The organism is Kitasatospora sp. NPDC101183, assembly GCF_044767945.1.
In the GTDB taxonomy this organism is placed as follows: Bacteria; Actinomycetota; Actinomycetes; order Streptomycetales; family Streptomycetaceae; genus Kitasatospora.
Genome location: NZ_JBIWOW010000021.1, coordinates 57,112 through 113,601, shown reverse-complemented (window position 1 = coordinate 113,601; position 56,490 = coordinate 57,112). Strand labels below are relative to the sequence as shown.

General features: G+C 74.7%; 51 protein-coding genes and 1 tRNA gene (2 of these 52 cut by a window edge). 33 read left to right on the top strand and 19 right to left on the bottom strand.

Features of this window, described 5'->3' with window-relative positions:
- A protein-coding gene (locus tag ACIRRS_RS27535; protein ID WP_030240986.1) for a WhiB family transcriptional regulator crosses the window boundary here: on the top strand, positions 1-156 show its final stretch. 168 nt of this gene lie to the left of the window's left edge; only the last 156 of its 324 coding nucleotides appear in the window; its start codon lies off the left edge, out of view; it ends in the stop codon at positions 154-156.
- Between the two features lie 72 nt (positions 157-228).
- On the opposite strand, the gene ACIRRS_RS27530 is transcribed toward ACIRRS_RS27535, so the two are convergent.
- Together ACIRRS_RS27530 and ACIRRS_RS27525 are read right to left on the bottom strand one after the other, a co-directional pair.
- Complete coding sequence (locus ACIRRS_RS27530) at positions 229-1,413, bottom strand: ArsA family ATPase (protein ID WP_402975979.1); 1,185 nt, start codon at positions 1,411-1,413, stop codon at positions 229-231.
- Entirely contained in the window at positions 1,410-2,483 is a 1,074-nt protein-coding gene (locus ACIRRS_RS27525) for an ArsA-related P-loop ATPase (protein ID WP_402975977.1), read from the bottom strand. Before ACIRRS_RS27525 ends, ACIRRS_RS27530 begins: the two co-directional genes overlap by 4 nt.
- 240 nt (positions 2,484-2,723) lie before the next feature.
- Between ACIRRS_RS27525 and ACIRRS_RS27520 the strand changes: the two genes are divergently transcribed.
- The 5 genes from ACIRRS_RS27520 to ACIRRS_RS27500 all read left to right on the top strand — a co-directional run bounded on the left by ACIRRS_RS27520 (position 2,724) and on the right by ACIRRS_RS27500 (position 5,386).
- Positions 2,724-2,882 carry a DUF4177 domain-containing protein gene (locus ACIRRS_RS27520; protein ID WP_094743074.1) on the top strand — a complete coding sequence of 53 codons (159 nt, stop codon included), beginning with the start codon at positions 2,724-2,726 and terminating at the stop codon, positions 2,880-2,882.
- Entirely contained in the window at positions 2,879-3,346 is a 468-nt protein-coding gene (locus ACIRRS_RS27515) for a RidA family protein (RefSeq protein WP_402975975.1), read from the top strand. The genes ACIRRS_RS27520 and ACIRRS_RS27515 overlap by 4 nt, the downstream gene beginning before the upstream one ends.
- A 78-nt stretch (positions 3,347-3,424) precedes the next feature.
- Positions 3,425-4,291 carry an NUDIX hydrolase gene (locus ACIRRS_RS27510; protein ID WP_402975973.1) on the top strand — a complete coding sequence of 289 codons (867 nt, stop codon included), beginning with the start codon at positions 3,425-3,427 and terminating at the stop codon, positions 4,289-4,291.
- Between the two features lie 94 nt (positions 4,292-4,385).
- Positions 4,386-4,556: a hypothetical protein gene (locus ACIRRS_RS27505; protein ID WP_402975971.1), complete on the top strand. Its 171-nt coding sequence runs from the start codon at positions 4,386-4,388 to the stop codon at positions 4,554-4,556.
- The gene (locus tag ACIRRS_RS27500; protein WP_402975969.1) at positions 4,553-5,386 is read left to right on the top strand and encodes an MBL fold metallo-hydrolase; all 834 of its coding nucleotides are present in this window, start codon (positions 4,553-4,555) and stop codon (positions 5,384-5,386) included. Before ACIRRS_RS27505 ends, ACIRRS_RS27500 begins: the two co-directional genes overlap by 4 nt.
- A gap of 65 nt (positions 5,387-5,451) precedes the next feature.
- Here the strand turns inward: ACIRRS_RS27500 and ACIRRS_RS27495 are convergent, their stop codons facing one another.
- The 4 genes from ACIRRS_RS27495 to ACIRRS_RS27480 form a co-directional block, all read right to left on the bottom strand.
- Positions 5,452-6,126, bottom strand: coding sequence for a Crp/Fnr family transcriptional regulator (locus ACIRRS_RS27495; protein WP_030288117.1), 675 nt, complete (start codon positions 6,124-6,126; stop codon positions 5,452-5,454).
- 232 nt (positions 6,127-6,358) lie between these two features.
- Positions 6,359-6,988: an RraA family protein gene (locus tag ACIRRS_RS27490; RefSeq protein WP_402975967.1), complete on the bottom strand. Its 630-nt coding sequence runs from the start codon at positions 6,986-6,988 to the stop codon at positions 6,359-6,361.
- Positions 6,989-7,083: 95 nt separating this feature from the next.
- Positions 7,084-7,212 (bottom strand): hypothetical protein, encoded by a 129-nt coding sequence (locus ACIRRS_RS27485; RefSeq protein WP_402975965.1) that lies wholly within the window; start codon positions 7,210-7,212, stop codon positions 7,084-7,086.
- Between the two features lie 62 nt (positions 7,213-7,274).
- Positions 7,275-7,460, bottom strand: a complete 186-nt coding sequence (locus ACIRRS_RS27480) for a hypothetical protein (protein ID WP_402975963.1) — start codon at positions 7,458-7,460, stop codon at positions 7,275-7,277.
- Between the two features lie 181 nt (positions 7,461-7,641).
- On the opposite strand from ACIRRS_RS27480, the gene ACIRRS_RS27475 reads away from it, so the two are divergent.
- Together ACIRRS_RS27475 and ACIRRS_RS27470 are read left to right on the top strand one after the other, a co-directional pair.
- A complete protein-coding gene (locus ACIRRS_RS27475; protein ID WP_402975961.1) occupies positions 7,642-8,862 on the top strand; it encodes a helix-turn-helix domain-containing protein in 1,221 nt (406 codons plus the stop codon).
- A gap of 186 nt (positions 8,863-9,048) precedes the next feature.
- Positions 9,049-11,118, top strand: coding sequence for a tetratricopeptide repeat protein (locus ACIRRS_RS27470; RefSeq protein ID WP_402975960.1), 2,070 nt, complete (start codon positions 9,049-9,051; stop codon positions 11,116-11,118).
- Here the strand turns inward: ACIRRS_RS27470 and ACIRRS_RS27465 are convergent.
- Positions 11,069-12,346 carry a hypothetical protein gene (locus tag ACIRRS_RS27465; protein WP_402975959.1) on the bottom strand — a complete coding sequence of 426 codons (1,278 nt, stop codon included), beginning with the start codon at positions 12,344-12,346 and terminating at the stop codon, positions 11,069-11,071. The two genes, ACIRRS_RS27470 and ACIRRS_RS27465, sit on opposite strands and share 50 nt — an antisense overlap.
- A 40-nt stretch (positions 12,347-12,386) precedes the next feature.
- Positions 12,387-12,821 carry a hypothetical protein gene (locus ACIRRS_RS27460; protein WP_402975957.1) on the bottom strand — a complete coding sequence of 145 codons (435 nt, stop codon included), beginning with the start codon at positions 12,819-12,821 and terminating at the stop codon, positions 12,387-12,389.
- A 217-nt stretch (positions 12,822-13,038) separates the two neighbouring features.
- On the opposite strand from ACIRRS_RS27460, the gene nth reads away from it, so the two are divergent.
- The 4 genes from nth (at position 13,039) to ACIRRS_RS27440 (ending at position 16,696) form a co-directional block, all read left to right on the top strand.
- The gene (gene nth, locus ACIRRS_RS27455; RefSeq protein ID WP_402975956.1) at positions 13,039-13,890 is read left to right on the top strand and encodes an endonuclease III; all 852 of its coding nucleotides are present in this window, start codon (positions 13,039-13,041) and stop codon (positions 13,888-13,890) included.
- Positions 13,887-14,621: an NUDIX hydrolase gene (locus ACIRRS_RS27450; protein ID WP_402975955.1), complete on the top strand. Its 735-nt coding sequence runs from the start codon at positions 13,887-13,889 to the stop codon at positions 14,619-14,621. Before nth ends, ACIRRS_RS27450 begins: the two co-directional genes overlap by 4 nt.
- A gap of 58 nt (positions 14,622-14,679) precedes the next feature.
- Entirely contained in the window at positions 14,680-15,864 is a 1,185-nt protein-coding gene (locus ACIRRS_RS27445; RefSeq protein WP_402975953.1) for a MarP family serine protease, read from the top strand.
- A gap of 130 nt (positions 15,865-15,994) precedes the next feature.
- Positions 15,995-16,696: a metal-dependent hydrolase gene (locus ACIRRS_RS27440; RefSeq protein WP_402975951.1), complete on the top strand. Its 702-nt coding sequence runs from the start codon at positions 15,995-15,997 to the stop codon at positions 16,694-16,696.
- A 137-nt stretch (positions 16,697-16,833) separates the two neighbouring features.
- Here the strand turns inward: ACIRRS_RS27440 and ACIRRS_RS27435 are convergent, their stop codons facing one another.
- The 4 genes from ACIRRS_RS27435 to nhaA all read right to left on the bottom strand — a co-directional run bounded on the left by ACIRRS_RS27435 (position 16,834) and on the right by nhaA (position 20,385).
- The gene (locus ACIRRS_RS27435; RefSeq protein WP_402975949.1) at positions 16,834-17,043 is read right to left on the bottom strand and encodes a hypothetical protein; all 210 of its coding nucleotides are present in this window, start codon (positions 17,041-17,043) and stop codon (positions 16,834-16,836) included.
- A gap of 147 nt (positions 17,044-17,190) precedes the next feature.
- The gene (locus ACIRRS_RS27430) at positions 17,191-18,180 is read right to left on the bottom strand and encodes an alpha/beta fold hydrolase (protein ID WP_402975947.1); all 990 of its coding nucleotides are present in this window, start codon (positions 18,178-18,180) and stop codon (positions 17,191-17,193) included.
- A gap of 132 nt (positions 18,181-18,312) precedes the next feature.
- The gene (locus tag ACIRRS_RS27425) at positions 18,313-18,789 is read right to left on the bottom strand and encodes a phage holin family protein (protein ID WP_402975945.1); all 477 of its coding nucleotides are present in this window, start codon (positions 18,787-18,789) and stop codon (positions 18,313-18,315) included.
- A 210-nt stretch (positions 18,790-18,999) separates the two neighbouring features.
- Complete coding sequence (gene nhaA / locus ACIRRS_RS27420) at positions 19,000-20,385, bottom strand: Na+/H+ antiporter NhaA (RefSeq protein ID WP_402975943.1); 1,386 nt, start codon at positions 20,383-20,385, stop codon at positions 19,000-19,002.
- Between the two features lie 358 nt (positions 20,386-20,743).
- On the opposite strand from nhaA, the gene ACIRRS_RS27415 reads away from it, so the two are divergent.
- Positions 20,744-21,925: a serine hydrolase domain-containing protein gene (locus ACIRRS_RS27415; RefSeq protein ID WP_402975941.1), complete on the top strand. Its 1,182-nt coding sequence runs from the start codon at positions 20,744-20,746 to the stop codon at positions 21,923-21,925.
- A 58-nt stretch (positions 21,926-21,983) separates the two neighbouring features.
- Here the strand turns inward: ACIRRS_RS27415 and acs are convergent, their stop codons facing one another.
- The 3 genes from acs to ACIRRS_RS27400 form a co-directional block, all read right to left on the bottom strand.
- On the bottom strand, positions 21,984-23,939 hold the full coding sequence (acs, locus tag ACIRRS_RS27410) for an acetate--CoA ligase (RefSeq protein ID WP_402975939.1): 1,956 nt from the start codon (positions 23,937-23,939) through the stop codon (positions 21,984-21,986).
- A gap of 242 nt (positions 23,940-24,181) precedes the next feature.
- The gene (locus ACIRRS_RS27405) at positions 24,182-26,518 is read right to left on the bottom strand and encodes a SulP family inorganic anion transporter (protein ID WP_402975937.1); all 2,337 of its coding nucleotides are present in this window, start codon (positions 26,516-26,518) and stop codon (positions 24,182-24,184) included.
- Between the two features lie 431 nt (positions 26,519-26,949).
- On the bottom strand, positions 26,950-27,951 hold the full coding sequence (locus ACIRRS_RS27400) for an ATP-binding protein (RefSeq protein ID WP_402975935.1): 1,002 nt from the start codon (positions 27,949-27,951) through the stop codon (positions 26,950-26,952).
- A 219-nt stretch (positions 27,952-28,170) separates the two neighbouring features.
- Between ACIRRS_RS27400 and ACIRRS_RS27395 the strand changes: the two genes are divergently transcribed.
- Complete coding sequence (locus ACIRRS_RS27395; protein ID WP_402975933.1) at positions 28,171-29,061, top strand: oxidoreductase; 891 nt, start codon at positions 28,171-28,173, stop codon at positions 29,059-29,061.
- Positions 29,062-29,455: 394 nt separating this feature from the next.
- On the opposite strand, the gene ACIRRS_RS27390 is transcribed toward ACIRRS_RS27395, so the two are convergent.
- Positions 29,456-30,274, bottom strand: coding sequence for an HAD family hydrolase (locus tag ACIRRS_RS27390; RefSeq protein ID WP_402976022.1), 819 nt, complete (start codon positions 30,272-30,274; stop codon positions 29,456-29,458).
- Positions 30,275-31,100: 826 nt separating this feature from the next.
- Between ACIRRS_RS27390 and ssd the strand changes: the two genes are divergently transcribed.
- The 8 genes from ssd (at position 31,101) to ACIRRS_RS27350 (ending at position 36,680) form a co-directional block, all read left to right on the top strand.
- On the top strand, positions 31,101-32,225 hold the full coding sequence (gene ssd / locus ACIRRS_RS27385; RefSeq protein ID WP_402975931.1) for a septum site-determining protein Ssd: 1,125 nt from the start codon (positions 31,101-31,103) through the stop codon (positions 32,223-32,225).
- A gap of 83 nt (positions 32,226-32,308) precedes the next feature.
- Positions 32,309-33,562, top strand: a complete 1,254-nt coding sequence (locus ACIRRS_RS27380; RefSeq protein WP_402975929.1) for a TadA family conjugal transfer-associated ATPase — start codon at positions 32,309-32,311, stop codon at positions 33,560-33,562.
- Complete coding sequence (locus ACIRRS_RS27375) at positions 33,559-33,699, top strand: hypothetical protein (RefSeq protein ID WP_402975927.1); 141 nt, start codon at positions 33,559-33,561, stop codon at positions 33,697-33,699. Before ACIRRS_RS27380 ends, ACIRRS_RS27375 begins: the two co-directional genes overlap by 4 nt.
- Before the next feature lie 26 nt (positions 33,700-33,725).
- On the top strand, positions 33,726-34,715 hold the full coding sequence (locus tag ACIRRS_RS27370) for a type II secretion system F family protein (RefSeq protein ID WP_402975925.1): 990 nt from the start codon (positions 33,726-33,728) through the stop codon (positions 34,713-34,715).
- A gap of 110 nt (positions 34,716-34,825) precedes the next feature.
- The gene (locus ACIRRS_RS27365) at positions 34,826-35,503 is read left to right on the top strand and encodes a type II secretion system F family protein (protein ID WP_402975923.1); all 678 of its coding nucleotides are present in this window, start codon (positions 34,826-34,828) and stop codon (positions 35,501-35,503) included.
- Positions 35,504-35,708: 205 nt separating this feature from the next.
- Positions 35,709-35,822 carry a DUF4244 domain-containing protein gene (locus tag ACIRRS_RS27360; RefSeq protein ID WP_402975921.1) on the top strand — a complete coding sequence of 38 codons (114 nt, stop codon included), beginning with the start codon at positions 35,709-35,711 and terminating at the stop codon, positions 35,820-35,822.
- Positions 35,823-35,892: 70 nt separating this feature from the next.
- Entirely contained in the window at positions 35,893-36,204 is a 312-nt protein-coding gene (locus ACIRRS_RS27355) for a TadE family type IV pilus minor pilin (protein ID WP_402975919.1), read from the top strand.
- Entirely contained in the window at positions 36,201-36,680 is a 480-nt protein-coding gene (locus ACIRRS_RS27350; protein ID WP_402975917.1) for an Rv3654c family TadE-like protein, read from the top strand. The genes ACIRRS_RS27355 and ACIRRS_RS27350 overlap by 4 nt, the downstream gene beginning before the upstream one ends.
- Here the strand turns inward: ACIRRS_RS27350 and ACIRRS_RS27345 are convergent.
- Positions 36,675-39,086 carry a DEAD/DEAH box helicase gene (locus ACIRRS_RS27345; protein WP_402975915.1) on the bottom strand — a complete coding sequence of 804 codons (2,412 nt, stop codon included), beginning with the start codon at positions 39,084-39,086 and terminating at the stop codon, positions 36,675-36,677. The genes ACIRRS_RS27350 and ACIRRS_RS27345 overlap by 6 nt on opposite strands.
- A gap of 222 nt (positions 39,087-39,308) precedes the next feature.
- Here ACIRRS_RS27345 and bldG point away from each other — a divergent pair, with 222 nt between their 5' ends.
- The 10 genes from bldG (at position 39,309) to ACIRRS_RS27295 (ending at position 54,969) form a co-directional block, all read left to right on the top strand.
- Positions 39,309-39,650, top strand: coding sequence for an anti-sigma factor antagonist BldG (gene bldG / locus ACIRRS_RS27340; RefSeq protein ID WP_030289397.1), 342 nt, complete (start codon positions 39,309-39,311; stop codon positions 39,648-39,650).
- A gap of 186 nt (positions 39,651-39,836) precedes the next feature.
- Positions 39,837-40,256: an ATP-binding protein gene (locus tag ACIRRS_RS27335; protein WP_402975913.1), complete on the top strand. Its 420-nt coding sequence runs from the start codon at positions 39,837-39,839 to the stop codon at positions 40,254-40,256.
- Between the two features lie 159 nt (positions 40,257-40,415).
- On the top strand, positions 40,416-41,183 hold the full coding sequence (locus ACIRRS_RS27330; RefSeq protein ID WP_402975911.1) for a hypothetical protein: 768 nt from the start codon (positions 40,416-40,418) through the stop codon (positions 41,181-41,183).
- Between the two features lie 207 nt (positions 41,184-41,390).
- On the top strand, positions 41,391-42,923 hold the full coding sequence (locus tag ACIRRS_RS27325; protein WP_402975909.1) for a methyltransferase: 1,533 nt from the start codon (positions 41,391-41,393) through the stop codon (positions 42,921-42,923).
- A 196-nt stretch (positions 42,924-43,119) separates the two neighbouring features.
- On the top strand, positions 43,120-43,584 hold the full coding sequence (locus ACIRRS_RS27320; protein ID WP_402975907.1) for a DUF3592 domain-containing protein: 465 nt from the start codon (positions 43,120-43,122) through the stop codon (positions 43,582-43,584).
- A gap of 373 nt (positions 43,585-43,957) precedes the next feature.
- Complete coding sequence (gene topA / locus ACIRRS_RS27315; RefSeq protein ID WP_402975905.1) at positions 43,958-46,840, top strand: type I DNA topoisomerase; 2,883 nt, start codon at positions 43,958-43,960, stop codon at positions 46,838-46,840.
- 183 nt (positions 46,841-47,023) lie between these two features.
- Positions 47,024-50,455: a dTMP kinase gene (gene tmk / locus ACIRRS_RS27310; protein ID WP_402975903.1), complete on the top strand. Its 3,432-nt coding sequence runs from the start codon at positions 47,024-47,026 to the stop codon at positions 50,453-50,455.
- Between the two features lie 165 nt (positions 50,456-50,620).
- Positions 50,621-51,832 (top strand): DNA polymerase III subunit delta', encoded by a 1,212-nt coding sequence (locus ACIRRS_RS27305; RefSeq protein ID WP_402975901.1) that lies wholly within the window; start codon positions 50,621-50,623, stop codon positions 51,830-51,832.
- 218 nt (positions 51,833-52,050) lie between these two features.
- Positions 52,051-53,211, top strand: a complete 1,161-nt coding sequence (locus tag ACIRRS_RS27300; RefSeq protein WP_402975899.1) for a hypothetical protein — start codon at positions 52,051-52,053, stop codon at positions 53,209-53,211.
- 117 nt (positions 53,212-53,328) lie between these two features.
- Positions 53,329-54,969: an alpha/beta hydrolase gene (locus ACIRRS_RS27295; protein ID WP_402975897.1), complete on the top strand. Its 1,641-nt coding sequence runs from the start codon at positions 53,329-53,331 to the stop codon at positions 54,967-54,969.
- A gap of 11 nt (positions 54,970-54,980) precedes the next feature.
- Here ACIRRS_RS27295 and leuE read toward each other — a convergent pair whose 3' ends face one another.
- Positions 54,981-55,637 carry a leucine efflux protein LeuE gene (leuE, locus tag ACIRRS_RS27290; RefSeq protein WP_402975895.1) on the bottom strand — a complete coding sequence of 219 codons (657 nt, stop codon included), beginning with the start codon at positions 55,635-55,637 and terminating at the stop codon, positions 54,981-54,983.
- A gap of 181 nt (positions 55,638-55,818) precedes the next feature.
- On the opposite strand from leuE, the gene ACIRRS_RS27285 reads away from it, so the two are divergent.
- Positions 55,819-55,892: transfer RNA gene (locus tag ACIRRS_RS27285), tRNA-Thr, on the top strand.
- Between the two features lie 98 nt (positions 55,893-55,990).
- On the opposite strand, the gene sbnB is transcribed toward ACIRRS_RS27285, so the two are convergent.
- Positions 55,991-56,490: the 3' portion of a 2,3-diaminopropionate biosynthesis protein SbnB gene (gene sbnB / locus ACIRRS_RS27280; RefSeq protein WP_402975893.1), read on the bottom strand. The gene runs 535 nt beyond the window's last position; only the last 500 of its 1,035 coding nucleotides appear in the window; the start codon falls outside the window, past its right edge; its stop codon occupies positions 55,991-55,993.

The following is a 56,490-nucleotide window of genomic DNA, read 5'->3' as shown; positions in this document are numbered from 1 at the left end:
GTGTGGGGCGGGATGACGGAGCGCGAGCGCCGGGCGCTGCTGCGCCGCCGCCCGACGGTCATCTCGTGGCGCAGGCTGCTGGAGACGGCCCGTACGGAGTACGAGGAGTCCCTGGCGACCGGCGTGATACTGACGGACTACGCCCAGGCGGGCTGAACCCCGGTCGGCCCGAGGCCCGCCCGGGGTTCGGCCCCGTCACGACCCCGTCCCACCATCCCGGCCCACGACTCACACGGCTCCGCCGAGCCGCCCCCCGATCTCGCGCAGCCCGTCCAGGTCGTGCACGTCGCCGGGCAGCGCGGCCACCTCGACGATCGGCACGTCCGGGTACACCGAGACGAAGCGGTCGCGGGTGCGGCGCTCGCGCCCCATGATCTGCATCCGCTCGGCGTGCAGCCGCAGCAGCCCCGCCGCGAGTGCCTCCGCCTCCGGCGACGAGTGCTCCGAGCCGTTCTCCTCCAGCGCCTCGGCGGCCGCCAGCGCCCGCTCCGCGGTGAGCTGCGGCGCGCCCGTGCCGTGCACCCGGTTGAGCACCAGCCCGGCCAGCGGCATCCGGTCCGCGGCGAGCCTGTCGACGAAGTACGCCGCCTCGCGCAGCGCGTCCCGCTCCGGGGCCGCCACCACCAGGAACGCCGTGCCCGGAGCCTTGAGCAGCTGGTACGTGCGGTCCGCGCGCTCCCGGAAGCCGCCGAACATCGAGTCCGTCGCACTGACGAACGTCTGGACGTCGGTGAGCAGTTGGGCGCCGAAGATCTTGCCCAGGGTGCCGGTGAGCAGGCCCATGCCCGCGTTGAGGAAGCGCATCGCGCTGCGGCCGCCGACCTTGGCGGGCGCGGTCAGGATGCGGATCACCCGGCCGTCGAGGAAGGAGCCGAGGCGGTTGGGCGCGTCCAGGAAGTCCAGGGCCGAGCGCGAGGGCGGGGTGTCGACCACGATGAGGTCCCACTCCTCGGCGGCGCGCAGCTGCCCGAGCTTCTCCATCGCCATGTACTCCTGCGTGCCCGCGAAGCCGGCCGACAGGGACTGGTAGAAGGGGTTCTCCATGATCGCCCGGGCCCGCTCCGGCTCGGAGTGGGCGAGCACGACCTCGTCGAAGGTCCGCTTCATGTCGAGCATCATCGCCTGGAGCTCGCCGTCGCCGGTGACGCCCTTGACCACCCGGGGGGTGTTGTCGAGCTCGGTCAGGCCCATCGACTGGGCGAGGCGCCGGGCCGGGTCGATGGTCATCACCACGACCTTGCGGCCGCGCTCGGCGGCCCGCAGGCCGATCGCCGCGGCGGTGGTGGTCTTGCCGACCCCGCCGGAGCCGCAGCAGACGATGATCCTGGTCCTCGGGTCGTCGATCAGCGCGTCCACGCCGAGACGCTTCTCCGTGCTCCGCACGCCGTTGCCCGTACCCGCGCCGCCGCTCACGCCGCCCCCTGCCGCTTGAGTTCGCCCGCCAGCCGGTACAGCCCGCCGAGGTCCACGCCCTCGCCCAGCAGCGGCAGTTCGTACGTGGGGAGCCGCAGCCGCTGCAGGTCGGCGCGCCGGGCGCGCTCCAGCTCGACCCGCTCGGCGTGCTCCCTGGCCTGCTCCAGCAGCGGGTCGAGCAGCGGCTCCACCGCCGCCCGGATGGTCTCCGGCTTGCGGGAGCGCCCGCCCAGCCCGGCCTCGCCGAGGGCCAGGGCGACGTCCTCGCGGTGGTCGCCGTCCACCGCGGCCACGGCCGCCGCGTCCAGCACCGGCGGACGGACCAGGTTGACCATCACCCCGCCCACCGGGAGCTTCGCCTCGCGCAGCTCGTCGATGCCGTCGACGGTCTCCTGCACGGGCATCTCCTCCAGCAGGGTCACCAGGTGCACGGCCGTCTCCGGGGACTTGAGCACCCGCATCACCGCCTGCGCCTGGGTGTGTATCGGGCCGATCCTGGCCAGGCCGGCGACCTCGGAGTTGACGTTCAGGAAGCGGGTGATCCGCCCCGTCGGCGGGGCGTCCATGACCACCGCGTCGTAGCGCCGCCGCCCGTCCGGGCCCTTGCGCCGGGAGGCCTCGCAGGCCTTGCCGGTGAGCAGGACGTCCCGGACGCCGGGCGCGACGGTGGTGGCGAAGTCGACGAACCCGACCTTCTGCAGGGCCTTTCCGGCCCGGCCGAGCTTGTAGAACATCTCCAGGTACTCGAGCAGCGCCTGTTCCGTGTCGATCGCCAGCGCGAACACCTCGCCGGGCGCCCCCTCCCCGGCGGGCAGGCCCAGCTGGGGGCGGGCGACGGAGGCGATCCGGCGCTCCTCGTACGGCAGGGCGGCGATGCCGAACAGCTCGGCGATGCCCTGGCGGCCCTCGACCTCGATCAGCAGCACCCGCCCGCCGTCCGCGGCGAGCGCCAGTGCCAGCGCCGCGGCCAGCGTGGTCTTCCCGGTGCCGCCCTTGCCGCTGACCACGTGCAGCCGGACGCCCTCCCAGTCGGGGTCGCGCCGGGCCGCCTGGCCGGGGGTGCGTGCCACGCTCCGTCTCCGTCCGTTCCGTCGTACGGGCGTTTCCCGCCGCGTCGTCCTCGCGGCGGGGCCCTCTCGCGAGGGTAACCAGGGACCGCGCCGGATGCCCGGAGCCCCCGGGGTACCAGGCCCAGATCATGCCCGCTTTGTGTGCCACCTCACACGCCGCCCGCCCGGTACCGGCCCGGAGCCCGCCCGGCGCCCGCCCGTTGGAACCCCGGGCGGAGGCGGCTCGTCTAGAGTCTGGCCATGACCAAGTGGGAATACATGACGGCGCCCCTGCTGGTGCACGCGACCAAGCAGATCCTGGACAACTTCGGCGAGGACGGCTGGGAGCTGGTCCAGGTCGTTCCGGGCCCGAACCCGGAGCAGCTGGTGGCCTACTTCAAGCGGGAGAAGAACGCATGAGCGCGGTCGAGTCGAAGCTCGCCGAGCTGGGCCTGACCCTGCCGCCGGTGGCCGCCCCGGTCGCCGCGTACGTGCCGGCCGTCCGCGCGGGCGAGTTCGTCTTCACCTCCGGCCAGCTGCCGGTCGTCGGCGGCAAGCTGCCGGTCACCGGCAAGGTCGGCGCCGAGGTGTCCCCGGAGGAGGCCAAGGAGCTGGCGCAGACCTGTGCGCTGAACGCCCTGGCCGCCGTGAAGTCGGTGATCGGCGACCTCGACCTGATCGAGCAGGTCGTCAAGGTCGTCGGCTTCGTCGCCTCCGCCGCGGACTTCACCGGCCAGCCGGCCGTGATCAACGGCGCCAGCGAGCTGCTCGGCCGGGTCCTGGGCGAGGCCGGCGTGCACGCCCGCAGCGCCGTCGGCGTCGCGGTGCTGCCGCTGGACGCCCCGGTGGAGGTCGAGCTCCAGGTGCGCGTCAAGGCCGCCTGAGTCCGATCATCCGATCGTGATCACGGAGGCGGGGTTCGGCCCTGTCCAACCCCGCCTCCGTGCGCTTAGCATCCGGGCATGGACCATCGAGCGACGACGCTCCCGATGCCGCCCGGCTGGCCCGCCCGCATCCGGGCGGTCGACTCCGGCGTGCTGACCCCGCCGGTGCCCCGGCTCGCCGCGACCGTCGTGCTGCTGCGCGACGCGGCGGACGGCCCGCAGGCGTACCTGCTGCGGCGGCGCACGTCGATGGCCTTCGCGGCCGGGATGTACGCCTACCCCGGCGGCGGGGTCGACCCGCGCGATGCCGAGGTCGAGACCGGCTGGGCCGGGCCGACGCCCGAGCAGTGGGCCGAGCGCCTCGGGGTGGACGCCCCGACGGCGCGGGCGGTGGTCTGCGCGGCCGTCCGCGAGACCTTCGAGGAGGCCGGCGTGCTGCTGGCCGGCCCCGACGCCGAGGGCGTGGCCGCGCCCCGCGACTGGTCCGCCGAGCGGGCCGCGCTGGAGGCGCACGAGCTCTCCTTCGCCGAGTTCCTCCGCGACCACGGCCTGGTGCTGCGCAGCGACCTGCTGGGCGGCTGGGCGCGCTGGATCACCCCGGAGTTCGAGGAGCGCCGGTACGACACCTGGTTCTTCGTCGCCGCGCTGCCGCCCGGGCAGGACGCGGCGCTGGAGGTCGGCGAGGCCGACCGCGTCGCCTGGCTCACCCCGGCCGAGGCCGTCCGGGGCCACGCGGAGGGCCGGTTCGGGATGCTGCCGCCGACCGTGACCGTCCTGCGCGAGTTGTCGCCCGCCCGCAGCGCCGCCGAGGCGCTGGCCGCGGCGGCCGGGCGTCGGCTGGAGCCGGTGCTCGGCCGCGCCGAGGTGCGAGGGGACCGGCTGACCGTGCGTTGGCCGGGGTACGACGAACTGACCATCGACGGGGAGTTCCCCGAGGGCTCCTGAACGTTCTCCCGCTGATGCCTGTACGTCTGAGTGCACGAGTACTCCGAGTACGCCGAACAGATCCGAGTACGCCGAACAGAAAGGACGACGCCCGATGGCCCACAACGACGTGGTTCGCCGGACCGCCGCCGTGCTGCCCGCCCGCCGCCTGACCTCCCGCGCCCCGGCCGCCGAGCCGGTGTCCTTCGTCGAGGTCGCCCAGCGCGCCCTCGTCCGGGCCCTGCCCCTGAGGGTCCTGCACCGTGATGCCGAGAGTGGTCGATGAGTCTTCTGCCCGGTGACCCCGCCGCCGCCATCGGCGGCGAGGCCACCCCCCGTGCGCTGTGCGTACTGGCGCCGAACCCGTCCCCGATGACGCTGGACGGCACCAACACCTGGCTGCTCGCCGAGCCCGGCTCGGACCTCGCGGTGGTGATCGACCCGGGCCCGCTGCACGAGGGCCACCTGCGCCGGGTGATCGACCTCGCCGAGGAGCGCGGCCAACGCATCGCGCTGACCCTGCTCACCCACGGCCACGCCGACCACTCCGAGGGCGCGGCCCGCTTCGCCGAACTGACCGGCAGCGAGGTGCGGGCCCTGGACCCGGCGCACCGCCTGGGCTCCGAGGGCCTGGTCGGCGGCCAGCGCCTGGACGTCGGCGGACTGGACCTGCGGGTGGTCGCCACCCCCGGCCACACCTCGGACTCGCTGACCTTCCACCTCCCCGAGGACGGCGCCGTCCTCACCGGGGACACCGTGCTCGGCCGGGGCACCACGATGGTCGCCCACCCGGACGGGCGGCTCGGCGACTACCTGGACTCCCTGCGCCACCTGCACACGATGGCCTCCCACCACGGCGTGCGGACCGTCCTGCCCGGGCACGGCCCGGTGCTCGCGGACGCGCTCGGCGCCGTCGACTACTACCTGGCCCACCGGGCCGCCCGGCTCGCCCAGGTGGAGACCGCCGTGGAGGCGGGCTGCCGCACCTCCGCCGAGGTGGTGGCCCGGGTCTACGCCGACGTCGACCGGGCGCTGTGGCCGGCCGCCGAACTGTCGGTACGGGCCCAGCTGGACTACCTGCGGGACCACGGGCTGATCCCCGAGCAGGACTGGTGACCTGCTGAAACACCGAAGGGCCGGTCCGCGGGGACCGGCCCTTCGAGGTTCAGCGGGTGGGCGCGTCAGCGCGAGCGCCGCGACAGCCGCTCGACGTCCAGCAGGACGACCGCGCGGGCCTCCAGCTTGAGCCAGCCGCGGCCGGCGAAGTCGGCGAGCGCCTTGTTGACCGTCTCGCGGGAGGCGCCGACCAGCTGGGCCAGCTCCTCCTGGGTGAGGTCGTGGGCGACGTGGATGCCCTCCTCGGACTGCACGCCGAAGCGGCGGGAGAGGTCCAGCAGGGCCTTGGCGACGCGGCCGGGCACGTCGGAGAAGACCAGGTCGGACATCACGTCGTTGGTCCGGCGCAGACGGCGGGCGATGGCCCGCAGCAGCGCGATGGAGACCTCGGGGCGGGCGTGCAGCCAGGGCTGCAGGTCGCCGTGGCCCAGGCCGAGCAGCTTGACCTCGGTCAGCGCGCTCGCGGTGGCGGTGCGCGGGCCCGGGTCGAACAGCGACAGCTCGCCGATCATCTCGCTGGGGCCGAGCACGGCGAGCATGTTCTCGCGGCCGTCCGGCGAGGCACGGTGCAGCTTGACCTTGCCCTCGGCGACGACGTACAGCCGGTCGCCCGGGTCGCCCTCGTGGAACAGCGACTCACCACGGGCGAGGGTGACCTCGGTCATGGAAGCGCGCAGCTCGCCGGCCTGTTCGTCGTCGAGTGCCGCGAAGAGTGCGGCGCGCCGCAGAACGTCGTCCACGTGCTTCCTCCTTCTCGGCCTTCGGGCGGGTGGGCCGTCCGGCGCAAGTTCCGTTCAGTGTTCTGCATCACCAAGCATGGCGCATGTCGCTCCGATCATATGAGGAGGGGGTGTGGGGAGGTGTGCTGCGCGGGGCCATTCGTACCGGCGGGTCACCATGGACGGCGCCCGCCGGACCCTCTTCGTCGAACATGTGATCGACGGATTCGAACGGCGGCGGACCCTCCCCGGCTCAGCCGGTGAAGCCCAGTTCGGCGAGGCTGCGGTCGATCCGGGCGCGGTGCGCGGCCTCCCAGTCGTCCAGCGTCTCGGCGGCCTCCTTGGCCAGCTTCGCCCGCGCGGCGGCCAGCACCTCGGCCCGCCGGGCGGCGGGCACGACCACCACGCCCTCCTCGTCGGCCACCACGACGTCACCGGCCCCGACCGTCACGCCGCCGCAGAGCACCTCCTCGCCGTGGGTGCCCAGGGCCTCCTTCGCGCCGGGGATCGGGATCACGCCCCGGGCGTACACGGGGAAGCCGAGCTCCCGGACCTCGCCGAGGTCGCGGATCAGGCCGTCCGCGACGAAGGCGGCGACGCCCCGGCGCTGCGCGACGGCGCAGACGTTGCCGCCGGCCAGGGCGTGGTCGAGGTCGCCGGACTCGACGACGATCACCGCGCCGGGCCCGGCCCGGTGGATCGCGGCGTGCAGCATCAGGTTGTCGCCGGCCGGGCAGCGGACGGTGAACGCCGGGCCGGCCACCCGGGGCCCGCCCGTCCACAGCGGGCGGATGCCGATGTCCATCACCTGGGCGCGGCCGAGGACGTCGGCCAGGGTGGTGGTCGGGACGTCACGGAAGTCGTCGGTGCTGTCGGTGCTCATGGTGCTCCCCCTCGGATCGGACCGGCCCATCGGCCCATCGGCCCATCGGTCAATCGGCCTTCGAAGGGTAGGACACGGCCGCCCGCGCGGTCGGCTCAGCCGCGACGGCGCCGGCGGACCCCGGCCTCCCGGGCGATGGTGTCCGTGGTGCCGAGGATGGCGACCTGGAGGGCGGCGCCGGCGAAGGCGGTGACGAGACGGGCGATCCGGCGGGTGCTGCTCATGGTGGTGGCTCCTTCGGTCGTGGTTCGTGAGGCGGCGTCAGCGGTCTTCGAGGCTCCGGAGGTCACCGGGGGAGGAGCAGGCGCGGCAGGTGCCTGACGATGTGGTGGTCGGCGGTCCTGCCGACGGGCGCCTTGGGCGAGGGGGCGGCGTCGGGGCCCGGGGCCTCCTGACAGGCGGTCAGCGAGAGCGCCGCGAGTGCGGCGGTCGCGGAGGCGACGGCCAGGCGGCGGGTTCGGGCGATCGGCATGTCGGCGGGCCTTCCGGGTACGGTGTGGCGCTTGGATGACCGAAGCTTGTGAGGTGGTTCGTCCCAGCCGCTACGGCTGGCGGCGAACTCGGTACGTTGGAACGCCGATACGGGCTCTGAACAGGGGAAACGGCTGAGCCTGGAACGGTGGAACGGGACGCTGGGCGATCGGAGGCACGGGGTGTCGGGGGAGACGGGAACGGCGGGGACCGAGGGGGCGGCGGAGTTCGCGCGGCTGCTGAGCGGGCTCAAGGAGCGCTCGGGGCTGAGCTACGGAACGCTCGCCAAGCGGCTGCACATGAGCACCTCGACGCTGCACCGGTACTGCAACGGGACGGCGGTGCCCACCGAGTTCTCACCGGTGGAGCGGATGGCCCGGGCCTGCCGGGCGACGCCGGAGGAGCTGGTGGAGCTGCACCGGCAGTGGATCCTGGCGGACTCGGGGCGCGGGCGCAGGGCGGCGGCGGTCGCGAGGCCGGCGTCCGCGTCAGACCAGGCCTCCGGGGAGATCGACCGGTCGGCGGCCGTCGAGGTGCGGACCGCGCCCGGCTCGCCGCGCCGCCGCCGGACGGCGCTGATCGCCTCCGTGGCGGCCGTGGTCGTCCTGGCCGCGGCGGTGGTGCTCGCGATCCGGCCGGCCCCGAAGGACGGCGGCGGGACGGCGGTGGCCCCGGCCGTCGCCACCACCAGCGCGTCCGAGGCCCCGTCCGCGGCGGCGGAACCGCCACCGGCTCCGACCCAGGCCCAGGCCCAGACCCCGAGCCCGACCGCCACCACGACCACTCCGGAGGCCGACGACGGCCCCGCCCCGATCACCGTCCGCGTCCGCCCGTACGTCTACTCCGACCCGTGCAGCCAGCACTTCCTCGTCCACCGCGAACCCGGCCAGGTCGGCCCGCCCGCCGCCGAACAGGACGCCCGGAGCTGGGCCGCCAAGTACGGCGCGGTCTCTTCCGACGAGCAGCTGGTCGCCCTGACGGCGCAGGGCACCGGCGCCGACACTGTCGTCCTGAACGCGCTGAACGTCCGGATCGTCTCCAAGTCCGCGCCCCTGGCCTGGAACGACTACGCGATGGGCAACGGCTGCGGCGGCGGGGTCGAGTCCAAGGCCTTCGACGTGGACCTCGACCGGGGCAGCCCCACCGCCACGGCGAGCCACGGCCAGCGCCCGTTCCCGTACAAGGTCAGCGAGTCCGACCCGGAGGTCTTCTACGTCACCGCGCACACCAAGGCCCACGACGTCCGCTGGGAGTTGAGCATCGACTGGTCCAGCGGCACCCGTCACGGCGTCCTGCGCGTCGACGACTCCGGCACCTCCTTCCGCACCAGCTCCGCCACCGGCCGCCCGGGCTACGACTCCCCGCCGGGCGGCCCCGGCTGGACCAGGCGGACCGTGGGCTAGCGATCAGTTCCGTTACCCCGAAGGGGGATTCGCCCGGGGTGGGCGGCGCGGCGCGATACGGTTGAACAGGACGCAACAGGCTGGGCGGTGGCGAACTCCTGCGCCACGTACGACCGGGGGTGTGGTGTGGTGGATCCGCTGTCGTTGTCGGCGGTCACGGCGTTCTTGGCAGCGGCCGGCACGAGCATGGCCACCGAGATGGGCAAGCGGCTCTGGGAGACCGTGGGCGTGGTGACATCGCGGGTGCTGGGACGCGAGGTTCCGGCACCCGCCGGGCCGGACGAGCGGGAGGCGCTCGCCGCCCTGCTCGTCGCCGAGGCCCGCCGCAGCCCCGCGCACGCCAGGGAACTGGCCGCCCTGATGAGCGTCGCCGGTACGGGCGGGGGCGCCCAGGGGGTGCCCGAGCAGCTGCCGACAGCGACCCGGCACTTCACCGACCGCAAGCGCCCGCTGGCCCTGCTCGACCGTGAGGCCTCCCGCAAGCCGGACGGGCTCCCCAAGGTGGCGGTCCTGCACGGCCCGGAGGGCATCGGCACCAGCACCGTCGCGTACCGCTGGGGCCACGGTGCCAAGAGGTTCCCGGACGGAACGCTGTACGTGGACCTCCGGAGCGGTTCGGTGAGCACCGCCCCGACCGCGGCCACCGTCCTGCGGAGGTTCCTCCCCGCGCTCGGCCTGCCGGCGGACTCCATGCCCCTCACGGTGGACGAGCGGCTCAACCGCTACCGCGTCCTGCTCGCCGACCGGCGGATGCTGGTCGTGCTCGACCACGCCCAATCCGCCGCCCAGGTGAGGCCGCTGATCACGGGGGCGCCCGGGGTGTTCACCGTGGTCGTCGCCCGCAGGCCGCTCACGGGCCTGGACGCCGTCGCCATCCCGGTCGAGCCGCTGTCCCACAAGGACGCGAAGTCCTTCCTCGCCAAGCTCGTCGGAGGCCCGGCGATGAAGGCCGCCCGGGAGGCCCTTCCGGCGCTCCTGGAGGACTGCGCGGGCAACCCGTTCGCGCTCCGGGCCCGGGCCGAGCACCTGGCCTCCGGCACGCCCGTCGGCCGGCGGGCGGGTGCGGTGAACGCGCCGTCCCCCGTACGGGTGGCGGTCGAGGACGCGTACGGCCTCCTCGCCCCGGACGCCGCCAGGTTCTACCGGCTGTGCGCGCTGCGGCCGTGGTCCGCCCTCGGCGCGGGTGCGGCGGGCGCGGCGGCGGGTGTGGAGGAGGCCGAGGCGCAGCGGCTCCTCGCCGAACTGGCCGAAGCGCACCTGCTCGAGGCCACCGAGGACGGCCGCTACCGCTACCGCCCGGCCGTGCTGGCCCATGCCCAGGAGTTCGCGGGCCGCGAGGACGGCATGGCCGGTTCGGCGGCGTCCGTGCGTCGTGCGGTGGAGTGGTGCCTGCGCTTCGCCGTACGTGCCGACTTCGCGGCCCTGGCGGGGCGTTGGCACGTCAGTGCGCTCTTCGAGCAGTTCGGCAAGGGCGACTACGCCGATCCGGGCGCGGCGATCGAGGCGCTGGCCGCCGAGTCGGACAACCTGGTCGAAGCGGTGCTCGCCGCCGAGGAGTTCGGATTCGTCGAGCTCGTCTGCCCGCTCGTCGAGGCGCTCTGGGCCCTCCAGCTCAAGACGGGGTGCGGCGAGGCCCTGATGCCCGCGCTGAGGGCCGGGGTCCGCGTCGCCGACGAACACTTCGCCGGCACCAGGACGGCCGGTCGCATGCACGTCCAACTGGCCTTCGCGCACATGGACTCGATGCGCGACGACGAGGCCGAGAACGAGCTGAGGGCCGCCGCGGACGTGGAGGCCCTGGCGGAGCACCCGCGCGGGCAGGCGACGGCCGTCGAGTCGCTCGGCCTGCTGCGGTTGCGGCAGTGGCGGTTCCGGTCCGCGTTCGAGAGCTTCGAGGAGGCCGACCGGGCGCTCGACCGGATCGGGCCCGGCGACGACGGCGAGAAGGACCTGCCGCGCGCCCGCGCACTGCTGCAACGCCACCGGGGGCGGGCCCTGATCGGCCTCTCGCGATTCGAGGAGGCGCGGCAACGGCTGGACGCGGCACTGGAGTTCTTCCAGGAGACCCTCCAGGAGGACTACAACACGGCCCGCGTGCTCACCGACCTCGCCGAACTGCTGTGCGCCCAGGCCGACTTCGCCGCCGCCCTCCCGCTGATCGACCGGGCGAGCGCCCTGCTGCGCAGGGAGAACGCCACCGCCCACCTCAGGTACCTGGACGGCCTCCGGGACCGCTGCGCTCCTCACGGACAGTGACCCGCTGAACGACCGCCCCGGCCCGCACCGTCAACACCTCCGGGGCGTCCGACCGTTCGGCCAGCAGTGCGTGCAGCGCCGAGGCGTACGCGCCGGGGTCGACGGCGGGCCCTGTGCCCTCCGCCGCCAGGTGCAGCCGCAGCCCGCTGCGGTGCAGCGCGTGGCACTCGCGCGGCCCGGTGACGTACGCGGCGAGCGAGGCCGCGCGGTGGCGGGCCAGCACCTCGGCGGCCCAGGCGTGCGGCGGGCCGAGGCGCGGGTCGTCGGCCGCGCCGTACCGCAGGACCACGTCGGCGAGGTCCAGCACGCCGGGGTCGAGGGTGTCCTCGTGCACCGCGAGGTGGCTCCCCCCGTTGTCGTCCCCGCCCCCCGGCTCGTACCGGGGATCGGCGAACCGCCGTACGGCGATGGCGCCGTCCGCGTCCGTCCGGGTGAGCACCCGCAGCGGCGCCGTGCGCAGCGGCGGCTCGTACGGGGGCAGCGGCAGCGGGTCGAGCACGGCGGGGTCCGGCGGTTCGGGGATGCCGATCAGCCGGTGGAACAGGCCGCGCAGCAGCGCCGCCGAGCGCCCGGGCGCGGAGCTGGTCGACTCGGCGGGGCCGGGCAGGGGCCGGTGCTCGGCGAGCAGCTTCTCGACCTGGGGCGGCAGCGCGCCGTACGGGTCGAGGCGGGGCGCGGTGCGGACGAACTCCGCGACGGGGGAGGTCTCGCCGAGCGCCTCCAGGCCCGGGGCGCCGAGCAGGACGGGGGTGCCGAGGGCGGCGGCGTAGTAGCTGACGGACCCGTAGTCGCCCAGGACGAGGTCGGCGGCGACGACGGCCTGGCGCCAGCCGTCGACGGGGTCGACGAGGGCGAGGCCGGCACGGCGGGCCCGGTCGAGCCAGAGCCGGACCTGGCCGGGGCCGTGCCCGTGCCAGATGTTGGGGTGCAGGACGGCGGCCAACCGGTACTCGTCGGCGGGGAGTTCGGAGGTCAGCCGGGGGAGGAGCAGGGGGAGGACGTCCTCGGGGCCGGCGTCGCCGAACAGGGCGGTCGGGTTCCAGGTGGAGTTCAGCAGGAGGAGCCGCTGGCCGGGGAGGACGCCGAGGGCGCGGCGGTAGCGGTCGCGGTGGTGGCGGGCGGTGAGGAGACGGTCGTAGCAGGGGTCGCCGGCGAGGACGGCGGCGGGCAGCGCCTCGGGGCAGGAGGCGGCGAGGCGGTCGATCTGCTCGGGATGGGAGAACACCATGGCGTCCGCGATCGGCGCACCGTCGTCGGAGAGGACCGACTCAGGGCCGAGGCCGAAGACACCCGGCGTCCGGCGTCCGGCGTCCGGCGTCCGGCGTGGGGAGCTTCTTATTGTATCCAACCCCATGTGACAGGACGACCAACTTCCCCTGGATATGGTCGAGTTGGCCCCCGTAGCTGGCCGATATCGCCAGGTCCACCGGCGTCGCGAGCGCCTGCTCCCAGGGCAGGACCGGCACCCCCGTCGCCTCCAGCAGCTCCGCCACCCCCGCTTGGAACGGCGAGGACCCGGTGCAGGTCGCCAGGACCTGCACCCGCAGGTCGTCCCGGAACAGCGGCAGCACGTCCAGCAGCCGGGTCGCCGAGGTGACGTTGTGGACGACCAGCAGCACCGTCCGGCACCGCCCCCGGGTGGCCCACCGGCCCGCCTCCGCCCCGACCGGCACCCGGACCCAGCGCCCCGCGTCCTCCCCCACCCCGCCCTCCTCCCGCCCTCGCGCCACCGCCCCGTGTCGATCTTGAGGCCGACTCGCCAACCTACCGCTCCGACATCCGCTCCAGGAGCAGCAGGGCGCATCCTGCGGCTGGTGGAGGACGAGGCCCTGCGCCGGGCCCGGGATCGACGGACTCGGGCCCTCCGCTCCGGCGTGAAACCGGTCACGCGTGGAGAGTTGATCGGCGTAGCCTTCGTGCATGGCAGAGAGCAAGGTCCGCAAGGCCGCAGCGCCCGAGCCCCGGAAGCCGGAGTCGCACCTGGCGATGGTGCGGCGGGCGCGGCGGATCAACCGCGAGTTGGCGGAGCTGTACCCGTACGCGCACCCGGAGCTGGACTTCGACAACCCGTTCGAGCTGCTGGTGGCCACCGTGCTGTCGGCGCAGACCACCGACCTGCGGGTCAACCAGACCACCCCGGCCCTGTTCGCGAAGTACCCGACGCCCGAGGACATGGCGGCGGCGAACCCGGAGGAACTGGAGGAGGTCATCCGCCCGACCGGGTTCTTCCGGAACAAGGCGAAGTCGCTGATCGGCCTCTCGGTCGCCCTGCGCGACGAGTTCGGCGGCGAGGTCCCCGGCCGCCTCGCCGACCTGGTGACCCTGCCCGGCGTCGGCCGCAAGACCGCCAACGTCGTCCTCGGCAACGCCTTCGGGGTGCCCGGGATCACCGTGGACACCCACTTCGGGCGGCTGGCCCGCCGGTTCGGGTGGACGGCGGAGGAGGACCCGGTGAAGGTCGAGGCGGCCGTCGCCGAGATCTTCCCGAAGTCCGAGTGGACGATGCTCTCCCACCGCGTCGTCTTCCACGGCCGCCGGATCTGCCACTCCCGGAAGCCCGCCTGCGGCGCCTGCCCGATCGCGCCGCTGTGCCCGTCGTACGGGGAGGGTGAGACGGACCCGGAGAAGGCGGCCAAGCTGCTCAAGTACGAGATGGGCGGCCGGCCCGGCCAGCGGCTGCGCCCGCCGGCGGACTTCCCCGGCGAGGCCGCCGCCCGCGCCGACGCCGCCGCCCACCAGGGGCGCCCGGCGGACCGGGCGGTGGAGGCGTGAGCGCCCGGGGCATCGAGCGGGACGGCCTGCCGCAGTGGCTGGAGCCCGTGCGGGAGGCGGCCGAGCGGGTGCTGCCCGAGCAGCTGAGCCGCTTCCTGCCGCCCACCGAGGGCGGCCGGGCGGCCGCCGTGCTGATGCTGTTCGGCGAGGGCCCGGACGGGCCGGACCTGCTGCTGATCGAGCGGGCCCGATCGCTGCGCTCGCACGCCGGCCAGCCCTCCTTCCCCGGCGGCTCGCTGGACCCGGAGGACGGCGACCCGGCCGGCCCGGGCCCGATCGCGGCGGCGCTGCGCGAGGCGTGGGAGGAGACGGGCCTGGACCCGGCCGGGGTGCAGGTGTTCGCCGAGCTGCCCCGGCTCTTCATCCCGGTGAGCCGCTTCGTGGTGACCCCGGTGCTGGGCTGGTGGCGCGAGGAGTCGCCGGTGCGCCCGGTGGACGCGGGCGAGACCGGCGCGGTGTTCCGGGTGACCATCGCCGAGCTGGCGGACCCGGCGAACCGGGTGCGGCTGCGGCACCCGTCCGGGCACATCGGCCCGGCCTTCGCCGTGGCCGGGCGGCTGGTGTGGGGCTTCACGGCCGGGGTGATCGACCGGGTCCTGCACCACAGCGGCCTGGAGCTGCCCTGGGACCCGTCCCGGATCGTCTCCCTCTCCGACGAGGCCCTCGCCCTGGTGCAGGGCGACCTCGACCACTCCGGGGCGCTGCTGGGCGGCGAGACCGGCACCGCGTGACGGGCGGGGCGGGGGGAGGTCCCAGCGGCCCGCCCCCCGTCCGTGGGAGGGTGTCGGGGTGAACGTCCTGGATGTGCTGCTGATCGCCGCCGCTGTGGGATTCGCCGTGTCCGGCTACCGGCAGGGGTTCGTGGTGGGAATCCTGTCGCTGGTCGGCTTCCTCGGTGGCGGCCTGCTGGCCGTCCAACTGCTTCCGCTGCTGCTGGACCACCTCAGCCCGGGCACCACGGCCTCGGTGGTGGCCGTGGTGGTCGTGATCGTCTTCGCCGCGATCGGCCAGGCCGTCACCGCGCACTTCGGCTGGAAGCTGCGCGGCCACATCGAGCGCCGCCCGGCCCGGGTGATGGACGCGACCGGCGGCGCCGCCGTGAACGTGCTGTCGATGCTGCTGGTCGCCTGGCTGATCGGCTCGGCGCTGGCCGGAACGTCCCTGCCGACGGTCTCCAAGCAGGTCCGCTCCTCGAAGATCCTGGCCGGCGTCCAGAACGCGCTGCCGGAGGACGCCCCGAACTGGTTCTCCGACTTCTCCAAGGTGCTCGCCCGCAACGGCTTCCCCCAGGTCTTCAACCCCTTCGAGCACGAGCCGATCACCCAGGTCGACACGCCCGACCCGGCCCTGGCCGCCAGCCCGGCGGTGGCGAAGGCCAAGCAGAGCCTGGTCAAGGTGGTCGGCACCGCGACCTCCTGCGGCAAGACCCTGGAGGGCAGCGGCTTCGTCTTCGCCCCGCACCGGGTGATGACCAACGCCCACGTGGTCGGCGGGGTCGACGAGCCGACGGTGCAGATCGGCGGCGTCGGCCAGCTCTACGACGCGACGGTCGTCCGCTACGACTGGCAGCGCGACATCGCGATCCTGGACGTGCCGAAGCTGAACGCCCCGCCGCTGGCCTTCGCGGGCGAGGCGAAGACCAACGACAGCGCGATCGTCGCCGGCTTCCCGGAGAACGGCGCCTTCAACGTCCAGCCGGCCCGCATCCGCGGCCGCATCCAGGCCAACGGCCCGGACATCTACCACCGCGGCCAGGTGGTCCGCGACGTCTACTCCGTACGGTCGGTGGTCCGTCAGGGCAACAGCGGCGGCCCGCTGCTCACCCCGGACGGCCAGGTGTACGGCGTGGTGTTCGCCAAGTCGCTGGACAGCGCCGACACCGGGTACGTGCTGACCTCCGCCGAGGTGCGCGAGGACGCGGAGCAGGGCAGCACGGCGAGCACCAGGGTCGACACCCAGGGCTGCGCGCTCTGACGGGGGGCCGGGTCGGCCCTGCTTCCCGTCGCTCCGTCAGTCCTGCCTGGTAGCCTCAGCCGCGCCTCACCCGTTCGGCTCAAACGGGGTGCCGTCCCGGAGTGAGCGAACGGGAGGTCGTGGCAGTCCGATGATGGGTCATTCGCACGCGGTGAGCGGGGCGATGCTGTACGCGGCCTCGGCCCCGTTCCTGCCCCCGCTGCTGCTGCACACCACGCTGCAGCCGGCGGACATACTGATGGGCACGGTGCTGTGCGCGGGCGCGGCCCTGCTGCCGGACCTCGACCACCACGACGGGTCGATCGCCAACTTCCTCGGCCCGCTCTCCAAGGCGCTCTGCCGCTTCGTCGCCTGGATCTCCGGCGGCCACCGGCACGCCACCCACTCGCTGCTGTTCGTGGCGCTGATGGGCGGCGGCACCTGGGCCGGCGTCACCTACCTGGGGCGCTACTTCACCCTTTCGGTGACGTTCTTCCTGCTGGCCCTGGCGATCAAGGCACTGCGGCTCTGCCCGCCCGGCCACGGCCCGGAGGCGTGGTTCACCGTCGTCGGCCTGTCCGCGCTGGGCACCTTCGGGATGAACACCTGGATGCCCAACTCGCCCGGCTGGCTGCCGTACGCGGTGGCGCTGGGCACGCTGGCGCACCTGCTGGGCGACTGCCTGACGAAGAAGGGCGCGCCGCTGCTGTGGCCGCACAAGGAGCGCTACGAGATCGTGCTGATCAAGCGCAGCGGCAACAACGTCGAGACCAAGGTGCTGGTGCCGATCATGTCGGTGGCGACCTTCGTCCTGCTCTGGTTCACGGCGGTGTCGCCGACGGTCGTCAACTGACCGTCAACCGATGCCGTGTCGCCGACGGTCGTCAACTGACCGTCAACCGATGCCGTGTCGCCGACGGTCGTCAACTGACCGTCAACCGACGGTGAACCCGGCGGCCCGTACGGACGGGTGAGCGGCGGCGCGGGGCCTCAGGTCTCGCGCCGCAGCCGCGCGCCCACCCAGCGGGCGCGCCGGCCGAGGATGCGCGAGATGCCCAGCTGCCGCTGCGCGCCGCGCTGGGAGGGCTCGGCCGTGTCGAAGCCGAGCTCGTCCGCCCAGTCCGGGCGGTGGGTGGAACGCTGGGGGCTGGTGTGGCGTCGGCCGCTCGGGGCGCCGCCGCGATCGGGCATCCAGGTCATACCGGAATGGATGCCCCTGGGCCGGTCGGAGTAACCGCCCGAGGTGTGTCGAAAATGGCCTATGCGCTTGTCATATGAGCGTCATGTCCGCGCAATATCAAGGGAGTTGGGGCCGGCGACCCTTGCGTCCCGGCCGCCTGCGGCCGCTCACGCCTTGTGCCGGCCGACCCAGTCGAGCAGCTCCGCCGTGAACTCCTCCGGCGCCTCCTCGTGCGGGAAGTGCCCCACCCCCGGCAGCAGCCGCCAGCGGTACGGCGCCGCCACGTACTCGCCGCCGCCGAGCGCCGTGTGCGAGAGCAGCACCGGGTCCGAGGCGCCCTGGACGTGCAGGGTCGGCGCGGTGATCGGCTTCTTCATCCGCCGGGCGAACTGGATGCCGTCCGGCCGCGCCAGCGAGCGCAGCAGCCAGCGGTACGGCTCGATCGAGCAGTGCGCGGTGCTGGGGATCTGGATCGCCTGCCGGTACGCGTGCACGGCGGTCTCGTCCAGGACGTTCGGGCCCGTCCACTGCTCCAGGTAGCGGCCGACCAGCGCGGCGTCGTCCGCCACCAGGCGGCGTTCCGGTATCCACGGCCGCTGGAAGCCCAGCACGTGCTCGAAGGCGGCGAACTGCCGGCGGTCGGTCAGCAGCGCCCGGCGCAGGTCCCGGGGGTGCGCGGCGGACACCACGGTGAGGCTCTGGATGACGGAGGGCCGCATCACCGCGGCCACCCAGGCCAGGGTGCCGCCGGAGGCGTGGCCGACGAGGTGCGCCCGCTGCTCGCCGAGGGAGCGGATCACGCCGGTGATGTCCAGGGCGAGGTTGCCCGGGTCGTACCCGCGCGGGGTGCGGTCGCTGCCGCCGATGCCCCGCAGGTCGAGCGCGACGGCCCGGTAGCCCGCCTCGGCGAGGGCGGTCAGCTGGTGGCGCCAGGCCCACCAGTACTCGGGCCAGCCGTGCACCAGCAGCACCAGCGGGCCGGAGCCCAGCTCGGCGATGTGGAAGCGGGCGCCGTTGGCCGCGAGGTCGCGGTGCGTCCACGGGCCGCCCTGCCGGATGCTCCACGCCGCCCCGGCGTCGGCCCCGCTGCCGGGGGCGGAGTCGTGGCCGGAACCGGCGGACGGGCGCGCGGACGGGGGCTGCTGGTCGAGCGACATACCGAGAGCGTGTCACATCCGCGCGTCGCGGACGCGCCCGGCACTCGCCAAGGGCGGGTCCGGGCGCGTTGCGGCTACGGCAGGGGCTACGGCAGGGGCCACGGCGGCGCGGCAGGGGGCCGCGGGGCGGGGCTACGGGATGCGGCCCAGTCCCCGGTCGATCTCCTCCTGGGTGGCCGGGCGCGGCCGGGCGTTCTTCAGCACCTCGGCGGTTTTCTGGACGCCCTCGATGGTGCGCTCCGGCTTCTGGATGCGCTTGAAGAAGCGCACGGCCACGAACCCGACCACCGCGGCGAGGATCAGGTGGAGGACGGCCGAGAGCAGGAACGACCAGCCGAGCGGCACGCCCATCCAGTGGAAGGCGAAGGCGATGGCGATGCTCACCATCGGGATGGCGGCCAGGGCGAGCACACCGGCGACGGCGATGAAGACCCCGCCGGAGACGCCGCGCTTCACGTCCGCGCGGATCTCGGCCTTGGCGAGCGCGATCTCGTCGTGGACCAGTGCGGACAGGTCGGCGGTGGCCGCGGCGAACAGCTGCCCCACCGAACGCTCGCCCTCGTGGGGCGCCCGGCCGTTGCTGGACGGGTCTGCGGCTCCTGCGGGCATCAGCTGTTCTCCTCTGCGGCTGTGCGGCGTGACGCCGCCGGGGGGTGCGGTTCCGGGGTGCCGGTGGGGGCTCCGGAGGCGTCAGTGGACTGTCGACAGCTCAGAATCATGCCCCTACCCGTCAGTCGGACACCACTCCGGGGCCCCGCCGGAGTGGTGCGCCGCTCCGTTCCGGGGCCCCTGCGCGCGTTCCTGAGGCCTCAGCGGGCCTCAGCGGGCCGTGCCGGGCCCGTCGGAGGGCTCCTCGGCCGGGGCGCCGGTGAGGTGCGCGGTGCGGGCCCGCCAGGCCGGGTCGTCCGCCTGGTAGACGTCCGGGACGCCGTCGCCGTCCACGTCCCGGTCCTCCTCCTCGCACAGCGCCCGGTAGTGCCGGTTGCGCAGCTTCAGCAGGACGGTGGCGACGACGGCGCAGAGCAGCGAGCCGACGAGGACGGCGGTCTTGGAGCGGTCGGCGAGCGCGAGGTCGTCCGGGAAGGCCAGCTCGCTGATCAGCAGTGAGACGGTGAAGCCGATGCCCGCGAGCACCGCGACGGCGAACAGGTCGGCCCACTTGAGCTGCGGGTTCAGCTCGGCCCTGGTGAAGCGGGCGGCCAGCCAGGTGCCGCCGAATATGCCGACCGTCTTGCCGACGAGCAGGCCGATCACGATCCCGAGCGGGGCGGCCTGGGTGAACACCTCGCGCAGCGCGGGGCCGGAGATCGTCACCCCGGCGGCGAACAGCGCGAACAGCGGGACGGCGAGGCCGGCCGAGATCGGGCGGACGAGGTGCTCGATGTGCTCGCCGGGGGAGTGCTTCTCGTCGCCCTCCCGGTGGCAGCGCAGCATCAGGCCCATGGCGACGCCCGCCACCGTGGCGTGGATGCCGCTCTCGTGCATCAGCGCCCAGACCACGACGCCCAGCGGGACGAACAGGTACCAGCCGTGCACCCCGCGCCGGTGCAGGAACCAGAACAGCACCAGGCCGGCGAAGGCCAGGCCGAGCGCCCAGAACTTGATGCCGGAGCTGTAGAAGACCGCGATGATCAGGATCGCGATCAGGTCGTCGACCACGGCGAGGGTGAGCAGGAAGGCGCGCAGCGCGGACGGCAGGTGGCTGCCGACGACGGCCAGCACCCCGAGGGCGAAGGCGATGTCGGTGGCGGTCGGGATCGCCCAGCCGCCCGGGTGGCCGCCGGTGCCGGAGTTGACGAGGGCGAAGAGGATCGCGGGCAGCGCCACCCCGCAGACGGCGGCGATGACGGGCAGCGCGGCGGCGCTGGGGCTGCGCAGCTCGCCCGCGACGAACTCGCGCTTGAGTTCGATGCCGGCGACGAAGAAGAAGATCGTCAGCAGGCCGTCCTTGGCCCAGCCGGCGAGGGTGAGGTCGAGGTGGAGCGGGCCCGACGGGCCGATCCGGTAGTCGATCACGCTCTGGTAGGCGCCGGGCCAGACGTTGGCCCAGATCAGCGCGACCACGGCGGCGCCGAGCAGCAGCATGCCGCCGACGGTCTCGGTGCGCAGGGCGTTGGTGATGTACGTGCGCTCGGGGAGGGACAACCGGCCGAGCAGCTGCCGGCGGCGGGTCGTCGGCTCGTGGACGGGCGGCTGGTCGGTCACGTGGGACCTCCTGAGGGGCTGGGAGCGGCAACGGATGCATGCGTGATGCAGTTGCCGACCAGACTTCCCGGCGCGCCCTGTGACGCCCGTGTCCCGGCTCGGGGATCTTGATGCGTCCTTAACAGTCTACGGGACGTTCAGGTGACATCCGGTTTGTCCTATTCAAGGACTTAAGCCCTGGCGGCCGGTTCTGCACCCGGGGGGAGCAGCCCGGCGGCACCCGAACGGCCCTGGCCGCGTGCACCCGGGTGAACCCGTTCCTATCGTCGGTCGCAGGCGCCGCCCGCTTTGGGGCGGCCTCCCTTCCGCCCCTCTTCCGTCCCCGCCCCTTTCCGCCCTCGTCGCTGGAGGCACGACCATGCCCCGTGGTGGCACCACCACGCCCGAACCGCCGCTGTTATCCGGGACCCCCGCCGATGACCCGTCCGATGACCGGTCCGACACCCCGTCCAAGGTCCCGGCGGACCTCGACCGGCTGCTCCGCCCGCTGTTCCGCGCCTCCGGCCCCGGGGGCGGCGTCGCCGTCGCCGTGATCCGCGGCGACGAACGGACCGTCGCCTGCCGGGGCCACGCCGACCGCGCGGGCGAGCACCCGCTGCGGGCCGACACCCGGTTCGAGCTCGGCTCCGTCACCAAGACCTTCACCGGGCTGCTGCTCGCCGAGATGGCCGCCCGCGGCGAGGTCCGGTACGACGATCCGATCGACCGCTACCTGCCCGCCGGAGCCGTCCCCGGCTACCCGTACGAGCGGCCGATCACCCTGCTCCACCTGGCCACCCACACCTCGGGGCTGCCCCGGCTCCCGGTCGGCCTGCTGCCGGCCGCCGCCCCGCGCTGGTTCACCCGCCCGTACGCGACCTACGGCCCGACGCACCTGCTCAGGGCGCTGCCCCGCACGGCCGTCCGCGGCACCCCGGGCACCCAGGTGCGGTACTCCAGCCTCGGCTGCGGACTGCTCGGGCTGCTGCTCGCCAACGCGGCCGGCCAGCGGTACGACGACCTGCTGGCCGCCCGGGTCTGCGGGCCGCTCGGGCTGGTCGACACCTCCTGCGGGCCCGGCCGGGAGGACGTCGACGGGTACCGGCGCGGCCGGTGGGTGCCCTCCTTCCGGCTGCCCGCGCTGCCGGGCGCGGCGGCCCTGCGGTCGACGGCCGACGACATGCTCCGCTACCTCCAGGCCCACCTGTTGCTGGACGCCGTCCCGCTGCCGGAGCGCACCGACGCGGCAGCGCTGCGGACGGCGCTCGGCGAGGTCCGCCGCCCCCGGGCCGGGCGGCTCCGGGAGGGTGGGACCAGGATCTGCCTGGGGTGGAAGCACCGCCCGCTGGGCGCCGGGCCCGCTGATGGGGGAGACGGGGAGCTGCTGTTCCACACCGGCTCGACCCGCGGGTTCAGGACCTTCGCCGGGTTCAGCCCCCGCGCCCAGGTGGGGCTGGCGGTGCTGGCGGGCACCCGCTCGCTGCGCGGCCGGGCGGTGCTGCAGAGCGCCTTCGAGACGCTGCGCCGCCTGGCCGCCGAGCCGTCGGCCCGGCCTGCCTGAACGGCGGTGCCCCGGGCGGAGGGTTCCGCCCGGGGCACCGTCAGGTGGTGCGTCCTGCTCAGCCTTCGGCGCCGGCCGGCGGCAGCTGGGCCTGGATCTGGCTCATCACCGAGCTGTCGGCCAGCGTGGTGGTGTCGCCGACCTCGCGGCCCTCGGCGATGTCGCGCAGCAGGCGGCGCATGATCTTGCCGGAGCGGGTCTTCGGCAGCTCGCCGACGACCTTGATCTGCTTCGGCTTGGCGATCGGGCCGAGCGTGCGGCCGACGTGGGCGCGCAGCTCCTCGACCAGCTCCGGGGTCTCCGTGACGCCGCCGCGCAGGATCACGAAGGCGACGATGGCCTGGCCGGTGGTCGCGTCCGTGGCGCCGACGACGGCGGACTCGGCCACGGACGGGTGGCCGACCAGCGCCGACTCGACCTCGGTGGTGGAGATGTTGTGGCCCGAGACGAGCATGACGTCGTCGACCCGGCCGAGCAGCCAGATGTCCCCGTCCTCGTCCTTCTTGGCGCCGTCACCGGCGAAGTAGCGGCCCTGGAAGCGCGACCAGTAGGTGTCGATGTAGCGCTGGTCGTCGCCCCAGATGGTGCGCAGCATGGACGGCCACGGCTCGGTGAGCACCAGGTAGCCGCCGGAGCCGTTGGGGACCTCGTTGGCCTCGTCGTCCACCACGGTGGCCCCGATGCCCGGCAGGGCGCGCTGGGCCGAGCCCGGCTTGGTCTCGGTGACGCCCGGGAGCGGGCTGATCATGATGGCGCCGGTCTCGGTCTGCCACCAGGTGTCCACGATCGGGGTCTTGCCGGCGCCGATGTGCTCGCGGTACCAGACCCAGGCCTCGGGGTTGATCGGCTCGCCGACGCTGCCCAGGACGCGCAGCGAGGACAGGTCGAACTTCGCGGGGATGTCGTCGCCCCACTTCATGAACGTGCGGATCGCCGTCGGCGCGGTGTAGAGGATCGTCACGCCGTACTTCTGGACGATCTCCCAGAACCGGCCCTGGTGCGGGGTGTCCGGGGTGCCCTCGTAGATGACCTGGGTGGCGCCGTTGGAGAGCGGGCCGTAGACGATGTACGAGTGCCCGGTGACCCAGCCGATGTCGGCGGTGCACCAGTAGACGTCGGTCTCCGGCTTGAGGTCGAAGACGGCGTGGTGGGTGTAGCTGGCCTGGGTGAGGTAGCCGCCCGAGGTGTGCAGGATGCCCTTGGGCTTCCCGGTGGTGCCCGAGGTGTAGAGGATGAAGAGCGGGTGCTCGGCGTCGTGCGCCTCGGGGGTGTGCTCGGTGGACTGGCGGGCGGTGATCTCGTGCCACCAGACGTCGCGGCCCTCGGTCCACGGGATGTCCTGCTCGGTGCGGCGGACCACCAGGACGTGCTCGACGCCGTCGACCTTGGTGAGCGCCTCGTCGATGGCCGGCTTGAGCGCGGAGGGCTTGCCCCGGCGGTAGCCGCCGTCGGCGGTGATGACCAGCTTGGCCTGGGCGTCCTGGATGCGGGAGGCCACGGCGTCGGCGGAGAAGCCGCCGAAGACCACCGAGTGGGTGGCGCCGATGCGGGCACAGGCGAGCATCGCGACGACCGCCTCGGCGATCATCGGCAGGTAGACGGCGACGCGGTCACCCTTGCGGACGCCGAGCTCCAGCAGCGCGTTGGCGGCCTGGGAGACCTCGTCCTTGAGCTGGGCGTAGGTGATCGAGCGGCCGTCGCCGGGCTCGCCCTCGAAGTGGATGGCGACGCGGTCGCCGAGGCCGTTCTCGACGTGGCGGTCGACGCAGTTGTAGGCCACGTTGAGCTTGCCGTCGGCGAACCACTTGGCGAAGGGCGGGTTGGACCAGTCGAGGGTCTCGGTCGGCTCGACGGCCCAGTCGAGGCGGCGGGCCTGCTCGGCCCAGAAGCCCAGGCGGTCCTCGGAGGCCCGCGTGTAGGCGTCCGCAGTGACGTTGGCGGCTGCGGCGAGCTCTGCCGGCGGGGAGAAGCGCCGCTCCTCCTTGAGCAGGTTGGCCAGGCTCTCGTTGCTCAACGCGCACTCCTCATCGAGTCATGATCGGGGACGATCCCGTGCGTGGGGATTGTCCCGTGTGTCCCAGCGCACAGCTCACCAGGCGAGAGGGGCAGTTGACAAGAGGCTCCTGGTAATTGGTGTAGACCTTTGACCGAGGATCGAACGGCCGCCCGGGCTGCGCGCCGCCCGAGGGCGCAAGCGCGGCCCGGCGGTGGGCGGGCCCGCTCCCCGGCCCGCGCGGCGGGGAGCGGGCCCGGGTCTCAGGCGGCCAGCTCGGGGCCCTCCGTTTCCGCCCTCACCCGTTCGGGCGAAGCGGGGGCCGGGCGGGCCTCGACCGGGCTGAACGTCCCGGCGGCGCGGTCGAGGACGTAGGCCTGGGCGGTCGCGAAGTCGAAGTACATCCCGACCAGCCGCAGGGTGCCCTCCGTCACCCGGCGCTCCACCGCCGGGTTCGCCATCAGGTGGTCCAGCTGCTGGACGACGTTGGTGAGGCAGAGCTGCTCCGCCAGGTCCACCACCGGCCGGTCGGCGAAGTCGGCGGGCGCCTGGCGGAGCCGTTGCAGCGAGCCCCGGCCGTTGCGCAGCCACCTGGTCAGCGGGGTGGGCGGCCCCGGTCGCTCGTGCACCCCGTCCAGCAGGGCCTTCATCGCCCCGCAGCCGGAGTGGCCGCAGACCGTGATCGAGCGGATCTCCAGGGACTCCACGGCGTACTGCACCGCGGCCGCGACCGAGTCGTCGGCGGCCCCCGGTTCGAAGGGCGCGGGCACCAGGTTGCCGACGTTGCGGACGGTGAACAGGTCCCCCGGGCCGCTGTTGGTGATCATGCTGGTGACCATCCGCGAGTCCGCGCAGGTCAGGAAGAGCTGGGAGGGCGTCTGCCCCTCCCGGGCCAGCCGGGCGAGTTCGGGCCGGACGAGCGGGGCGGTGTGCTGCTGGAACACCCGGACGCCGTCCAGCAGCCGGCCGTGCGGGTCCTCCTGCTGCTCGATGCAGTGGTGGCCGACCCAGGGCGTCCAGGCGCGGCAGCGGTGCGGGCCCGGCGAACTGCCCGTGCGCACCGTGCCGTCCGGGTCGAGCACCTCGTCGTCCTGGCGGCGCGTCACCATCGAGACCCGGCCGCCCGTGCCCTGGTGCCCCGTCCGCCAGCCGTGCAGCGTCTCGTACGCGGCGTGGTCCAGGAAGGAGCCGTCGTGGACCACGGTGACCTCGCTGCCGGCCGGGACGCCGGCCAGCGCGCGGCTGAGCCGGGGGACGGCGGTGAAGGTGAGCGGGCCGTGGGTGTGGACGGTGACGGAGCCGTCGGGGCCCGTCTCGACGTCCACGTGGGCGCGGGTCAGCCGGTAGAGCGCGAGCAGCACGGCGGTGCCGGCGCCGAGGGCGACGCCGCCCAGCACGCCGAGGGCGACCACGCCGAGCACGGTGACGAGGTAGACCGGGAACTCCCGGTGCCGGTGCACGTTGCGGATGTGCGCGAAGTTCACCATCTGCAGCCCGACGACCAGGACCAGCGCGGCCAGGGCAGCCAGCGGGATCAGGCGCAGCCCGCCGGTCAGCGCCAGCGCGGCGGCGAGCACCCAGACGCCGTGCAGCACCGAGGACCACCGGCTCTGCCCGCCGGCCCGGACGTTGGCGGTGCTGCGGACGGCGCCGCCGGCGACCGGCAGCCCGCCGACCAGCCCGCTGACGAGGTTGGCCAGGCCCTGCCCGCGCAGCTCGCGGTCGAGGTCGCCGGTGCGGCGGGACATCCGGTCTACGGCGACGGCGGACAGCAGCGACTCCACGCTGGCCACGGCGGTGACGGTGAGGACGGCGGCGAGCACCCCCGCCAGGGGGCCGTCGGGCAGCGCGAGCACCGGCGCGTGCGGCGTCCAGGCGGGCAGCGCGATGTGGGCCACGTGCAGGTCCAGGAGCAGGGCGAGCGCCGTCGCGGCCGCGACGGCGGCCAGCGGCCCCGGCACCTTGGCCGGCGCGGCGCCCAACCGGCCCGCCCGGCCCGGGAGTCGGCCCATCCGTGGCCAGGCCAGCAGGACGGCCACCGTCACCGCGCCGATCAGCAGCGCGGCCGGGTGCGGACCGGCCAACTGCCCCGGTAGCGCCAGGAGGTTGGCGATCGCGGAACTCTGTGGGGAGCCCCCGAGGACGACGTGCAGCTGGGCGATGGCGATGGCGAACCCGACCCCGGCCAGCATGCCGTGGACGATGGCGGGCGAGACGGCGAGCGCCGTACGGGCCACTCGTCGTGCCCCGAGCAGGAGTTGGAGCAGGCCGGCGGCGGCCGTGATGGCGCAGGTGGCCTGCCAGCCGTACCGGGCGATGAGCCCGGCGGTGATGACGGTCAGCGCGGCGGAGGGGCCGCTGACCAGGAGCGGGGTGCCGCCGAAGAGCCCGACCACGATCCCGCCGACCGCCGCCGCGGCCAGGCCGGCCGTGAGCGGGGCGCCGGTGGCGAGGGCGATGCCGAGCGAGAACGGCACGGCGATCAGGGCGACGACCAGGGAGGCGGAGGCGTCCCGCGCCCAACGGGCCCGCCCGGTGGGCGGCGGCGCGTGGTCGGTGGTGTCGGAGGCGATGGGGGCGGTGGAGATGTCGAGGGTCATGGTCTTCCCGTCTGTCCGGTGAACGAACGCAGTCAGGTCCGGTGGTGAGTCCGGGGCGGGGCTCCGGGGCGGATCGGCTGTCGTGGGTCGCGACGGTGTGGCGGGATGGCGTGGGCTCGGCGGGGAGGGCGGGTGTCACCGGCCGGCGTCGACCATCAGGATCCGCCGGGGCCCGGGCGAGTTGCGGGAGGTCTCGCCGAGGGCTGCTGGACGGATCATCAAGACTCGGTAAACCGAGGGTAATGAAAGCTTTGCACAGCGTCATTCGGGGAGGGAAGTGGAAAAGCCGCGATTCACCCCATTGGGTGGTGGCCGAACCGTTGCGAATCTGCTGGTGGCGGTGCACGGGCGTGGCGCGCAACGGCGAACGGGCCGCGGCCGACCCTGGGGAGGAGGGGTGGCCGCGGCCCGTTCGAGCCGGAGCGGTCGGGTCAGGCGGGGGCGGGGCACTCTTCGCTGCTGAGGTCCGCCGACCCGCCCAGGACGAAGCCCTCGTCGACCTGGGTCGCGAGGTCGATGCCGACCTTGGCGTTGGCCCAGCTCTCGGCGTTGCGGCGGTGGAAGAGCACCGCCTGCTCGGTGTAGCGCCGCGTGTCGCGCAGCCCGTACGCCGCCTCGACCTCGGCGCGCAGCTCCTCCAGCACCGCCCGGTTGGCGGGCTCCAGGGACTTCAGCGGAGGCTCGGCGCCCTGCTCCAGGCGGCGCACCCAGTCGGACTGGCCGAAGGTGGTGAGCAGGTCGTCGCCGACCTCGCGGCGAAGGAAGGCCAGGTCGTCCGGGCCCTGCACCTTGTTGCCGATCACCCGCAGCTGCACCCCGAAGTCCCGGGCGTAGTCCTTGTACTGGCGGTAGACGGAGACGCCCTTGCGGGTCGGCTCGGCGACCAGGAAGGTCAGGTCGAAGCGGGTGAACAGGCCGGAGGCGAAGGAGTCGGAGCCGGCGGTCATGTCGGTGACCAGGTACTCGTCCGGGCCGTCCAGCAGGTGGTTGATCAGCAGCTCCACCGCGCCGACCTTGGAGTGGTAGCAGGCGACGCCGAGGTCCTCCTCGGTGAACGCGCCGGTGGCCAGCAGCCGGACGGAGCCCTCGTCGAGCGCGATCGGGCGGGCGCAGGCGGCGTAGACCGGGTTCTCCTCGACGATCCGCAGCAGGCGCGAACCCCGGCCGGGCGGCGTGGTCTTGATCATCTCGTCGGCCGAGCGGATCAGCGGATTGTCGCCGCGCAGGTACTCCTTGATCTCCGGCAGGTGCGCGCCCAGGGCGGGGAGCCCGGCGGCCTGGGCGTCCGTCAGGCCCAGTGCGGGGCCCAGGTGCTGGTTGATGTCGGCGTCGACGGCGATCACCGGGCGGCCGGCGGCGGCCAGGTGGCGGATGAACAGTGCGGACAGGGTGGTCTTCCCGCTGCCGCCCTTGCCGACGAAGGCGATCTTCATCTGGGACTCCGGCTCTCGCTCTGGGCCCCGCTCGGGGCCGCCTGCTCAGGGTCGCGTGCGCGGAGGCGGGACCCCTATTGGAAATCGTTATCGTCTCCGTTAGTCGCCATGCTATCCGGGGTTTGGGTGCCGTCGGGGGAGGGAAGTGAGGATTGCCTCTAACGGGTGATGCGGGGTTGCTGTTCCGGGAGGGGCGGCCCGTTCATTACTCTCGGGTAGGTGAGCACTGGAACTGATCCCCTCGCCCCGCTGGCCCAGCTCCCCGGGGTGCCCGACGCCGTGGCCGAGGTGCGCAAGGCCGTCGACCGGCTCTACGGACACCGGGTGATGCGCCGCCGAGCGGCCGAGGTCACCTCCGAGTCCGCGCTGCGCGGAGCCCGCGCCTCGGCCGCCCTGGCCGGTGCCGACTGGCCGCTGGAGGAGGTCCGGCGCCGCAGCGACTTCAGCGCCGACCCCGAGTCCCGGACGGTCGGCGCGGCCCTGCGGATCGCCGCCGAGGCCGGGCAGCTGCTCAGCATCTGGCGTCACTCGCCGCTCCAGGTGCTGGCCCGGCTGCACCTGCTCGCCGTCGGCGACGGCGACCCGGCCGCGGGCCGCCCGCGCAGGGCGGGGGAGACGGCCGAGGAGCTGTTCCCCCTGGACCTCGACCCGGTCGAGGGCGTCCCGGTGGCGCCGGCCGAGGGAGCGGTGCTGGCGCTGCCGCCCGCGCCCGGCGCCGAGGAGGTCGCCTCCCGGCTCGACCAGCTCTCCCGGCTGCTGGTGGCCCGCGCCGAGGGCCAGGGCGTCGGCACGCCCGCCCTCGTGGTGGCCTCGGTGGTGCACGGCGAACTGCTCGCGCTGCGCCCGTTCGGCTCGTACAACGGCGTGATCGCGCGGGCCGCCCAGCGGATCGTGCTGATCGCCGAGGGGCTCGACCCGAAGTCGATCTGCCCGGCCGAGGTCGGTCTCGCCGAACTCGGCACCGAGGCCTACCGGCGGGCACTCGCGGGCTACCTGTCCGGCACGCCGGGCGGGATGGCGGCCTGGATCGCGCACTGCGGCGGCGCGCTGCGGCTCGGCGTTCGCGAGTCCACCGCGGTCTGCGAGGCGATGCAGCGCGGCATGGTCTGACCGTTCCCGCTCCCGCTCCCGTTTCCGCGCATGAATGCGGCGGCACCTGATCCTGCCGGGTGCCGCCGCTGGTGCAGATGTCGGGTGACCAAGCATGCACCGGAAAGTGCCGATCAGACGGGGATCTCGTGCCCGTTCGTCTGGTCCGGCGGCCCGACAGCGGGTCGGCTGCATGTGGGTGCTCGGCTATCTACACGCGGTCCGTGGGGCCTGAACTGCGTTGTCGGTTCGACCTCTTCGGTCCTTACCGGGTCTCGCGGGCCGTGCTTCCTTTGTATCGCGTTTCGGGTGAAAGGGGAACCCGAAAGGTGAACTACATGACGATTGCCCGTTTTGTGACCTTCGATGGTTCGGGCGGGTCCGGTCGTGGTGCGGGCGGGTCCAGGGACCGGTCTCAGACGGACGGGCGGCGCCGACGGGCCAGGTACCAGATCACCCCGGCCGTCACGGCGGCCGCGCCGAGCGCCACCGCCGTCAGCACCGAACCGCTCGGGGCCGAGAACTCCGGCAGCCGGCGCCGCAGTTGCACCGGCCGGTCGAAGACCAGCACCGGCCAGGCCCGGGCGTGCGCCTCCTTCCGCAGCGCGCGGTCGGGGTTCACGGCGGACGGGTGGCCCACCGCCTCCAGCAGCGGCAGGTCGGTGGAGGAGTCGCTGTAGGCGTAGGAGGCGGCAAGATCGTAGCCCTCCGAGGCGGCCAACTCCCTGATGGCGGCGGCCTTGTTCTCCGCGTAGGCGTAGTACTCGATCTCGCCCGTGTAGCAGCCGCCCTCGACCTTGAGCCGGGTGGCGATCACGTGGTCCGCGCCGAGCAGCGCGCCGATCGGTTCGACCACCTCCGAGCCGGAGCTGCTGACGATCACCACGTCCCGGCCGGCCGCGTGGTGCTGCTCGATCAGCGAGGCGGCCTCGTCGTAGATGATCGGGTCGATCAGGTTGTGCAGGGTCTCGGCGACGATCTCGCGGACCTGCTGGACGTTCCAGCCCCGGGTGAGCGACGAGAGGTACTCGCGCATCTTCTCCATCTGGTCGTGGTCGGCGCCCCCGACCAGGAAGACGAACTGGGCGTACGCGCTGCGCAGCACGGCCCGACGGTTGATCAGGCCGCCCTGGTAGAAGGGGCGGCTGAAGGCCAGCGCGCTGGACTTGGCGATGATGGTCTTGTCGAGGTCGAAGAAGGCCGCCGTGCGTCGGCCCGCCGGATCCGGGCGCACGGGCGGGCGGAACCGCTCGGCCCCGGTGGCCTCGCCCGGGGAGTCGTCGGCGCGGTCGTCGGCGTTCTCGGTGGTGTCCACGGGAACCGAGGATAGAGGGAGCCGCAAAACAGCCCTCCATTCGGCGTACTCGCGGGCGTGCGGGTTTGTGTTTCTGGCCGCTCGGGTACACCATGGAAGTCACGGATCGTTCGCGACCGTGCTAACCCGGTCCGGCTCCTCCCCCCCGAGTCGGGCTGTGGATAGACGACCCCCGCTCTCCCCCCCGGCGGGGGTCGTCGCACGTCCAGGGCCATTTTCAGGGCCTGAACGGCCCCTCGAGGGCCGCCGGGCCGACCGCCCTCGGCGGTGTACGGGGGGTGTCGACGCCCTGGTGGGGCTTTTCACTTTCGTCACTCTGCGTCGTCGATCGATGTGATCTGCCGCACGCCGTACGGCTGGTTCCGATCGGTCCATTCGATCCGTCGAAGCGCCGTGTCCGGAGCATCCCGATGGTCTTCCGGCGGCCTCCGGAGCAGATGTCCGGTGTCCGTTTAACGGGGTGCGCGAGCCTCCGGTTCATCTCGGTGATCCTCGATCGTCAATTTCTTCACCGAATAGCCCCCCGCCCGGGTGACGGCCTGGCCATTCGGCACATGGGTTATCCACAGGGAATCGGAACACGGCTGACGGATTCCGCATCTCCCCCCACCGTGGTCGTCGGCGGCGGTCACCGGGCACGGTCCAACCCCTTACCTCTCCCGGGCCTGCCTGGCGACCGTCCGCCGCAACCGTCCGACGTGCGCCGTCGGCCCGCCCGGGGCCGGCGGCGCGGAGGGGAGCCACCATGTCGACGCCGATCGCCGACCACGCCACCGCCGAGGGCCCCGGGCCCGTGGGCCCGCTCGTCGTCACCGAGGACGAGGGCCTGGCCGAGCACCTGCTGCGGCTCTGCGCCGCGGCCGGGACGGAGCCCAGACTGATCCGCGGCGCACCGCCGACGCGCGAGCACTGGGCCGGCGCCTCCCTCGTCCTGGTCGGCGACGACCAGGCCCCGCACTGCTCCGGGCTGGGGCGGCGGGCCGGGGTGCTGCTGCTCGGGCTGGACCTCGACGACCCCGGGGTGTGGGTCAGGGCCGTCCAGCTCGGCGCCGAGCACGTCCTGTTCCTGCCCGACGCCGAGTCCTGGCTGCTCGACCGGATCGCGGACGCCGCGGAGGGCGTCGGCTCGCCGGCGGTCACCGTGGCCGTCCTCGGCGGCCGGGGCGGCGCCGGGGCCTCCACGCTGGCCTGCGCCCTGGCCGTCACCGGTGCGCGCACCGGGCGCCGGACGATGCTCATCGACGGCGATCCGCTGGGCGGCGGACTGGACATCCTGCTCGGCGGCGAGACGACCCGGGGGCTGCGCTGGCCGGACCTCGCGGGCTCGCGCGGCCGGGTCAGCGGGGCCGAGCTGGCCCAGGCGCTGCCCGCGCTCAAACGGGCCTCCACGCTCTCCTGCCTGTCCTGGGACCGCGGGGACACCCTGGCGGTGCCGCCGCAGGCCATGCGCAGCGTGCTGGCCGCCTCCAGACGGCGCGGCGGGCTGGTCGTGGTCGACGTTCCGCGCCACCTCGACGAGGCGGCCGGTCAGGCGCTGGAGCAGTCCGACCTGGCGCTGCTGGTGGTGCCGGCCGAACTGCGGGCGGTTGTGGCCGCCGACAGGGTCGCGGCGGCGGCCCGGATGCGGCTCGGGGACGTCCGGGCCGTGGTCCGCCCGGTGCGCTTCTCCGGGCTCCCCGCGCACAGGATCGCCCAGGGGCTGCGGCTGGAGCTCGCGGGGGAGCTGGAACCGGAGCCCGGTCTCGCCGGGGACGTCGACAAGGGCGTCCCTCCCGGCAGCCGCAGCGCCGGACCGCTGGCGCGCTTCTGCGCGACCTTCCTGAACGAAGTACTGCCGCCGGTGTCGGCGGTCGGAGGAGGTGTGTACTGATGGTCCGTCTGAGGAGGACACCCGTACGGGTCGCGGCGCCCGCCGGGGGCGAGGGTGCGCGGGAGCACCGTCCGCTCCGGAGCGTGCCGCCGTCTGGCGAGGCGCGGGATGCCGGGCACGGGCCCTGCCCGTACGGCCGGACGGCGCGCGAGGAGCGGGCGGCGGAGCTGGTGGACGCGGTGCGGCTGCGGCTGGCCGAGTCCGGGGCCGCGCCGACGGCGGGTTCGGTCGCGGCCGTGCTGCGGGCCAACAGGCCCCCGCTCGGCGGGGACGAGGTGCTGGACACCGTGCGCTCGCTGCGCGCCGAACTGGTGGGTGCGGGCCCGCTGGAGCGGCTGCTGGCGGCGCCCGACGTCACGGACGTGCTGGTGAACGGGCCGGAGGAGGTGTGGGTCGACCGTGGCGGCGGCCTGCGCCGCGCCACCGGAGTCCGCTTCGCCGACGCCGAGGCGGTGCGCCGGCTGGCGCACCGGCTGGCCACCGCCGCCGGGCGGAGGCTGGACGACGCCAGGCCCTGGGTGGACGCCCGGCTGCCGGACGGCACCAGGCTGCACGCCGTGCTGCCGCCGATCGCGGCGGACTGCACCCACATCTCGCTGCGGGTGTGCCGGCCCAGGCCGTTCACGCTCGACGAACTGGTGGCGGGCGGCGCCCTGCCGCCGGAGGGCGCCGAGCTGCTGGCCGGCATCGTGCGGGCCCGGCTCTCCCTGTTGGTGTCGGGGGGCACGGGCTCGGGGAAGACGACCCTCCTGGCAGCGCTGCTCGGCCTCGTCGGCCCCGAGGAACGCATCGTCGTGGTCGAGGACTCCGCCGAACTGCGGCCGGCCCACCCGCACGTGGTCCGGCTGCAGAGCAGGCCGCCGAACCAGGAGGGGCTGGGCGAGCTCACCCTGCGGGACCTCGTCCGGCAGGCGCTGCGGATGCGTCCGGACCGGCTGGTGATCGGCGAGGTGCGCGGGGCCGAGGTCTCGGACCTGCTGGCCGCGCTCAACACCGGCCACGAAGGCGGCACGGGGACGGTCCACGCCAACACGGCGGCGGACGTGCCCGTCCGGCTGGAGGCGCTGGGCTCGCTCGCGGGGCTCGACCGGCCCGCCCTGCACAGCCAACTGCGCGCCGCGCTCGACGTGGTGGTCCACGTGGCCCGGGAGCCGGGTTCGGGGCGGCGCCGGGTGGCGGAGGTCCACACGCTCTCCGGGGACGGCGCGGGGCTGGCCGTCACCACCGAGGCGGTGGCCTTCCCGGTGGCGGGCGGCATGGTGCCCGGGCCGGGCTGGGAGCGACTGGTGGCGCTGCTGGCGGCGCGCGGGGTGCGGCTCGGCGCGGGGCCGCCGTGACGGCCGCCCTGGTCGGGCCGGCAGGGCTGGCGGGTGCGCGGGAACGGGCGGCGGAACTCGCCTTCGTCCTGCTGCTGATCGGGTGCGCCACGGGCGCGGTGGCCCTGCTCGGGGCCTGGGACAGGAGAGGGCGGTGAAAGCCGTGAACACGGAGGTGATCGAAGTGGCGCAGAGTCAGACCGCGTTCTGGTGGTCGGCGGTGCTGTGTGTGGTGGCCGTGGCCGGATGGTGCGCGGTGCAGGGGAAACTACCGGGCGGCAGACGCCTGCGACTGGTCCTCGGCGGGGTCGGTCCGCCGGCTCCGGACGTGCGGGCCGCGCCGGGGATCGGGTGGCGCGCCCCCGCGGCCGCTCCGGGGGCTGAACTGCTGCTCCTGCCCTTCGGGTTGGCCGCTTGGCAGGCCACCGCCTCGCCGGTGCCCGCACTGGTCGCGGCCCTGGCCGTGCTGCCGCTGCGCAGGTGGCGGTTGCGGCGGCGGCTGGCGGCGGAGGCCGGGCGGCGCGCGGCGGCCGTGGTGGAGCTGTGCGCGGCGCTGGCGGGGGAGTTGCGCGGCGGGGCGACGCCGGAGCAGGCGCTGCACCTGGTCACCGCGCGCCTCGCGGCCGATCCGCAGGGGCTGCGCCGGCTCGGCGAGGAGCCCGTGGCGCGGCTGGCCGCCGGGCGGTACGGCGGGGACGTGCCCGCCGCGTTCCAGCTGCTCGCCGAACTCCCGGGCGGCGGCGGGGCGTCGGCCGTCGCGGCCTGCTGGCGGGTGGCCTCGGACGGCGGGTCGGGGCTGGCGGCCGCGCTGGACAGGGTCGCCGAGGCGCTGCGCGGTGAGCGGGCGCTGGCGGAGGAGATCGCCGGGGAGCTGGCCGGGCCCCGGGCGACGATCGCCGTCCTGGCGGCCCTGCCCGCCGCCGGGCTGCTGCTGGGCGCGGGGCTCGGGGCGCGCCCGCTGGACGTCCTGCTGCACACACCCGCCGGGCTGGGCTGCCTCGCGGCGGGGGCGGTCCTGGAGGGGCTGGGCGTGTTCTGGACGGGGCGCATCGTCCGCGCGGCGGCCAGGGGCGGGCTGGAGGCCCCGGCCCGTCCGGCGGGCGGAGGAGGCGGGGGCTGCGGGCTCTCGCGGGTGCGGGCGAGGGCGCCCCGGCCGGCGGTGGGGCCGGGGTGATGCGGAGCGCGGAGTGGGTGCTCCCCGGCTGCGCGGTGGCGGTCGCGGCGGGCGCCCTGGTCCAGGGGCTGGCCCCGCCCCGGGCACGGGGTCGGGCGAGGAGGCGCCGGGTGCTCACCCGGCAGCAGGAACGGAAGGAGGTGCGGGAGCGGGCGGGGCCCGGCGCGTCGGGTGAGCGGGGCCGGCGCGCTGCGCTCGCGGCGGTGGCGGGGCTCGGTGCGGCGGTACTGCTCGGCGGAGGCCTCGGTGCGGGAGCCGGGCTGCTGGTGGCGGTGGGCGTGCACCGCTGGTCGGCCGGGGCGCGCTCGCCGACCGACCGGCGGGCGGCCCGGGAGGAGGAGCTGCTGATCAGGCAACTCCCGCTGGGAGCCGAGCTGTTGGCGGCCTGCCTGGGCTCGGCGGATTCGCCCTCGGCGGCCGTCTCGGCGGTCGGTCGGAGCCTGGACGCCCCGCTGGGGCCCCGGCTGGTCGCGATCGGGGCCGAACTGGCCCTGGGGGCACCGCCGGAGTTGTGCTGGAGCCGCCTGGGCGATCAGCACCCCGCGCTGGCGCCGCTGGCCCGCTGCCTGGTCCGTACGAGCCTCAGCGGGGCTCCGGCGGCCGGTCCGCTGATCGGCCTGGCCCAGGGGCAGCGGGCGGCGGCGGCCCGGGCGGCCCACACCCGGGTCCGTCGGGCGGGGGTGCTCGCGACCGCCCCGCTGGGGCTCTGCTTCCTGCCGGCCTTCGTCCTGATCGGGGTCGTGCCGGTGGTGGTCGGGCTCACCAGCAGCTTCGCGGAGGCGATGTGACGGTGGGTCGGTAGAAGTTCGAAGCGTGTCGGAATGTCGAAATGTCGGAATCGGAGAAACAGGAGGAACGTCCATGACTGCGGTGATGGTGACAGGGCTCGGCGTCGGGAGGCCCGGGAGGCTCGGGCAGCGGCTCGGGTGGTTGCAGCGGGCGGCTCGGCGGCGGGCGAGGTCGGACGCGGGAATGACCACGGCGGAATATGCCGTGGGGACCTTGGGGGCGTGCGCCCTGGCGGCCGGGCTCTACAAGGTGGTGACCAGTGCGGCGGTGACAGGGCTGCTGACCGAGACGCTGGAACGGGCGCTCCATGCGACCTAGCCGGGCGGTACGGGCACGGCTCCGGGCGCTGCGGCGGGCCGATGCGGGATTCGTCACCGCGGAGACGGCGGTGGCCTTGCCGGCGCTCGTCCTGCTCGCCGCGATGCTGGTCTGGGGCGTGCTCGCGGCGGCCGCGCAGATCCGCTGCGTGGACGCCGCCCGGGTCGGTGCCAGGGCGGCCGCGCGGGGCGAGGCGGACGCCGCCCGACTCGCCGTCGCGGCAGGCCCACCGGGGGCGCAGGTCCGGGTGGTGGCGGCGGCCGACACCGTACGGGTCGAGGTGGAGGCCCCCTGCGGGGCGCCCGGGCGGCTCGGCGGCCTGCTCGCCGTCCGGGTCGGGGCGTCCGCCGTGGCGGCGAGGGAGGACGTGTTGACCGGGTGAGGGAGCGAGGAGGGAGGCGCCGGAGATGGGCCCGGGCCCGTGCCGACCGGTCCGCGGCGGCGGGCGGGTTCGGGGCGGACGCCGGATCGGCGACGGTCTGGCTGCTGGCGCTGGCCATGCTGGGCACGGCGGTGTTCGCGGGCACGCTCGCGGTCGGCGCGGTGGTCACCGCCCGGCACCGGGCCGAGTCGGCCGCCGACCTGGCGGCCCTCGCGGCGGCGGACCGGCTGCTGCTGGACGCGGACGGCGGCTGCGCGCGGGCCGCCGGGATCGCCACCGCCCAGGGCGCCGTGCTGGTCTCCTGCGCGGTGGACCAGGCGGCGGACGCCGTCGAGGTGGTGGCCGAGGTGCCGGTCGGCGGGCTCCCGCCGCACCTGCCGGTCGGCCCGGCCAGGGCGAGGGCCCGGGCCGGTCCGCTCCGGGCCCCGGTCACCGCCGCCGAGGACGGCCTCGGCGGGGCGGCGGCGGGCTCATGAGCCGACGGGCGCCCCGGCGTCGGGTTCCGTGCCGGCGTCGGGTTCCGTGCCGGCGTCGGGTTCCGCCCCAGCCCCGGGTTCCGTGCCGGCATCGGGCGCTCCGGCGAGGAGGACGTCCAGGAGGAGGACGGCCGCCGCCTTGTCCAGCGGGTCGTTCCCGTTGCCGCACTTGGGCGACTGGACGCAGGACGGGCAGCCCCGGTCGCACTCGCAGGAGGCGATCGCCTGGCGGGTGGCCGTCAGCCACTGGACGGCCCGGCGGAAGCCGCGTTCGGCGAAGCCGGCTCCGCCCGGGTGGCCGTCGTAGACGAACACGGTCGGCAGCCCGGTGTCGGGGTGCAGGGGCACGGAGACGCCGCCGATGTCCCACCGGTCGCAGGTGGCGAACAGCGGCAGCAGGCCGATCGAGGCGTGCTCGGCCGCGTGGGCGGCACCGGGCAGCTGGTCGAGCGGGAGGTTCGCGTCGAGCAGCTGGTCCTCGGTGACGGACCACCAGACCGCGCGGGTGCGCAGGGTGCGGGGCGGGAGGTCGAGCTTGCTCTCGCCCATGATCTCCCCGGTGGAGATCCGCTTCCGGAGGTAGCCGACCACCTGGTTGACCACCTCCACCGAGCCGAAGCTGAGCAGGGCTTCGCCCCAGGGGACGGTGGTGTCGGTGTCGAGGACGGAGATGGAGGTGATGTCACGGGCGGCCGTCGTGTACGGCGGGTCGGCCGGTTCGACGAGGGCGACGGAGTTCTCCAGGTCGAGCTCCCGGACGAGGTAGGTCCGGCCCTGGTGGAGGTGCACGGCTCCGGTGTGGACGGTGGTGTGGGAGGCCGCCGCGTCCACCGTGCCGAGCAGTCGGCCGGTGTCGGCCTCGACGATCTGCACCGGGCTGCCGCCGCTGCCGCGCAGGTCCACGGCGTCGGCCGCGCGCTCCCGGCGCGTCCAGTACCAGGAGCCGTCACTGCGGCGGCGCAGCAGGCCGCGCCGTTCCAGGACGGGCAGCAGCGGTGCCGTCGAGGGGCCGAACAGCTCCAGGTCGGCTTCGGTGAGCGGGAGTTCGGCGGCGGCCGCGCACAGGTGCGGGGCGAGCACGTGCGGGTTGTCGGGGTCGAGCACGGTGGCCTCGACGGGCGTCGCGAACAGCGCCTCCGGGTGGTGCACCAGGTAGGTGTCCAGCGGGTCGTCACGGGCGATCAGGACGGCCAGCGCGCCCTGGGCCTCGCGGCCGGCCCGGCCCGCCTGCTGCCAGAGCGAGGCCCGGGTGCCCGGGTAGCCGGCCATCAGGACGGCGTCGAGGCCGGAGACGTCGACGCCGAGTTCGAGGGCGGAGGTGGAGGCGAGGCCGAGCAGCCGGCCGGAGTGCAGGTCGCGCTCCAGGGCCCGGCGCTCCTCGGCGAGGTAGCCGCCGCGGTAGGCGGCCACCCGCTCGGCGAGCGGCCGGCCGAGCTGGTCCTGGGCCTGGAGGGCGACGAGTTCGGCCGCGCGGCGGGAGCGGACGAACACGACGGTGCGGGTCTCCCGCTCGACCAGGTCGGTGAGCAGGTGCGCGGCCTCGGCGGTGGCGGTGCGGCGCACCGGGGCGCCGTGCTCGCCGACGTTCTCGGTCAGCGGCGGCTCCCAGAGCCCGAACACCATCGGCCCGCGCGGCGAGGCGTCCTCGGTGACGGCCTCGGCCGGCAGGCCGGTCAGGCGCCGGGCGGTGGCGGCCGGGTCGGCGGTGGTGGCGGAGGCGAGCAGGAAGGCGGGTGAGGAACCGTAGCGGGCGCAGATGCGGCGCAGCCGCCGCAGCACCTGGGCGACGTGCGAGCCGAACACGCCCCGGTAGCTGTGGCACTCGTCGACGACCACGTAGCGCAGCGTCTTGAGGAAGGAGGCCCAGCGGGCGTGCGCCGGGAGGATGCCCCGGTGCAGCATGTCCGGATTGGTGAGCACGTAGGACGCGTACTGGCGGACCCACTCGCGCTCCTCGAACGGGGTGTCGCCGTCGTACAGGGCGGCGCGGACCCTCGGCGGGGCGAGCTCGGCGGCGCGGCGGCGCTGGTCGGCGGCGAGCGCCTTGGTCGGGGCCAGGTAGAGGGCGGTGGCGCCGCGCCCGTTGCGGGCCTCGGTGCCGTCCAGCAGGTCGCTGAGCACCGGGGCCAGGTAGCCCAGCGACTTGCCCGAGGCGGTGCCTGTGGCGATCACCACAGTCTGGCCGGATTTGGCCAGGTTCATCGCCTCGGCCTGGTGCGCCCACGGCCGTTCCACGCCCACGGCGTGCGCGGCTTCGACGATCTCCGGTCGGATCGAGTCGGGCCATGGCGCATACCGCGCAGGTCGGGCGGGAAGGTGCTCCGTATGGGTGAGCCGGTCGGACCGCCCCCGGCTGGTGGACAGGGTCGTGAGCAGTGCCTCGGGCAGGCTGTGTCGGGGCGGCATGGGGACCCAGTGTGTCACCGGCGTGACAGAGAATCGTCGCAAGCCATCGTGCGGGCATGGTCGCAGGTGGTTGAATGTGGCCGTGACGGCCGTATGGCCGTGGGTCGCAGCGCTGAGGCTTGCCACGCGTTGGCTGGGCGCGCCCGGGCTCGCGACCATGCGGTGGCGGCCGTCCGGCCGAGGATCGCACATGACGTAGCAAGGCAAGGTGCTGGAGGTTCCGTGGACCTGTCCCTGTCGACCCGCGCAGTCGGCGATCGTACGGTCGTCGAGGTTGGCGGCGAGATCGATGTGTACACCGCCCCGAAGCTGCGCGAGCAGCTCGTCGAGCTCGTCAACGACGGCAAGTACCACCTCGTCGTCGACATGGAGGGCGTGGACTTCCTCGACTCGACCGGCCTCGGCGTGCTGGTGGGCGGTCTGAAGCGAGTGCGTGCCCACGAGGGCTCGCTGCGCCTGGTCTGCAACCAGGAGCGCATTCTGAAGATCTTCCGCATCACCGGCCTGACCAAGGTCTTCCCGATCCACACCTCGGTGGACGACGCGGTCAGCGCGACCGACTGACGCGGCTCGGGCCGGCCTCGCGGCCGGCCCGTTCCGTTCTACGCGTCCGGGAGCGCCGGGGCCGTGCGGCTCCGGCACCCCCGGGCGCCCCGGGGCCGGTTCGGCCGGCCCTCCGGGGCCGCACCCGCCCGGCCCTCCGGGGCCGCACCCGCCCGGCCCCAGGCCGGAGCACCCCGAGGGGGAGAGATGGCAACCGTCGAACTTCGATTCAGCGCGCTTCCCGAGCACGTGCGGACGGCCAGACTGGTCGCCGCGGCCGTCGCCAGACGGGCCGGGGTCGACGAGTCGGTGCTCGACGAGGTGCGCCTCGCGGTCGGCGAGGCGTGCTCGCGGGCGGTCGGCCTGCACCAGCGCGGTGGCATCACCGGCGCGGTACGGGTCGCCCTGACCGACCAGGAGAAGCGTTTCCTCATCGAGGTCGAGGACGAGGCGGGCCCCGTCGACGTCCCGGCCCCCGGCTCGGCCCCGGGCGGCGACCCGGACGAGGACGCCCTGGGCCTCGCCGTGATCACCGGGCTGGTCGAGGACCTCGAGGTCACCAACGGCACGGTCGGCGGCCTGATCCGGATGAGCTGGCCGGTCGCGGTCGCCTCCGTGGCGGTCTGAGGGCCGGAACGGCTCCAGCGGCCGGAGCAATTCGAACAGCTGGCACGGCACGGGCGGTTGAGGGCGGGCCCCCGGGCGGTGGCCGCCGGGAACCGGGGCGGTGACGGCGGGCGTGTAGGTTCGACGACCGAACACGACCGAACCGAAAGGCTTCTCCCGGTGAACAAGCGACTGCTGGCCGTACCCGCCCTCGGCGTGCTGCTCGCGTTCGGCGCCGTCGCCTGCGGCGACGACAACAGCAAGCAGCTGGAGTCCTGGGCGTCGAACGTCTGCGGTGCCGCCAAGGACCCGATCGCCCAGGCCCAGACCGCGCTCGCCGACACCGCACAGGTCAAGACCGGTGAGTCCCCCGCCGACCTGCAGAAGCGGCTCTCGACGGACATCGGGCATCTCGCCAAGACCAACCAGGACATCGCCGCCGCCGTCGACGCGGCCGGCGCCCCCAAGGTGAGCGACGGCGCCACGCTGCAGAAGGACACCATCGACGAGCTGAAGAAGGCGGCGGACGGCTACCTGGACGTCCAGAAGAAGCTGGACGGGCTGCCCACCAACGACCAGGCCAAGTTCGCCGACGCGCTGAAGAGCGTCGGCGACCAGGTGCAGGGGCTGGCCAAGCTCTCCACGCAGGCGCAGAGCAAGCTGCGCAGCGGCGACCTCGGCGCCGCGATGGCCAAGCAGGAGGGCTGCAAGGCGACCCCGGCCGGCGCCGCGACCTCCGCGACCTCCGCGGCCTCGCCGAGCGGCGGCACCAGCGGCGCCCCCGCGACGCCGGGCGCCACCCCGAGCGCCGGTGCCACCGGCGCGCCCGCCGGCACCCCGGCGCCCGGCGCCACCCCCGCGCCCGGCGCGACGGGCGGCGCGACCCCGCCGGCCACGCCCGCCCCGGGCGCCACGCCCCCGGCGACCCCGGCCCCCAGCGCGAGCTGAGGCCGCACACGCGGCGGTCGACGGCCGGGCCCACCCGAAAGGAGTGGGCCCGGCCGTTCGCCGTCGGGCCGGGGGAGGGGGGAGCGGGCCGCCACGGTCGATGCGGGGTGGACCGGGCGCCCGGGGGCGCGAGGGAGAGGCGCCCGATGGGGCCACCGCGGGCAGAGGCCGGGGCGCGGGTCGACCGGGCCGGGGGAGAATGGCGGGGTGATCAGTAGCCCCGTTCTCGACCCGACCCGCCTCGCCAAGCTGCGCGAGGCGCTGCTCGCCGCCTCCTTCACCGCGGACGGCTGCCTGGACCTGCTCGGGCCCGCCGGCTATGCGGCGCTGGCCCGCAGCGAGGCCGTGCCGGCGCTGCGCGCGACCCGCGGGGGGAGCCCGCTGGAGACGCTGGTGCGCCTGTTCCTGCTCCAGCAGGCGGTGCCGTACCAGGCGGCCGCCGCCGCGCTGCCGGTGGAGGACTGCCTGGCGGACGGCTGGCTGCGCGCGGACGGCGAGTCGGTGCGCGCCACCGTCGACGTCCGTCCATATGCCAACGAGGTGGCCGGGCTGCCGAGTTCGGACGCCTGGGTGGTCGCCGACCTGGGCTGCGCGGTGGGCGGCGCCGGTGGCATCGGCTCGGGCGAGACCGCGCACGGCGTGGCCCGCAAGGACCTGGTGCTGGGGGTGGGCGGGGCGTCCACGACGCTGGCGAACATCACCGTGCGACGCCCCGTGCGCGCCGCGCTGGACCTCGGTTCGGGCTCCGGCGTGCAGGCGCTGCACGCGGCCCGGCACGCGCAGCAGGTCACCGCCACCGACCTCAACCCCCGCGCCCTGCGGTTCACCGAACTGACCCTGGCGCTCTCCGGGTTCGACCACGTGGAGGTGCTGTCCGGCAGCCTCTTCGAGCCGGTCGGGGACCGCAGGTTCGACCTGATCGTCTCCAATCCGCCGTTCGTGATCTCGCCGGCCGGCCGGTTCACCTACCGCGACGGCGGCATGGCCGGGGACGACCTGTGCCGCAGCCTGGTCCGCCGGGCGGCCGCGCACCTGGAGCCGGGCGGCTACTGCCAGTTGCTCGCCAACTGGCAGCACGTGAAGGGCGAGGACTGGCACGAGCGGCTGGCCGGCTGGGTGGCGGGCACCGGGCTGGACGCCTGGGTCGTGCAGCGCGAGGTCCAGGACGTGGCCCAGTACGCCGAGTTGTGGCTTCGCGACGGCGGCGACCACCGCGGCCCGGGCGGCGACTACCAGGCCCGGTACGGCGAGTGGCTGGACGCCTTCGAGGCGGGCCGGGTCGAGGGCATCGGCATGGGCTGGATCACCCTGCGGGCGAGCGGCGCCGAGCGCCCGACCGTCCGGGTGGAGGAGTGGCCGCACCCGGTGGAGCAGCCGCTCGGCCCGCACATCGAGGAGTGGTTCGACCGGCAGGACTTCCTGCGCGCCCACGACGACGCCGGCCTGCTCGCGGCCCGCTACGTCCTGGCGGACGAGGTGGTGCAGGAGCAGGTGGGCGCGCCGGGCGCGGAGGATCCGGAGCACGTGATCCTGCGTCACAACCGGGGCATGCGGCGGGCCACCAAGGTGGACACCGTGGGCGCCGGTTTCGCGGGGGTCTGCGACGGGACGCTGTCGGCGGGCGAGATCGTGGACGCCATCGCGCAGCTGCTGGGCGAGGACCGCGTGGTGCTGCGGGACCGGGTGCCGGAGTCGCTGCGGACGCTCACCGAGCAGGGCTTCATCACGCCGGTGCGCTGAGACCCGCCGAGACCCGCTGAGACCCGCTCGCCGCAACCGGCGCCCCCGGTGAACCCCCTGGTCCGGCCAGGGGGTTCACCTTTCCGTACCCCCTGGTTCGTCCCGTGGCCGCCCGGTGGCCGTCCCTCGTTGGCCGGGTGCTGTGAAGCTCCCTGTCCACAGGCTGTGGACAGGGCAGGGGAGCCGGGGGCCAGGGGTGGACGCGACGACGGCGACGGTGGGCGGAGCGGTGCTCGCCCTGTTCGGTGGCGTGCTGTTGTTCTGGTGCGCCGCCGAAGTGCGCCTTCGCCACCGGGTGCGCCGCCTCGGGGTGGAGGCGGTGGCCACGGTGGTCGCCGAGGACGACGCCCACGGGCAGCTGGACAGCTCGCCGCTGCTCTCCTTCCCCGTGCGGCCCGCGCCGGGTGATTCGAACACCAGTACGGGGCGGATCGCGGAGCTGGTGCTCACCCGGCCGCGCGGCCACACCCCGCTGCGTCGCCCGGCCCGGTTCGCCCCCGGGGCCTCGGTCCGGGTCCGCTACGACCCCCGGCGCCCCAGCCGCGCGGTGCTGGCGCCCGGCGAGGTCGGCCGGGCGGCGGTCACCGACCTGCTGTGGGGCGCTCTCGGGACGGCCAGTCTGCTGGCGGGCGCCGGTCTGCTCGCGGCGGCCCTCGGCTGACGTCCGGCTGATCCCGGTAGGTTCTGGCCGGTTTCGGTCGGTCGGGACCGGTGCGGGACCGCCCGGCGGTCGGGTGTGTCGATTATTCGTTGACAGATCTTGAAATCCGTCATTCCATCCTTCCGAACCCGCCGAAGCCCCCTTCCACGGGGCGCGAACCCGTGTCATCGGGTTACCGTTCGAGTGGCGTCGGTGAGCCCGGCAAGCGAAACAGCGGTGTCCGTCCGTTTGACAAGGGTGGCCGGGGTACGGTCACACTCCGCTGGTGGGTCGTCGTTCAGCGGCGGTCCTCGGACGGTCGAGGGGTCGGGCGGAGCGCAGCCCGTGCTGCCGCCACCGCCCAGCCAACTACGACCGGGAGAGAAGAGCGAAGGTGTCCCCGAGCAGCGAAACCGCGCACGGACAGCGACTCGTCATTGTCGAGTCGCCGGCCAAGGCGAAGACGATCAAGGGCTACCTCGGCCCCGGCTACATCGTCGAGGCGAGCGTCGGGCACATTCGAGACCTCCCCAGCACCGCCGCCGAGGTGCCGGACAAGTACACCGGCGAGGTGCGCCGCCTCGGGGTGGACGTCGACCACGACTTCGCGCCGATCTACGTGGTCAACGCGGACAAGAAGTCCCAGGTCAGCAAGTTGAAGTCGCTGCTCGCCGAGTCCGACGAGCTCTTCCTCGCCACCGATGAGGACCGCGAGGGCGAGGCCATCGCGTGGCACCTCCAGCAGGTGCTCAAGCCCAAGGTGCCGGTGCACCGCATGGTGTTCCACGAGATCACCAAGTCGGCGATCCAGGAGGCGGTGGCCAACCCCCGCGAGCTGAACCAGCGTCTGGTCGACGCCCAGGAGACCCGCCGCATCCTCGACCGCCTGTACGGCTTCGAGGTCTCGCCGGTGCTCTGGAAGAAGGTCATGCCGAAGCTGTCGGCGGGCCGGGTGCAGTCCGTGGCGACCCGTCTGGTCGTCGAGCGCGAGCGCGAGCGGATCGCCTTCCGCAGCGCCTCGTACTGGGACCTCGTCGGCACCTTCGGCACCGGCCGCACCCCGGCCGACGCCGCCAACCCGGAGACCTTCGGCGCCCGGCTGTCCTCCGTGGACGGCAAGCGGATCGCCACCGGCCGCGACTTCGGCTCGGACGGCAGGCTCAAGGCCGCGAGCGCCGGCACCCTGCACCTGGACGAGCAGGCGGCCCGTCAGCTGGCCGCCGCCCTGGAGCAGACGGCGTTCAGCGTCCGCAGCGTCGAGTCCAAGCCCTACCGCCGCTCGCCGTACGCGCCGTTCCGCACCACCACGCTCCAGCAGGAGGCCAGCCGCAAGCTGGGCTTCGGCGCCAAGCGGACCATGCAGGTGGCCCAGAAGCTGTACGAGAACGGCTTCATCACCTATATGCGTACGGACTCCACGACGCTCTCGGAGACGGCCGTCTCCGCGGCCCGCGCCCAGGTCACCCAGCTCTACGGCGCCGACTACCTGCCGGACGCCCCGCGCACCTACGCCAGCAAGGTCAAGAACGCGCAGGAGGCGCACGAGGCCGTCCGCCCGTCCGGCGACCGCTTCCGCACCCCCGCCGAGACCGGCCTGAGCGGCGACGACTTCAAGCTGTACGAGCTGATCTGGATGCGCACCGTCGCCTCTCAGATGAAGGACGCCGTCGGCCAGTCCGTCACCGTGCGGGTCGGCGGCACCTCGGCCGACGGCCGGGACGCCGAGTTCTCCGCCTCCGGCAAGATCATCACCTTCCACGGCTTCCTCAAGGCCTACGTCGAGGGCGCGGACGACCCGAACGCCGAGCTCGACGACCGCGAGCGCCGCCTGCCCCAGGTCGCCCAGGGCGACCCGCTGGCCGCCGAGCGGATCACCCCCGAGGGCCACGCCACCAAGCCCCCGGCGCGCTACACCGAGGCCTCGCTGGTCAAGGAGCTGGAGGACCGCGAGATCGGCCGCCCCTCCACCTACGCCTCGATCATCGACACGATCATCCAGCGCCGGTACGTGTTCAAGAAGGGGACGGCGCTCGTCCCGTCGTTCCTCTCCTTCGCCGTGGTCAACCTGCTGGAGAAGCACTTCGGCCGGCTCGTCGACTACGACTTCACCGCCAGGATGGAGGACGACCTCGACCGGATCGCCGCCGGTGAGGCGAAGTCCGTGCCGTGGCTCAAGCGCTTCTACTTCGGCGAGGGCGAGTCCGGCGGCGCGGCCGGAGGCGCCGCCGAGGCCGGCAACGGCGACGGCGACCACCTGGGCGGCCTCAAGGAGCTCGTCACCGACCTCGGCGCGATCGACGCCCGGGAGATCAGCTCGTTCAAGATCAGCGACGACCTCACCCTGCGGGTCGGCCGCTACGGCCCGTACGTCGAGCGCGCCTCCACCGTGGAGGGCGAGCCCGGCCAGCGCGCCGACATCCCGGAGGACCTGGCGCCGGACGAGCTGACCGTCGAGCTGGCCGAGGAACTGCTGGCCAAGCCCAGCGGCGACTTCGAGCTCGGCCCGGACCCGGTCAGCGGCAACATGCTCGTCGCCAAGGACGGCCGCTACGGCCCGTACGTGACCGAGATCCTGCCCGAGGGCACGCCCAAGACCGGCAAGAACGCCGTCAAGCCGCGCACCGCCTCGCTCTTCAAGACCATGGCGCTGGACACCGTCACGCTGGAGGACGCGCTGCGGCTGCTCTCGCTGCCGCGGGTGGTCGGCGCCGACGCCGAGGGCGTGGAGATCACCGCGCAGAACGGCCGCTACGGTCCGTACCTCAAGCGCGGCACCGACTCGCGCTCGCTCACCAGCGAGGACCAGCTCTTCACCGTCACCCTCGACGAGGCGCTGGCGATCTACGCCCAGCCCAAGGCGCGCGGCCGGGCCGCCGCCGCCCCGCCGCTCAAGGAGCTGGGCACCGACCCGGTCAGCGAGCGGCCGGTGGTGGTCAAGGACGGTCGCTTCGGCCCCTACGTGACGGACGGCGAGACCAACGCCACGCTGCGCAAGGACGACGAGGTCGAGACCATCACGCCCGAGCGCGGCTACGAGCTGCTCGCCGAGAAGCGGGCGCGCGGGCCGGTGAAGAAGACGGCCAAGAAGGCCCCGGCGAAGAAGGCCGCCGCGAAGAAGACCGCGACCGGGACGGCGGCGAAGACGACCGCCGCCAAGAAGACCGCGGCGAAGAAGACGACCACCACCAAGGCGACGGCGGCGAAGAAGACGGCAGCCAAGAAGACCGCCGCCGGCAAGACGACCGCGAGCAAGGCCACCGCCGCCGACGAGGGCTGATCCCCCGACAGCGGCACCGGGCCCGTGCCCCCCGACCGGGGGTGCGGGCCCGGGGCGTGTCCCGGGGTGCGTGCCTGGGTGTGTGCCGGGGTGTGTGCGGGGATCGTCACAAGCCGGTGATGAGCCGGGCCCGGAACTCCGATCGTCTCTTTCCGGCCAACCCCCGCCCGCTACGCTGACCGTATGACGAGCGAGGACCAGCCCACCCCCAGCGCCGCCCCGGCCGCGGGAGCCGCCGGGCCCGACCTGCCCGAGGTCGCGCCCGCCGGGACTCCGGCCGACCGGGCCAGGGCCCTGCTGAGGAACCGCCCCTACCGGCGGCTGTGGACCACCCAGCTGATCGGCGGCACCGCCGACCGGCTCGGCCTGCTGGTGCTGCTCGCGCTCACCGTGATCGCCGCCGCCCGGGGCGGGCAGTTCGGCGCGCTGCCGCGCAGCCTCGCCGTCACCCTCGCGGTGGTCCTCGCCGTCCGGGTGCTGGCCTCCGGCCTGGTCGGCGCCGCCCTGCTCGGGCCGGTGCACCGGCTGGTCACGGGCAGACTCGACCGGCGCTGGACGCTGTTCGGCGCCGACGCGCTGCGCGCGCTGCTGATCGGCCTCGCGCCCTGGTGGACGGTCTGGCTGGGTTCCGGGTCGAAGCCCTCCGGCGGCGCCACCTACGTGCTGCTCGCCACCGTCTTCGTCACCGCCGCCGCCGAGGCCGTCCGGGACACCACCCGGGCCTCCGTCGTGCCGGGCCTGCTGCCGCCGTCCAACCCGTACGCCCCCCTCGCCGAGCAGCGCCCCGCCGCCGCCAACCTCGAGACCGCGCGCGGGCTCGACCGGTTCACCGGCTGGGCGACCGTGCCGCTGGCCGCCCTCGGCCTGATCGGCTTCACGCTGCTCAACAACATCGCCGCGGCGCTCGGCTCCGACTGGCTGCGCGCCCACCAGCTGACCTTCGCGGCGCTCGGCGCGGCCGGGCTCTTCGCCGCCGCGGCCGCCCGCACCTACGTCCAGCCGCTGCCCGGCGGGCCGGTGACCGTCGCCCCGCACTCGCCGCTGACCGGTCTGCGCGCCCCGACGGACGCTGCCCCCGGCCCCGCGCTGAGCAAGGGCCGCACCGGCAGCGCCCCGTACTTCACCTTCGCTGTCGCCGCCGCCTTCGCCTCGATGGCCGGCGTCTGCTCGCTCGCGCTGCTGACCGCCGCCGAGCACCGCGCCGGGCCGATCGGCTACGGCCTGCTGGTGCTCGCGGCCACCGGGGCGCCCGCGCTCGGCGCCCGGCTCACCCGGGCCACCCTTCCCTCGCTCTCGCGCCGCCGGCTGCTCGCCCTGGCGCTGATCACCGAGGGCGTGGCGCTGATCCTCGCCGGGCTGGTGCTGGACTTCGTCCTCGTCCTGCTGCTGACCGTGCTGGCCGGACTGGCCGCCGGGATCGTGGTCTCCGCCGGGCGCACCCTGCTCGCCCAGGAGGTCGAGGAGGCCCGGCTGCCGAAGGTCTCCGAGCACCTGCACGCGGTGCTCACCGTGGTGGTCGGGGCCGCGATCGTCGCCGTGCCGCTGATCGCCGCGGGCTACGGCGACGTCGAGTACGGCACCGTCCGGCCCGGCTCGTTCACCTTCATCCACGGCGGTGCGGCCCTGGCCGTCGCCACCTCGGGGCTGCTCACCCTGGTGCTCGCCGCCGTCGTGCTGCTGCGCACCGACGACCGGCGCGGCACCGCGCCGTTCGGCCGGGACCTCGTCGACGCGCTGCGCGGCGCGGGCGGCCCGGCGCCGCACCGGGGCGCGGGCACCGGCTTCTTCATCGCCCTCGAGGGCGGCGACGGCGCCGGGAAGTCCACCCAGGCCCAGGCGCTCGCCGAGTGGATCCGCGGCAAGGGGCACGAGGTCGTGCTCACCCGCGAGCCCGGCGGCAGCCCGGTCGGGCAGCGGCTGCGCGGCCTCGTCCTGGACGTCGGCAACACCGGGCTGTCGCACCGCGCCGAGGCGCTGATCTACGCGGCCGACCGGGCCGAGCACGTCGAGAACGTCATCCGGCCGGCGCTCGCCCGGGGCGCCGTGGTGATCACCGACCGGTACATGGACTCGTCCATCGCCTACCAGGGTGCCGGCCGCGATCTGGCCGCCACCGAGGTCGCCCGGATCTCGCGCTGGGCCACCGGCGGGCTGCTGCCCGACCTGACCGTCGTCCTGGACGTCGACCCGACCAAGGCCCGGGAGCGCTTCACCGAGGCGCTGGACCGGCTGGAGTCCGAGCCGACCGAGTTCCACCAGAGGGTCCGGGCCGGCTTCCTCGCCCTCGCCGCCGCCGACCCGGCGCGCTACCTCGTCGTCGACGGCAGCCAGGAGCCCGGTTTCGTCACCACCGCCGTCCGCCACCGGCTCGACCGCGAGCTGCCGCTCTCCGAGCAGGAGAAGGCCGCCCGCGCCGAGCAGGAGCGCCTCGCCCGCGAGGAGGCCGAGCGGCGCGCCGCCGAGGAGGCGCGGCGCAAGGCCGAGGAGGAGGCCGCCGAGCGCAAGCGCCAGGAGGTGCTGGCGCAGCTGCGGGCCGAGCAGGAGGAGCAGGAGCGGCAGGCCAGGGAGGCCGCCGAGCGGGCCGCCGCCGAGGCGCGTCGCAAGGCCGAGGAGGAGGCGCGCCGCCGGGCCGAGGAGGAGGCCGCCCGCCGCGCGGCGGAGGAGGCGAAGCGCAAGGCCGAGGAGGACGCCCGGCTGGCGGCCGAGGCCGCCGAGCGCAAGCGGCTCGCCGACGAGGCGGCCGCCCGGGCGGAGCTCCAGCGGCAGCGGGAGCTGGCGCGGGAGGAGCAGCGGCGCCGGGCGGAGGAGGCGCTGCAGCGGGCCGAGGAGGCCCGGCTGGCGCAGGCCGCCGCGCTGGCGGCCGCGGCGGAGGCTGCCGCGGCGGCGGAGAGTGCGGCTGCGGGTGGTTCGGCGGGTTCGGCAGGTTCGGCGGGTTCGGTCGGGGAGGCCGTGACGACGGAGCTGCGGGCGGTCCGGGACGTGCCCGAGGACGTGGACCCGCGCGGGCGTGGGCTCGGGGACGAGGCGACGCGGGAGCTGTCGCTGCGCGACCGGCAGGCGGCCGTCCGGGCGACCGTCGAGGAGACGGCCGTCCTGCCCAAGGTGCCCGCTGCCGATGCGACCGCCGTGCTGCCGAAGGTGCCCGCGGCCGACGAGACGGCCGTGCTGCCGAAGGTCGAGCCGGGGCGTGCCGAGGACCGGGTGCCTCCGGGCCTGTGGCGCGGGGAGCGTCCGGCGGAGCGTACGCGGGAGATGCCGGTGGTGGGAGGCGCCCCGGCCGCTCCTGCTCCGGCCGCTCCGGCCGCTCCTGCAGCCGCTCCCGGCGCTCCTGCCGCCGCTTCGCCCGTCGAGCCTCAGCAGGCCGTCGAGCGGACCCGGCCGGAGTGGGCCGAGGAGACGCCGATGGACGACTTGCCGAGCCTGACGGACACCCTGCTCGGTTCCCGGGACGAGTGGGCGCGCTGGGAGCACCCCGACGACGGCCGGCCCGGTTCGAACGGTCCGAGCGGTTCGAGTGGTTCGGACGGGCCGAGTGGTTCGGACGGTCGGGATGGTCGGGACGGCCAGGACGGGGACGGCAAGGGCAAGGGGCGCCGCTGGGGGCGCAAGGGCTGAGCCCGTACGACGATCGGACGGCGGCGCCGTCGGGGAGACGACCCCGGCGGCGCCGTCCGCCGTCCGAGGGTCGCCCGGACGGCGCAACGGCTGTCGGAGCGGACACGTATGCTCGACGGCGGGTAAGGCGCCGGGTGCGCAGCCGTACGGAGTTTGGGAGCAGCAGTGGCCGTCTGGGACGACCTCGTGGGCCAGGAGCGGGTGGTCGAGCAGCTGACCGCCGCCGCCCGGGCGGCCGGGGCGACGGTCCAGGCCGGGCGCGGCTCCGCGCCCGCCGAGGGCGCGAACGCCTCCCTGATGACGCACGCCTGGCTGTTCACCGGCCCGCCCGGCGCCGGGCAGGTCACCGCCGCGCGCGCCTTCGCCTCCGCGCTCCAGTGCACCAGCCCCGACCTCGCGCTCGGCGGCACGCCCGGCTGCGGGTTCTGCGACGGCTGCCACACCGTGCTGGCCGGCAGCCACGCCGACGTCAAGTACGTGCGGACGGACGGCCTGTCGATCGGCGTCGGCGACATGCGGGACCTCGTGCTGCGCGCCTCCAGCTACCCGACCGGCGGCCGTTGGTCGGTGATCCTCGTCGACGCCGCGCACCGGCTCACCGAGGCCGCCGCCAACGCGCTGCTCAAGGGCGTGGAGGAGCCCTCGCCGCGCACCGTCTGGCTGCTGTGCGCCCCCTCCGTCCAGGACGTGCTGCCCACCATCCGCTCGCGCTGCCGCCTGCTGGTGCTGCGCACACCCGCCTCCGAGGCCGTCGCCGATATGCTCGTACGGCGCGACGGCGTCGAGCCCGAGACGGCGCGCCTCGCCGCGCTCGCCGGACAGGGAGACGTCGAGCGCTCGCGCCGCCTGGCCGTCGACGACCAGGCCCGCACCCGGCGTGCCGAGGTGCTGCGGATCCCGCTGGAGGTCGGCGACGTCGGGGGCTGCCTGGCCGCCGCCCAGCGCCTGGTCGACACCGCGAAGGCCGACGCGGAGGCGCTCGCCGAGACCCAGGACGCCAAGGAGGCCGACGACCTCAAGGCCGCCTACGGCGCGGCCGAGGGCAGCAAGGCGCCGCGCGGCATGGCGGGGGCCGTCAAGGAACTGGAGAAGCGGCAGAAGAGCCGCGCCACCCGCACCCGCCGCGAGACCCTGGGCGTCGCCCTGCTCGACCTGCTCGGCTTCTACCGGGACGTGCTCGCGATCCAGCTGGGCTCCACCGGCGCCCTCGCCAACGAGGACCAGCGGCAGGCGCTGAACCGGGTCGCCCAGGCGGGGCCGGCGGAGGGCACGCTGCGGCGGATCGAGGCGGTGCTGGCCTGCCGTCAGGCGCTGGACCGCAACGTCGACCCGCTGCTGGCGGTCGAGGCGATGACGATGGCGCTGCGGGCGGGCTGACGCTCCGCAGGGGGCCTTCCGGGCGGCGGGTACGCCCTCCGGAGCCGGGGTTTCGTCCCACCTTCGAGTGAACGGGCGGTACGCGCCGGGCACACCCGCGTGTGACCGCGCGCCGGTTGTGCACGCTGGGGGCCGACTGCGCCCCGGTGCCGGGGCCGTCGCCCCCCACGGTGCCGGGTCCGGCCGGCGCCGGACCTGCTCCCGAGGTGGTGCGTGCCGTGGTTCGTCCGCTCCTCGTCATTCCCCTGCTGGCGGCCGCCGTCGGCGGGATCTGGCTGGCGCGCGGTGCGCTCCAGCGCTGGCGCGACCTGCGGGCCGCCGAGACGTACGAACTGGCGGGGGACCGGTGGCCCATGCTGGCGCGGGCGGGCGGGGCGATGGTCTGCGGGGTGTGCGTCACCGCGTTGACGCTGCTCACCGGGCTCGGGGCCTTCGGCGGGCTCGGGCGGCAGGAGGACCCCGTGTCCCAGGGGTCCGTCGGTTCTCCGGGCGCGCCCGCTGCTGTACGGCAGCAGGCGGCGCCGCCGGAGGCCACGGTGGCTCAGGCCCCTGCTCAGGCTCAGGCTCCGGGGTCGGGTCCCGCTCCCGCTCCCGTGAGTGCGGCGCCCGCCGCCGTGGCCAGCCGGTTCGACAGCGTCGGGCACCCGGGCGGCGGCGAGCTGCTGCAGTCGGCCGTCCTCGGCCCCGACGGGAAGCCGCGCAACGTCCGGGTGTGGCTGCCACCGCAGTACGCCAAGGAGCCGAACACGCGCTTCCCCGTCGTCGTGATGCACGCCGCGACGCCCGGCCGGACCGCCGACGCCGAGGTCCCGGACGTCTTCGAGGGCATCGGCTCCGCGCTGCAGGGCGGCCGCGCCCGCCCGTTCGTCCTCGTCGCCCCCGAGGCGCCCAACGGCACCGCGCACCCCTGCGAGCTGGTCGCCGCCGCGCCCGCCGCCGTCTCCGACGACGCGACGCTGCGCGCCACCATCGCCGCCTCCTTCCGCACCCTGCCGCCCGGCCCGGCCTCCTGGGGCACCCTCGGGGTCGAGGCCGGCGCGCCCTGCGCGGCCGCCGCCGGGCTGGCCCGCCCCGACCTGTACGGGGTGGCCGCCGCCGTCTCCGGCCGCTACGACGCGGCCGCGCTCACCCAGACCGGCGCGGAGGCCCCGGCGGGCAGCTCCGCCAAGCTGCTGCTGGCCGCCGCCAAGGCCGACACCACCGGGCTGGACGCCGCGCGCAAGCTCCAGGCGGCGCTCAAGGCGGGCGGCGGGCCGGCGGGCAAGGCGGAGGTGCGGATCTCCGACAACGTGCAGGACTTCAGCGCGGACAGGGAGCGGCTGCGGCTCGTCCGGCAGGCGGCGCAGTACCTGGCGGAGACGCTGGCGAAGGCGTCCTGAGGGGAGCCCCGGACGGGGATACGCTGCCCGGTGCCCGGGGTGGGCGCCGGGCAGTCTGCTTTTCCTTCTTTCCTTGTGGTTTCTGGTGGTGCGGTGGGATCGGGTGATGGGAGCCGGATGAGGGGCAACGGGCGGGTCGTGGGGCCGGCGGCGCCGATGGCGATGGCTGCGACGGCGGGGCTGCTCGTGGCGGCGCTGGTGGCGGGGTGCACGTCGGGGCCGGTCGGGGCGGGGCCGGCGGTCTCGTCGGATTCGGCCGCCTCGTTCGCTTCCTCCGCAGCCTCCGTCGTCCCGGCGGCGTCCGCGGCCACGCCGCTGGAGCCGCTGCCCGCCGCCGTACCCGCCGCGCTGGCGCCGTACTACGCGCAGCGGCTCACCTGGCAGCCCTGCGACGGCGGGTTCGAGTGCACCACGTTCAGGGTGCCGACCGACTACGACCACCCGGGCGACGGCGACCTCACCCTGGTGGCGGCGAGGGCGCCCTCCGTACCGTCCGGGGCCGCCCAGGGCGCCCGGTTGGGCTCGCTGCTGCTGAACCCCGGCGGGCCCGGCGGCTCCGCCGTGGAGTACCTGGAGACCGCCGCCCGTACGTACGACAGCGGGGTGCGCGCCCGGTACGACCTGGTGGGCCTCGACCCGCGCGGGGTGGGACGCAGCAACCCGATCAGCTGCCTCAGCGGCGACCGCATGGACGCCTACACCGCCGTCGGCCTCGCCCCCGCCGACCAGCGCGGGATCGACGCGCTGGTCGCCGCCGACAAGGAGTTCGCCGAGGGCTGCCGGCAGCGCGCCGGGGCGGCGCTCGGCCACCTCAGCACCGTCGAGGCCGCCCGCGACATGGACGTGCTGCGCGCCCTGCTCGGCGACGAGAAGCTGACCTACGTCGGCAAGTCCTACGGCACCTTCCTCGGCGCCACCTACGCCGGGCTCTTCCCCGGCCGGGTCGGGCGGCTGGTGCTCGACGGCGCGATGGACCCGTCCCTGGACTCCGTCGCCGGGAACCGCACCCAGGCCGGCGGGTTCGAGACCGCCTGGGCGGCCTTCGCCAAGGACTGCGCCAAGCGCGAGGACTGCCCGCTCGGGCGCGGCGAGCAGCAGATCGGCGAACAGCTCACCGCCCTGCTCGCCACCGCCCAGGACCACCCCCTGCCCACCACCGACAACGGCCGCCGGCTCACCGGCTCGCTGGCCACCACCGGGGTGATCCAGGCGCTGTACGCCGACTTCCTCTGGCCCAAGCTGCGCTCGGCGCTCACCGACGCCAGGGCGGGCGACGGCACCGGGCTGCTGAAGCTCTCCGACTCCTACTACGGGCGGGAGGCGGACGGGTCCTACCCGAACCTGATGTTCGCCAACACCGCCGTCAACTGCCTCGACCTGCCCGCCCCGTTCGGCTCGCCGGAGGACGTCCAGCGGGCGCTGCCCGACTTCGAGCGGGCCTCGCCGCACTTCGGCCGGGGCATGGCCTGGATGGCGCTCGGCTGCGCCTACTGGCCCGTCCGCGCCACCGGCGCCGCCCACACCATCCGGGCCGCGGGCGCCGCGCCGATCGTCGTCGTCGGCACCACCAGGGACCCGGCCACGCCGTACGCCTGGGCGCAGTCCCTCGCCGGCCAGCTGGAGTCCGGGCGGCTGCTCACGTACGACGGGGACGGCCACACCGCGTACGGGCGGCGCAGCGGGTGCGTGGACGGGGCGGTCAACCGCTACCTGCTGACGGGCGAGGCGCCGGAGGCGGGAAAGCGCTGCGCGCGCTGACTCGGGCTGACTCAGGCCGAGGAGACGGCGAGCTTCGCGGCGAACCCGGCGAACATCACGGCGACCCCGCTGGTCAGCGTGGCGGACAGCCGCTTGCGGCGGCGGAAGGCACTGGCGAGGGTGGTACCGGCGAAGATCAGCACCGACAGGTACAGCACGCTGAACGTCTGCAGGATGCCGCCGAGCAGGGCGAAGGAGAGCGCGGGCTGACCGTAGGAGGAGTCCACGAACTGGGTGAAGAAGGAGAGCAGGAACAGGATCGCCTTCGGGTTCAGCAGGCTGATCACCAGCGCCCGGCGGAACGGCCGCTCGACCGCCTCCGCCGTCGGCGCCTCCTCCGCCCCGGCCCCGGCCTCGGCCCGCCGCTCGCGCCACAGCTGCCGGGCGGCGCGGAGCATCCCGTACCCGATCCACAGCAGGTACGCGGCGCCGCCGAACTTCACCACGGCGAACACCGCCGGGTTGGCCGCCAGCAGCGAGGCGGCCCCGAGCGAGGTGAGGCTGATCAGCGTCGCGTCCCCGACGAACACCCCCGCCGCGGCCCGGTACCCCGTCCGCACACCCTTCCGGGCGGCGACGGACAGCACGTACAGCGAGTTGGGGCCGGGCAGCAGGACGATCACGAGGGCGCCGAGGACGTACGTCGCCAGGTCGTTCACACCGAACACGGTGCACTCCGGAGGTGGGTCGGGGCGAGGGGGCGCTCATCGTAACGTCACACCGCTGATCGATTGAAGCGAAAACCATCCGCCCGCCCCACCCCTCCCGCGCCCCCTCGCCCGCCCCGGCTACGGATCACCAGCGAACCTGTGTAGACTGACCCGCGTTGCCACCGCACGTGGCAGCGACGCCGCCTTAGCTCAGCTGGCCAGAGCAACGCACTCGTAATGCGTAGGTCGCGGGTTCGAATCCCGCAGGCGGCTCGGAAGAACAAGGAAGCCCCCCAGGTCGGATTTTCGCCTGGGGGGCTTTCGGGTTTTCGGGGGGCCGCCCGCCCGGGGTGGGCGGGCGGCGGGGTGGGTCAGAGGGTGCGGCCGTAGCGGTCGGTGTCGTGGAAGAAGCCGGGGATGGTGTGGAGGGTGGAGGTGGTGGCGACGGTGTCGTAGATGTGCTTGGCGACGACGAGGTCGAGGACGCCGAGGCCGAAGGGGGAGAAGATGACCGGCCGGTCGGCGGGCGGGGTGATGCGGGAGGAGAGGGCGTCGTCGAGGGTGCCGGCGATGAAGTCGCGGTGGCCGACGGCCTGTTCGGTGAGGTGGGGGGAGGTGTCGGCCTTGAGGCAGTGCTCGATGTCGTCGACGACGTTGAAGGCCGAGAGGATGATCTCGGTGGAGAGGTCCCGCAGGGAGAGGTGCAGGACCAGGGGGTTGTGGGAGAAGAGGGCCGGGTCGTGGACGTGCGGGGAGCCGGCGACGGTGGTGAAGACGACGAGGTCGCTGGCGCGGATCAGGTCGTCGGAGCCGGCGTGGACGGTGACCTCGGCGGGCTGCGCGCCGCGGAGGTAGTCGGAGAAGCCGGCGG

Bases quoted from the DNA above. Each gene is read 5' to 3' on its own strand.
- ACIRRS_RS27520 (WP_094743074.1), top strand. From the start codon at position 2,724: ATGACCAAGTGGGAATACATGACGGCGCCCCTGCTGGTGCACGCGACC.
- ACIRRS_RS27515 (WP_402975975.1), top strand. From the start codon at position 2,879: ATGAGCGCGGTCGAGTCGAAGCTCGCCGAGCTGGGCCTGACCCTGCCG.
- ACIRRS_RS27510 (WP_402975973.1), top strand. From the start codon at position 3,425: ATGGACCATCGAGCGACGACGCTCCCGATGCCGCCCGGCTGGCCCGCC.
- ACIRRS_RS27505 (WP_402975971.1), top strand. From the start codon at position 4,386: ATGGCCCACAACGACGTGGTTCGCCGGACCGCCGCCGTGCTGCCCGCC.
- ACIRRS_RS27500 (WP_402975969.1), top strand. From the start codon at position 4,553: ATGAGTCTTCTGCCCGGTGACCCCGCCGCCGCCATCGGCGGCGAGGCC.
- ACIRRS_RS27490 (WP_402975967.1), bottom strand. From the start codon at position 6,988: ATGAGCACCGACAGCACCGACGACTTCCGTGACGTCCCGACCACCACC.
- ACIRRS_RS27485 (WP_402975965.1), bottom strand. From the start codon at position 7,212: ATGAGCAGCACCCGCCGGATCGCCCGTCTCGTCACCGCCTTCGCCGGC.
- ACIRRS_RS27480 (WP_402975963.1), bottom strand. From the start codon at position 7,460: ATGCCGATCGCCCGAACCCGCCGCCTGGCCGTCGCCTCCGCGACCGCC.
- ACIRRS_RS27470 (WP_402975960.1), top strand. From the start codon at position 9,049: ATGGCCACCGAGATGGGCAAGCGGCTCTGGGAGACCGTGGGCGTGGTG.
- ACIRRS_RS27465 (WP_402975959.1), bottom strand. From the start codon at position 12,346: ATGGTGTTCTCCCATCCCGAGCAGATCGACCGCCTCGCCGCCTCCTGC.
- nth (WP_402975956.1), top strand. From the start codon at position 13,039: ATGGCAGAGAGCAAGGTCCGCAAGGCCGCAGCGCCCGAGCCCCGGAAG.
- ACIRRS_RS27440 (WP_402975951.1), top strand. From the start codon at position 15,995: ATGATGGGTCATTCGCACGCGGTGAGCGGGGCGATGCTGTACGCGGCC.
- ACIRRS_RS27435 (WP_402975949.1), bottom strand. From the start codon at position 17,043: ATGACCTGGATGCCCGATCGCGGCGGCGCCCCGAGCGGCCGACGCCAC.
- ACIRRS_RS27430 (WP_402975947.1), bottom strand. From the start codon at position 18,180: ATGTCGCTCGACCAGCAGCCCCCGTCCGCGCGCCCGTCCGCCGGTTCC.
- ACIRRS_RS27425 (WP_402975945.1), bottom strand. From the start codon at position 18,789: ATGCCCGCAGGAGCCGCAGACCCGTCCAGCAACGGCCGGGCGCCCCAC.
- ACIRRS_RS27415 (WP_402975941.1), top strand. From the start codon at position 20,744: ATGCCCCGTGGTGGCACCACCACGCCCGAACCGCCGCTGTTATCCGGG.
- ACIRRS_RS27405 (WP_402975937.1), bottom strand. From the start codon at position 26,518: ATGACCCTCGACATCTCCACCGCCCCCATCGCCTCCGACACCACCGAC.
- ACIRRS_RS27400 (WP_402975935.1), bottom strand. From the start codon at position 27,951: ATGAAGATCGCCTTCGTCGGCAAGGGCGGCAGCGGGAAGACCACCCTG.
- ssd (WP_402975931.1), top strand. From the start codon at position 31,101: ATGTCGACGCCGATCGCCGACCACGCCACCGCCGAGGGCCCCGGGCCC.
- ACIRRS_RS27345 (WP_402975915.1), bottom strand. From the start codon at position 39,086: ATGCCGCCCCGACACAGCCTGCCCGAGGCACTGCTCACGACCCTGTCC.
- ACIRRS_RS27335 (WP_402975913.1), top strand. From the start codon at position 39,837: ATGGCAACCGTCGAACTTCGATTCAGCGCGCTTCCCGAGCACGTGCGG.
- tmk (WP_402975903.1), top strand. From the start codon at position 47,024: ATGACGAGCGAGGACCAGCCCACCCCCAGCGCCGCCCCGGCCGCGGGA.
- ACIRRS_RS27295 (WP_402975897.1), top strand. From the start codon at position 53,329: ATGAGGGGCAACGGGCGGGTCGTGGGGCCGGCGGCGCCGATGGCGATG.